The organism is Kitasatospora sp. NPDC057015, assembly GCF_042673745.1.
In the GTDB taxonomy this organism is placed as follows: domain Bacteria; phylum Actinomycetota; class Actinomycetes; order Streptomycetales; family Streptomycetaceae; genus Kitasatospora.
Map to the genome: position 1 here is coordinate 94,660 of NZ_JBHUSG010000002.1, position 57,671 is coordinate 152,330.

Here is a 57,671-nt window from a genome sequence, read left to right on the forward strand (position 1 = left end):
CAGAGCCTGGCCCTGACCGTCACCGGCGCCCCCGCCGGCGTCACCGCCACCATCAACCCCGGCACGGTGAACGCCGGTTCGGCCGCCACCCTGTCCGTCACCACCACCGCCGCCACGGCCCCCGGCAGCTACCCGCTGACCGTCAAGGCCACCGGCGCCTCCGGCAGCCACACCGCCACCTACACCCTGACCGTCACCGGGACCCAGCCGGGCAACGACTTCTCGGTCGCGCTCAGCCCCGCCGCCGGTTCGGTCGTCGCGGGCTCGGCCACCACGGCCGGCATCGCCACCGCCGTCACCTCCGGCGCCGCCCAGAGCCTGGCCCTGACCGTCACCGGCGCCCCCGCCGGCGTCACCGCCACCATCAACCCCGGCACGGTGAACGCCGGTTCGGCCGCCACCCTGTCCATCAGCACCACCGCCGCGACCGCCGCCGGCAGCTACCCGCTGACCGTCAAGGCCACCGGCGCCTCCGGCAGCCACACCGCCACCTACACCCTGACCGTGACGGGCGGCACCACGCCGACCGGCCTGGTCAACGGCGGCCTGGAGACCGGCAGCCTCGCCCCCTGGACCTGCCAGAGCGGCGGCGCCGTGGTCAGCACCCCGGTCCACAGCGGCACCCGCGCACTGCAGGCCGCCGTGACCGCCGGCCAGACCGGCGAGTGCGCGCAGACCGTCACCCTGCTGCCCAACCACAGCTACACGCTGTCCGGCTGGGTCCAGGGCAACTACGCCTACATCGGCGTGAGCGGCGGCGCGACGGCCAGCACCTGGACGCCGAACGCCACCAGCTGGACCAAGCTGACCGTCCCGTTCACCACCGGCGCCTCCGGCACCGTGAGCGTCTACCTGCACGGCTGGTACGGCCAGGGCACCGTCTTCGGCGACGACTTCTCCATCGCCTGACCTTCTCCACCTCCTGACCGACCCCGCCCGGCATTGCCCGGCATCGGACGGCGCCGGACCCACCGGTAGGTCCCGGTAGGTTCCGGAATGCCTCGGACGGCGCCGTCCACGTCCGACGCCCCACCCGTCGCCGGGTGCCGCGCAGGCCATCACCTGCGCGGCACCCGGCGGCGGCGTTCGGCGACGTCCGGCATTCGGCGGTATCCAGCGGTATGCGGCGGCATTCGGCGGGCGACCATCGGCGGGCGGGTTCGGTGAGCGGGGTTCGGTGGCGTTGGACGGGCGGCGGCGTTCGTCCGGTGCCGTGGTGTCCGGTGCCGGGGTGTCCGGGGCCGGATGAGGCATGATCGGCAGCATCGACGCGGGCTTCCCACGCGGCCGGACGAAGCCCGCGACCGTCGAACCGCCGGAGGACCCAGATGCGCCAGGCACTCGTCACCGGAGCCACCGGAACCGTCGGCCACCCGCTGGCCCGGCTGCTCGCCGAGCGCGGCGTCCGCGTCCGGGCGCTGGTCCGCGACCCGGGCAGGGCCGTGCTCCCGGCCGGTGTCGAGGTCTGGCCCGGCGACCTGACCGAGGGCGGCACGCTGCGTGCGGCCGTCCAGGGCTGCGACACCGTCTTCCACACCGCCGGGCTGCCCGAGCAGTGGCTGCGGGACCGCTCGCTCTTCGGCCGGGTCAACGTCGACGGCACCCGCGCCCTGGTCGAGGCCGCCCTCGCCGAGCAGGTCGAGACCTTCGTCCACACCAGCACGATGGACGTCTTCGAACGCCCCCGCGACCTCCCCTTCGACGAGTCGGCCATCGCCGAACACCCGCTGCACACCGCGTACGAGCGGTCCAAGCAGCAGGCCGACCGGCTGGTCACCGCCGCCCTCGGACGCGGGCTTCCGGCCAGGTTCGTCCACCCGTCCGCGGTGTTCGGGCCCGGACCGACCCGCCCCACGGCGCTCAACCGCCTCCTGGTCGACCTGGCCCGGAACAAGGTGCCGGCGCTGCCGCCCGGGGGAATGGCCGTGGTCCTCAACGAGGACCTCGCGGCGGGCCAGCTGCGCGCCGCGCAGGCGCCGGTCGGCTCGCGCTACCTGTTCTCCGACCGGTTCCTGGAGCTGCCCGAGATCGCCGGCCTGGTGAAGCTGGCCGTGCCGACCGCCCGGGTGCCGATGACCCTGGCCGGCCCCGCCGCCTGGGCACTCGCCGGCATCGGGGAGCTGACGTCCAAGGTCACCGGCCGGCCGCCGCTGCTCTCCTTCGGCGAGCTGCACTTCCTCGGCTCCGAGCTCACTCCGGACGCGCGCCGGGCCCGCGCGGAGCTGGGCTGGTCCCCCAGCGAGACGGGCGACGCGGTGGCCCGTACGCTGCGGGCCTTCGGCGTCCGTCTGCCCCCGACGGGCCCGGTGTGAGTCACGGCGGGTGAGCGGGGCGAACGACTGACCGCCGACGATCGACCACTGACCATCGACCGATCACAGCTGACGGATTTCACCATCTGTCATCGCGACTCCGGATACCGTCACCCGCTGCCAGGGTCGGCAGAGCACCAGGTACGCGGTGCCCGCCAGCGTCGAGCAACCCAGCACCACGGCCCCCAGCACCAGGGCGGAGGGCTCGCCGCCGGCGCTGCTCAGTGGCGCGACCAGCGCACCGCACAGGAACGTCCCCACACCCAGCAGGGCGGAGGCCGAACCGGCGGCGGCGGGCTCCACCATGGTGAGCGCCTGCGCCGCCGAATTCGGCAGCACCACGCCCATGCTCGCCATCATCACGAACACCGCCGGGCAGAACCCGGCCAGCCCGAGGTCCCAGACACCGGTGAGCAGCAACAGCGCGGCCGCCGCCACGGCGCCGGTCGCGAGCCCCGCCGTCATCAGCGCACGGGCGGAGAAGCGGTGGGCGAGCAGCCGCCCGTTCAGCTGCGTCATGCCGACGATGGCCAGCGAGTTCAGCCCGAAGAGCAGGCTATAGGTCTGCGGTGAGACCCCGTAGACCTGCTGCAGGACGAAGGACGAGCCGCTGATGTAGCCGAACAGCGCCCCGAAGGCGAAGGTGCTGGTCAGAACGAGCCCGAGGAAGCGGAGGTCCTTCAGCAGCCTGCCGATGGTCCGCAGGGTGCCGGTCAGCCCGCCCCCGTGGCGGGCCTGCGGAGGCAGGGTCTCGCGCAGCGAGATCAGGGCGAAGACCGTGAGCAGCACGCCGAGGACGCCGAGCGCGCCGAAGGTGCCGCGCCAGCTGGCGACCCGCATCAGCTGCGCGCCGAGCATCGGCGCGAGGATCGGCGCGAGGCCCGATATCAGCCCGATCGAGGCGAGGAAGCGGACGACCGCGACGCCCTCGTAGCGGTCCCGGGCGATGGCCCGGCCGATGACCAGTCCGGCCGCGCCGGCCATGCCCTGCAGGAACCGGCCCGCCACCAGCAGCGGCAGCGTGCCGGCCAGCAGGCAGAGCAGGGTGGCGGCCGAGTAGACGAACAGGCCCGCCAGCAGCGGACGGCGGCGGCCGAGGCGGTCGCTGAGCGGTCCGAACAGCAGCTGGCCGGCGGCGACCCCGAGCAGCGAGAAGGTCAGGGTGAGCTGGGCGGCCGCCGGGCTGGTGTGCAGGTCGGCGGTGAGTTCGGGGAGTGCGGGCAGGTAGAGGTCGGTGGTGAGCGGGCCGAGGGCGACCAGCCCGCCCAGCACGACGATGCCGGTCCGGCCGACGCCGGTGGGTTCGGAGGGACGGGAGAGGGTCGACTGCACACCGGTGGTATCGGCGGTCGGGCCGGGCATGGGGCTCCTCACGGGCGTCGGGTGCTCGCTCCGTCCTACCTCAGCCGGTCGCCCGACCGATACCCGGGGCCCCCAGGTGGATCATCGGCCCGCTGCCGCGTTCCCCCGCATGGCGGCCCGTGCGCTCGCGCCGTCCTGCCAGGCGAACAGCTGATCCCCGGCCAGCACGACGGTGTAGTGGCCGCAGTGGCCGGCCAGTCCGGCCGCCGGCTCGGCGGGGAACCAGCGGGCCTTGAGCCTGGTCGCGCCCGGCCGGTCCTTGGCGGCCGCGCCGGCCCGGACCGGTCCGCCCGTCCGGTCGACCGGCGTGCAGCCGGCCGGCAGGCGTCCGGCGGAGACGGTCGCCCGGAGCAGGCTGTCGTGGGTGGTGGGCGACCACAGGTAGCGGACGGCGGTCGCGTCGTCCGGGAGCCAGGCCGGCACCGCGTGACGGCCGGCCTTGGCGGCACTGCCGGAGGTGTAGCTGGCCTGCTCGCGGTGGTGCCCCTCGTACCAGTCCGCCATCCGGGGGCCGAAGGCCACCGTCGCGACGGCGACCGCCATACCCGCGCCCGCCACTCCCAGTGCGAGCTTGCCCAGCATCCCCATGACCGCTCCAGCCCCTTCGTCCGGCTGCCGTACCGCCGGTTCTCCTTGTGCTCCATCCTGTCCCGCCCGCCCCGACGCGGCATCAGCACGAGGTCGTGAACCCCCCTCCACCCCTGGGGGTACGGCCTCCGACCTGAGAGGTACGCCAAGGGCGGCCGGCGGGCCGTGGGCGGGTGCTGTCATCCGGTCAGACGGGTGACGGCACGCGCCGGGGCCGCCCCGCACGAGCTCGGTCCGGCCCGGCCCGGCCCGAGGGCCGGTCAGCCGGTCCCTGGTCAGCCCGCGGCCGTGCCGAGCCCGGCGACCGCCGCCTCGGCCCGCACCTCGGGGTCGTCCTGCCGCCGGATCGGGAACGGCCGTCCGTCCAGGGTCCAGTGCGGGTCCACCGGACGGCCCAGCGAGGCGTACACCTGGGCGGCCACGTCCACGTGGCGGATCACCCCGACCGGCGGCGCGGCCGGGATGTCCGGGCCGGCGCAGGCCACCCACGCCGTCCGCTCCTCGGGCGAGTCGCCGCCGTGCCCGCCGGCGTCCACGTGCCCGTGATCGGTGACGACGATGACGGTCCAGGCCTCCTGCGCGTGGTCGGCCCGGCCCCGGACGGCGTCCAGCAGGCGCCCGAGCCGGTCGTCCGCCGCCCGCATCGCGGCCCGGTACTCCGCCCCGCAGCCGAGGAAGTGCGCCGTCTCGTCCACCGCGCCCAGGTACACGAAGGAGGCCTCCGGGTCGGCGGTGGCCAGCACGTGGACGGCCTCGCGGGTGACCTCCTCGTCGACCTCCTCCCAGGCCTCGGGGGTGTCGGCGGCCGGGGCGATGTAGGAGAGCCGTCCGGGGGCGCGGAACAGCGGGCCGCCCGCCATGGCGAGCAGCAGCGGCTCCCAGCCCGCGGCGACGAAGGTCCGCCGCCCGTCGAGCCTGGCCAGCCGGGTGGCGAAGTCCGGGAAGACGTCCAACCGGTTGCCCCCGAGGTGGTTGCCCCAGACGCCGTGCTTGGCCGCCGTCACGCCGGTCACGACGGTCGCCCAGCAGGGGCCCGACATGGTCGGCGTGTCCGCGTCCACCTCGACCGGCGCGAGGAACCCGGCCGCGGCGACCTCGGCCAGTCGCGGCATCACCGCCTCGGACAGCAGGTCGTGCCGCACCCCGTCGATGCCGACGACGAGGACGTGCGGGGTGCGGGGCGTGGTGGTCAAGGGGGTTCCTCCCGGTGGTGCGGCCGAGCCGTGTGCCCGGTCGGCGCGCCGCTGCACCGCCCACCGGCCCGGCCATGCTGCCGCCACCGCCGGACCGGCCGGTGTTCTGCCGGTGAACTCGCGGCATCCGCCGGGTGGCGCTCGTCCTCCGGCGGGCCCGACGTGGTGCGAAGCGGTCGGACAGTACGAACCGGCGGGCCCGGCCGGGCGGCGACGGGAGGCCGCGGGAGGCGGGCGGAAGGGGTTGGGAGGCGGCGGAGGGGGCCGGTGGCCGAAGGGCGGGCCGTGGGGCCTCAGGGCGCCGGACGGAACTCGCGTACCACCTCGATCGGCCCCACGATGTGCCGGTTGAACTCCTCCAACTCCTCCGCCGGAACCCAGAGTTCCAGGATCGTCCGGCCGCCGGCCTGCTGCACGGGGTACCGGGCGAGGAAGGCCGAGTCGACCTCGAAACGCGTGACGTAGCCGACGCCCGAGGCCGGGACGTTCCAGTCCCGGGCGATCCGGACGGCGTAGTCCTCGTTGAGCACGGGGTAGAAGATCGGCTGGTCCGGGAGCCTGGGCGGCCAGGCCCGCCAGCCGGAGGCCTCCACCAGGGCGAGCTCCTGCGGTCCGGTGGGGCGCCAGAGGGTGGTCGTGCCGCTCATGTCCGGGCTCTCTGCGTAGGGGGCGCTTGGTGACCACCGACCCTAACCGGCTCGCCGCCCGGGCGGCGAGCCGGTTTCCCGCGGACGCGGAGCGAGGACCCGTCAGTGGTAGGCGGCCTCACCGGTGATGGCCTGGCCGAGCACCAGGGTGTGGATCTCACTGGTGCCCTCGTAGGTCAGCACCGACTCCAGGTTGTTGGCGTGCCGCAGCACCGGGTACTCGGTGGTGATGCCGTTGGCACCGAGGATCGTCCGGGCGCTGCGGGCGATCTCCAGGGCCGCGCGGACGTTGTTGAGTTTGCCGAAGCTGATGTGGGCGGGCGCCGACTCCCCCGCGTCCTTCAGGCGGCCGATCCGCAGCGCGACCAGGTAGGCCTTCTCGACCTCCAGCATCATCTCCACCAGCTTCTGCTGGGTGAGTTGGAAGCCCGCGATCGGGCGGTCGAACTGGATCCGGCTCTTCGCGTAGTCCAGCGCGGTGGTGTAGCAGTCGCGGGCCGCGCCGACGGTGCCCCAGAGGATCCCGTACCGGGCCTCGTTCAGGGAGGACAGCGGGCCGCGCAGACCCGTGACCCCCGGCAGTACGGCGTCGGCGGGCAGCACCACGTCGTCGAGCACCAGTTCGCTGGTCACCGAGGCCCGCAGGGAGAGCTTGCCGTGCACGTCGTTGGCCGAGAAGCCCTTGGTGCCGCGCGGCACCACGAAGCCCCGCACGCCCTCCTCGGTCTGCGCCCAGATCACGGCGGCGTCGGCGATGCTGCCGTTGGTGATCCACATCTTGGTGCCGGACAGCACCCAGTCACCGCCCTTGCGGCGCGCCCTGGTCCGCATGTTGGCCGGGTCGGACCCGAAGTCCGGTTCGGTCAGGCCGAAGCAGCCGATCGCGCGGCCGGCCGCCATCTCCGGCAGCCACTGCTGCTTCTGCTCCTCGGAGCCGAACGCGTGGATGGCGCGCATCGCCAGCGAGCCCTGGACGGAGACGAAGCTGCGCAGCCCCGAGTCGGCCGCCTCCAGCTCCATGCAGGCCACCCCGTACGCCACCGCCGTCGAACCGGTGCAGCCGTACCCGTCGAGGTGCATCCCCAGGACGCCGAGCTCGCCGAGCTCGGGCGCCAGCTCCCGGGCCGGGAACACGCCGCGCTCGAACCAGTCGCCGACGTAGGGCCGGATCCGCTCGTCCGCGAACCGCCGGACGGTGTCGCGGATCAGCCGTTCCTCGTCGGTCAGCAGGTCGCCGACCGCGAGCAGGTCTGCGGGGTCGATGCGGTTCGGCTTCGCCATTGAAGCGCTCCTTGGATTCTCGGAAGGTACTCGCGAGTATTCCGCACCGGACCGCCCGCCCGCACTCCCGGGGAGGTCTCGCGCGGGCCCTTCCCGGCGGGGGACCGCCCCGGGGCCGCGTCCGGGGCGGAACCTAGACTGACCGCCGGGGGAGGGGCGCCGAGGCTCCTCCGCGACAACGCGGCAACGCGGCGGAAGGGGTGGACGAATGGCGCGCTGGGCTCTGGTCGTCGAGGAGACCGACGGCATCGGCGACAACCGGCTGTGGGCTCCGAAGGTCCTCGCGGAGATCGAGGGGAGCCGGGAGGAGGCGCTGGCGGAGTTGAAGCGGATCGTCCCCGGCTACCGGCCGCAGCACCCGGTGAACGACCGCCAGCGCACCCTGCTGCGCGACGGCGACACCTTCCTGCTGATCACGCGGGGCACCATGCGGGAGTACCACTGCATCTTCCGGGTCTGGGAGTTGCTCTGGGACAGCAAGCGGCCGGAGATCCAGCAGGAGCGCCTGCGGGACGACCCGACGGGGTGAGCGAGCCGTCGCCGCCCGCCACGGGCCGATCCGCCCGGTCGAACCGACCGAGGTCGGACCGGTGGGGCGGGCGGTGGGGCGGCCGGCCCTGAAACGACCCGCACCCACCGGGAGGGGTCGCGCCCGGACGGGCGCGGCCCCTCAGCCGTCCACCGGGCGCGCGACCTCGCGCCGCGCCCCCGCGTCGCCCTACGCCCCCGCGTACCGTCGCGCCCTCGCCCGCCGCCTTCCACGGCCCTGCCAGCCCGCACCCTCGCCCACCCTCGCCCGCCCCCGCCGCAACGGGCTTTCGCGCGCCCACTCTTGACGCGTACCGCGCCAGCTGGTTCCCTGTCGCGCAAGGTTAGGAAACTTTCCTAACGCATTCCGAGGCGCATCGCGCCCGCCCGGCCCCCCTGCACCGGTCTCACCGCAGCACCACTCCCCCACGGACCGACGGATTGGTGAACCATGAACCCCCGCAAGCCTCTTCGCCCGCTGCTCGCCCTCGCAGCGGTCGTCTCGCTCACCGGCACCGCCTTCGCCCTGGCCCCCGCCGGGCAGGCCGCCACCCCCGACCCGATCGGCCTCAACGCGCCGTACGAGTACCTGGGTTGGGGCAACCCGCAGAGTCCGACCGCCGTCATGTCGGCGACCGGCGTCAAGCAGTTCACGCTCGCCTTCATGCTCAGCGACGGCGGTTGCAACCCCAAGTGGGACGGCAGCCGGGCCCTCACCGGCGGCAGCGACCAGAGCGCGATCAACAGCATCCGGGCGGCCGGCGGTGACGTGGTGATCTCCTTCGGCGGCTGGAGCGGCAACAAGCTCGGCGAGAAGTGCTCCTCCGCGAGCGCGCTCGCCGGGGCCTACCAGAAGGTGATCAACGCCTACAAGCTCAAGGCGATCGACATCGACATCGAGGACACCGAGGTCGCCAGTGCGACCGTCCGCCAGCGGGTGGTCGACGCCCTGAAGATCGTCAAGAACGACAACCCGGGCATCCGGGAGTACGTCACCTTCGGCACCACCCCGACCGGTCCGGACGCGGCCGGGGTCGACCTGATCAAGAAGGGCGCCAAGGCCGGCCTGGCCCTGGACGGTTGGACGATCATGCCCTTCGACTTCGGCGGCCACAGCGGCTCGATGGGCTCGGTGACCGTGACCGCCGCCGACGGCCTCAAGAAGGCCGTGGCGAGCGCCTACGGCTACGACTCCGCGACCGCCTACCGGCACATCGGCATCTCCTCGATGAACGGGAAGACGGACGAGAGCGACGAGACCGTGTCCGTCGCCGACTTCACCACCATCGCCGACTACGCCAAGGCGCACCACCTCGCCCGCTTCACCTTCTGGTCCGTCAACCGCGACCGGCAGTGCCCCTCGGGCACCCCGGCGGGCGACGCGTGCAGCGGCATCGGCCAGGCGCCGTACGCCTTCACGAAGATCGTCGCCGGCTACCACGGCTGACCCCCGCGCACCGCTCGACGGGTGCGGCGCCGCCGGGCGAGGGGTGCCCGGCGGCGCCGCGCTCAGCGCAGCAGCCCGTCCAGGAAGGGATTGCCGAAGACCCGGTGCGGGTCGTGGCGGTCGAGCACCGCGACCGCCTCGTCCCAGCCGGGGCCGCCGCCCGCGCGATGGCTGTCCGGGATCACCCGGCCGAGCACCTCCGGATCGGCCCAGGCCGCGTCGGCGGTGTACGCCCAGCCCTTGGACCACTCGACCCGCAGGCCGGCCCGGCCGCCGTCGAAGGTGCTCAGCAGGAAGCGCTCGATGTCGCGGCAGAACCGGTGCAGGCCGGGCGTGCCCGGCAGGGTGAGGATGTCCAGCCACACCGCGGTGTCCCACTCGGGGCGGTCCGGACGCGGCCGGAGCGCGGAGAGCAGCGGCGGGCGGGCGCCCGGCACGCCGCACCAGGCCGGATCGTCCAGTCCGGTGACGCGGATCTCCACGGTGCCGTTCACCGGGAACTCGCCGCGGGCCTGGTACTCCGCCAGCAACTGCCGGTAGCGGGCGGCGAACTCGCCGACCACCCACTGGAGGTCGGCCCGCCGGGCGAGCACGGCGTAGCCGTTGGCGGTCATCCTCAGCGTGCTCGGCCGGACGTACTGGAGCAGGGTGCGGGAGGGGCCCCAGAGGTCCGAACGCAGGCCGTCGGCCAGCAGGTGGGTGAGGGTGTCCCCGCTCAGCAGGTCGCGCAGCAGTCCGCCGGAGAGCAGGACGTCGGTGAGGTCGGCGGTCAACGCCAGTTTGGCCACCAGGTACTGGAGTTGCCCGAACAGCGGGGCCGTTCCCCAGGCTCCGCCGACCAGTTGGCCGGCCAGTCGGGCGACCGGCTCCGGGATGTTGTCGGAGAACGGGTAGTTGTAGGGCTCGTCGACCTGCCGGGCGGCGAAGGGCCGGCCGGGGGCGATGCTCCAGGTCTTCAGCCAGGGCCGGTCGGTGAAGGCGAACCAGATCGCCTCGGCCCGGCCGTCGTGGTCGACGAAGCTCGCGAAGGTGCGCGGGTTGCCCGCGGTACCCGGCCTGGCGAACAGCTCGGCGGCCGGGATGTCCAGCCGGCTGACGCAGCGCAGCCGCTGGTCGGCGCCGGCCCGCAGCACCACCTCGGTGAGGAAGGCCCGGCCGAGGTGGACGAGGAAGGCGGCGCTGTCGGCCTCGGACCGGTCGAAGGTGCGCAGCACGTACCGTCCGGCGCCCTCGTCCCGCACCACGGCGGTCAGGCTGGTGACCTGGTTGCTCAGTGAGCCGTAGCCGTGCCCGGCCGGCCTGCTCTCACCGGCGGCCGGTACGGCGGTGCCGTGGCCGCCGATCGCGAGCACCCCGCCGACGGTCACCTCGCCGGGGGCGGGGCAGGCGGCGACGCCGAGGCCGCGGCCCGCCAGGTGGGCGAGCAGGCTCTCCATGGTGGCGCCGGTCTGCACCCGGACGGTGTCGGGCGAGTCCGGCGTGATCGCGGTCAGGTGGGTGGAGGTGTCGACCAGCAGGACCCGGGTCGCCTCGCCCGTGCGGTCGGCGACCGTCAGCGGCGCCCAGGTGTGCCGGTATCCCTGGGCGCGCAGCCGCCAGCCCTGCGCGTGCGCCCAGTCCGCGAGGCCGGCGACCTCCTGCGGGGTGCGGGGCGCGCAGGTCCAGAGCTGGTCGGTGCGGATCTCGCCGGACCAGTTCTCGTACACCCGCCGGTAGACCTCCGTCCCCGCGGGCAGCGAGGGCGGCGGCGCCGACCCGTCGGCCGCGGCGCTGTCCGGTCCGACCGTGCCGCGCAGCAGCCAGGCCGCGCCGCCGAGCCCGGCGGAGGCCCCGATCAGCCCGCGCCGGGTCAGCCCGGGCCCGCGATCGCGCCCTGTGTCCATGCCCGCCCCCACCCCTGGTGTCCGTGTCCCGGCGCCGAGCGGCCCGGTGCCCGGCGCCCGCCCCACGACCGCCCGATCGGACGGTCGCCCGACCGCCCGGTGGGTCCCCGGCGCCTCGGCCGAGCGTACGAAGCCGCCCCCGCGGGGCCGTGGGTATCCGACCGGGCCTCACTCGATCGAGTGAACTCCGGGGTGCCGGCCCGGCCCCCGGGCGGGGGCGGCCGGCCGTCACCGGTCCGTCGGCCGCCCCTCCCCCGGGGCGCGGACGCCGGGCCAGTCCAGGGCCAGCTGGGTGCGGCGCGGGAGCTGGGTGAGGATCAGGTCGTAGGAGTCCTCGATCATCTCGCGCAGCAGGGCGTCCGGCACCGTGCCGTCGAGGACCACGGTGTTCCAGTGCCGCTTGTTGAGGTGCCACCCGGCGGTGATCGCCGGGTACGTCCCGCGCAGCCGGACGGCCACCTCGGGGTCGCACTTCAGGCTCACCTTCAGTGGCCGCGCGTCCAGGGCGCTCAGGGCGAAGATCTTGCCGCCCACCTTGAAGACCGAGGTCTCCGGACCGAACGGGAAGGTCTCCTCCGCCCCGTTGAGAGCCAGGCAGGCGGCCTTGAGCGCGGCGGTCTTCATCGTCATGGGGACAGTCTGCCGGGCGGGCCGTCCGCGGCGCCGGGCGGGATCCGGTCATCCGTTCGAGTGAGAGCGGAAATACCCGGGGCCCGCGCGGGGCTGTGCTGATCAGCGGCCGCCGCGACCGGTGGCCGGCGGCCGCTGTGTGGGCAGTGGCCGTGGGAGCCGAACAGAAGGTGTCGCGCCATGGGTGACGAGCAGGCCAGGCCCGGTCAGCGGGCCGGGGGCGGCGAGCAGGGCTGGCGGGTCGAGCACGACTCGATGGGGGAGGTGCGGGTGCCCGCCGCGGCGAAGTGGCAGGCGCAGACGCAGCGCGCGGTGGAGAACTTCCCGGTGTCGGGTCAGCGGCTGGAGCGCGAGCACATCGCGGCGCTGGCGCGGATCAAGGCGGCGGCGGCCCGGGTGAACGCCCGGCTGGGGGTGCTGGACGAGGAGACGGCGGCGGCGATCGTCTCGGCGGCCGAGGAGGTGGCGGCCGGCGGCCTGGACGACCAGTTCCCGGTGGACGTGTTCCAGACCGGCTCGGGGACGTCCTCGAACATGAACGCCAACGAGGTGATCGCGACCCTGGCCGGCAAGCGGCTCGGCCGGCCGGTGCACCCCAACGACCAGGTGAACGCGAGCCAGTCGTCCAACGACGTCTTCCCCTCGTCGATCCACATCGCCGCGACGGCGGCCGTCACCCGTGACCTGATCCCGGCGCTGGACCACCTGGCGCAGGCCCTGGAGCGCAAGTCCGGGGAGTTCGCGGCGGTGGTGAAGTCCGGCCGGACGCACCTGATGGACGCCACGCCGGTCACCCTCGGGCAGGAGTTCGGCGGGTACGCCGCCCAGGTCGGGTACGGGCGGGAGCGGCTGCTGGCGACCCTGCCCAGGGTCGCGGAGCTGCCGCTGGGCGGCACGGCGGTCGGCACCGGGATCAACACCCCGCCCGGGTTCTCGGCGGCCGTGATCGCGGAGGTCGCCCGGGAGACGGGCCTGCCGCTGACGGAGGCCCGCGACCACTTCGAGGCGCAGGGGGCCAGGGACGGCCTGGTCGAGCTGAGCGGCCAGCTGCGGACGATCGCGGTCGGCTTCACCAAGATCGCCAACGACCTGCGCTGGATGGGGTCGGGCCCGCGCACCGGCCTGGGCGAGATCAACCTGCCCGATCTGCAGCCCGGGTCGTCGATCATGCCCGGCAAGGTGAACCCGGTCCTGCCGGAGGTCGTGCTGATGGTCGCCGCCCAGGTGATCGGCAACGACACCACCGTCACGGTCGCCGGCGCCTCCGGCAACTTCGAGCTCAACGTGATGCTGCCGGTGATCGCCCGCAACGTGCTGGAGTCCGTGCGGCTGCTGGCCAACAGTGCCCGGCTGCTCGCCGACCGCACGGTGGACGGCATCACCGCCAACGTCGAACGGGCCCGCGAGTACGCCGAGTCCTCGCCCTCGGTGGTCACGCCGCTCAACCGGTACATCGGCTACGAGGAGGCGGCGAAGGTCGCCAAGCAGGCCGTGGCGGAGCGCAGGACGATCCGTCAGGTGGTGCTCGACCGCGGCTACCTGGAGCGCGGGCTGCTCACCGAGCAGCAGCTCGACGAGGCGCTGGACGTGCTGCGGATGACCCGCCCCTGACGGCGCCCGGCCCCGGGGGCAGGCCGGGCCGGGCCGGCCGGGCAGGGCAGGGCAGGGCGGGCCGGGCCGGCCGGGCCGGGCAGGGCGGGCCGGGCCGGCCGGGCCGGGCAGGGCGGGCCGGGCAGGCACGGCAGGATCGGCCGGGCCGAACGGAACGGGACGGGGCAGCGGGAGGGCGCAGGCCGCGTACGGCCTGCGCCCCGGGTGGCACGCCCCCGGGCCCAGAGGGGGCGCTGTGGTCAGGAGCCTCCTCCCGCCCCGCGGCCGCCGCCACCACCACGGCGCATCGCGGCCCCGTTGGCGGTCATGGACGCCATCGAGATGGCGGCCAGGCCCAGGAGCACCATGCAGCCGCCGGTGATCAGATTGGTCGTGATGGTCCGTCGGACGTCCACGTTCCCGGCGACGACCCATGGCGCGATCATGCACCAGACGCCGATCGCCGTGGCCGCCCAGGCACGGGCGTGCGTGCGCTCGTACGCCGAGCCGTAGCCGCCCATGAGCAGCGCGAACGCCAGGCCGAGGACCAGGTTGTTGACGACCAGCGTGCCGAAGCCGAGGAAGCCGCTGAACCCGACCACCCACGGCGAGATCGCCAGGAAGAGTCCGGCCAGGACGGCCAGCGCCTCGACGGCCTGGGCCGTCGGGGTCGAGGTGACGCGCTCGTAGCGCTCCCGGAGTTCGACGATGTCCGGGTGATGCTCCATGCCCATCGGAATCTGGGTAGACACCGATACCACCTCCTTGGTTGCGGAACATGGAAGGCGCAAACCCATTACCCATTTTGGCCCTTTTTCTAACACTTTGGGCGATTTACGGGAACGATTCCCGCCCGCCAGACGTCACGGGCGGCCCACCCGCAGCTCCGTCTCCACCCCCAGGAACCGTCCGACCGCCCCCGCCTCCTCGCGCAGACCCCGCAGGACCGGCGGGGCGAGCGCACCGAAGGGCTCCACCCGGAGCGTCGCCGCCCCGCCCGCCCGCTCCGTCCGCCAGCGCCCCAGCACCCGCCCGTCCGCCACCAGAGTCGGGTGGATCACCCCGCCCCCGGCGTTGATCCGCCCGGCGAAGGCCGGGTCCAGCATCAGCGTCCGGTCGCGGTAGCCCAGCAGGTGGTTGTCGTACGCACCGAGCAGACGGACCTCCGGCGGCCCCGCCGCGGGCTCGGATCCGGGGTCGGCGAACAGGCCGGGGGCCACCTCGGGGAGGTCCGCCAGGGCGAGGGCGCGCCGGCAGAGCGTCTTCGGCAGCCCCGACCAGGCGGCCAGGTCGTCGGCGCCGGCCGGCCCGAAGGCCGCGAGGTAGCGGGCGGCGAGCGCGGCGAGGTCCTCGTCCCCGGCCGGGCCGGGCGGCGGGCCCGGTCGAAGGACGTACCCCGGTTCGCGCGGGGCCGTCTCGGCGCCGCGGCAGAGCAGGCCGCGGGCCGCCGCGTAGGCCACCAGATGGGCGGGCGCCTGGCCGGTCGGGTCCACCTCCACGCCGCGCGCGGTCAGCGCGGCGATCAGGTCGGCCCGGCTCAGCGGGGCCGTCAGCACCTCCGGCAGCAGCGCCGCCGCCCGCTCGCAGATCTCGTCGGTCAGCCCCAGCTGGCGGCGCCGGCCCGCGCCGGCCGTGAGGTTGCGGGCACCGAAGATCCGCAGCAGCCACGGCAGGTCGGCGGCCGGGACGAGGTGCAGGGTGCCGCGCATCAGCCAGCTGGCGACGACCTCCCCCGCCCGGTGGGCCGCGTCCACCTCGACGGCGGTGCCGACGCCCCGGGCGCGCAGTCCGAGCCGGGCGGCCGCCGTGTCCTGGGCCTGGACGCCGGGGGCCCGCCCGGCCACGGCCGCCACCGCGCCGGGCGGCGACCCGCCGGCGGCGGGGCCGGGGCGGGCCGGGTCGAACTGGGCGTGCATCCGCCATCGCAGCAGTCGGGTCTCGTCCGTCGTCACCCGGCCATTCTTCGCGCCCGCGCCCGCCCGGGCAGCCTCCGGCACCGAAACACCGGTCCGGGCCGGCCCGGGCCGAAACACCCGGCAGGCCGGGCCCGGCTCAGTTCACCGGTACCGCGGTGCCGCCGGTGAGGGCGAGCAGCTGCTCGAAGGTGGTGGCGAAGACCGTGTGCGGGTGCCCGGCGGCGGCCCACACCTCGGGGTGCCCGGCGAGCGTCTCGTCGACCAGGGTGCGCACCGGGGCCGGGTGACCGACGGGCGCGACCCCGCCGATCGGCTGACCGGTGTGCTCGCGGACGAAGTCCGGGGTGGCGCGCCTGATCCGGCCGGCCCCGATCAGGCTGGCCAGCTTCGCCGTGTCCACCCGGTGCGCGCCGCTGGTGAGCACCAGCAGCGGGGCCCCGTCGGCGTCGAAGACCAGGCTGTTGGCGATCGCCCCGACCTGGCAGCCGAGCTGCTGCGCGGCGGCCGCGGCGGTCGGCGCCGTCTCCGGCAGGACCCGGACGGCCGGTTCGGCGCCGCCGGCCCGCAGTGCCGCCTCGACGGCCCGGACGTTCGGATGACTGGTGATCCGCTCCATGCCGGCGATGCTACCGCCCGGCGCCCGGGGCCGGGTGGCCTCGGACCACGGGCGTCCGGGCACGCCGTCGGCGGGGCCCGCGTGAGCTGTGTCTCAACCGGGCGGGGCGGCATTGCCTATGCAACTCGTTGCATAGCAGGATGCGGGCATGGCACTGGAGCACGCGATCCTCGTCTCGCTGCTGGAGCAGCCCGGCTCCGGATACGAGCTGGCCCGGCGGTTCGACCGCTCCATCGGGCGTTTCTGGACCGCCACCCACCAGCAGATCTACCGCGTGCTGCGGCGGATGGAGGCGGACGGCTGGATCGCCGCCGAGGAGGTGGCCCAGGACGGCCGGCCGGACAAGAAGGTCTACTCGGCGGCCGACCCCGGCCGGGCCGCGCTCTCGGCGTGGCTGCGCGAACCGGTCGAGCCCGAGACCGTCCGGCACGAGCTGGCGGTCAAGATCCGCGCGGCCGCCTTCGACGATCCGTCCGCGCTGGTCGCCGAGGTCGAACGGCACCGGGAGGGCCACGCGGCGCTGCTCGCCCGCTACCTCTCCGGCGAGCGGCGCGACTTCCCCGCCGGTGCCGCGCTCGACGCCCGCCAGGAACTGCAGCACGTGGTGCTGCGCGGCGGGATCGAGTACGAGCGGATGACGCTCGCCTGGCTGGACGACGTGCTCGCCACCCTGCACCGCCTCGGCAACTGAACCCTCAACCCCCAGGGACGACACCATGCTGTTCAACCCGCGTACCTATGACCCCGTCCAGTTCGACGAGCCGACCCGCCGGCTGCTGCGCGCCACCGTCGACTGGTTCGAGTCGCGCGGCAAGAAGGCCCTGATCGACACCTACGTCGACCGCGCCTGGTACGGCGACTTCCTCGACTTCGCCGCCAAGGAGGGCCTGTTCGCGGCCTTCCTGACGCCGTCGGCCGAGGCCGCGGGCGACGGCGCCGAGCGCTGGGACACCGCGCGGATCGCCGAGCTGAACGAGATCCTGGGCTTCTACGGGCTCGGCTACTGGTACACCTGGCAGGTCACCATCCTGGGTCTCGGCCCGGTCTGGCAGAGCGAGAACGAGGCCGTCCGGGCCCGCGCCGCCAAGCTGCTGACGGAGGGCCACGTGATGGCCTTCGGGCTGTCCGAGCGCACCCACGGCGCCGACATCTACTCCACCGACATGATCCTCACCCCGGACGGCGAGGGCGGGTTCACCGCCAGCGGGTCCAAGTACTACATCGGCAACGGCAACGTGGCCGGCCTGGTCTCGGTGTTCGGCCGCCGCTCCGACGTGGAGGGCCCGGAGGGCTACGTCTTCTTCGCCGCCGACAGCCGGCACGAGGCGTACCACCTGGTCAAGAACGTGGTGAACGCGCAGATGTACGTCAGCGAGTTCCGCCTGGACGCGTACCCGGTGCGGGCGGAGGACGTCCTGCACACCGGCAAGGCCGCCTTCGACGCCGCGCTGAACACCGTGAACGTCGGCAAGTTCAACCTCTGCACGGCCTCGGTCGGCATCTGCGAGCACGCGATGTACGAGGCCGTCACGCACGCCCACAACCGGGTGCTGTACGGCAAGAAGGTCACCGACTTCCCGCACGTGCGCCGGGAGTTGACCGACGCGTACGCCCGGCTCGCCGCGATGAAGCTGTTCAGCGCCCGGGCCGCGGACTACTTCCGGTCGGCCTCGCCCGAGGACCGCCGCTACCTGCTCTTCAACCCGATGACCAAGATGAAGGTCACCACCGAGGGCGAGAAGGTCATCGACCTGATGTGGGACGTCATCGCGGCCAAGGGCTTCGAGGCGGACACCTACTTCGACAAGGCGGCGAAGGACATCCGCGGCCTGCCGAAGCTGGAGGGCACCGTCCACGTCAACCTGGCCCTGATCCTCAAGTTCATGGGCAACTACCTCTTCAACCCGGCCGAGTACGCCCCGGTGCCGACCCGGCTGGACGCCGCCGACGACGAGTTCCTCTTCCGCCAGGGCCCGGCCCGGGGCCTCGGGGCGATCCGCTTCCACGACTGGCGCACGGCCTACGACGCGCACGCCCACGTGCCGAACGTGGCCCGGTTCCGCGAGCAGGCCGACGGCCTCTGCGCGCTGCTCGCCGCCCACGCGCCGAGCCCCGAGCAGCAGCAGGACCTGGACTTCCTGCTCTCGCTCGGCCAGCTGTTCGCGCTGGTGGTCTACGGCCAGCTGGTGCTGGAGCAGGCGCAGCTGACCGGTCTGGACGGCGACCTGCTGGACGAGGTCTTCGACGTGCTGGTGCGCGACTTCTCCACCCACGCCACCGAGATGCACGGCAAGGCGGGCGCGAGCGAGGAGCAGGCCGCCTGGGCGCTGGCGCACCTGCGCCGCCCGGTGGCGGACGCCGGGCGCTCGGCCCGGGTCTGGGCCCAGGTCGAGGGCCTCGCCGGCGCGTACGAGATGCGGGGCTGAGGGCAGGACGTACCGGACCCCGGGCGGGGGCGTCGCACTGCTCGCGACGCCCCCGCCCGGGGCGGGCCCGGTGCCGGACGGCTCAGAACGTGAGCTTCCAGCTGTCGATGTAGCCGGTGTCCTGCGCGGCAACGTCCTGCACCTTGAGCTTCCAGGTGCCGTTGGCGACCTCGCTGGAGGCGTTCACGGTGTAGGTCGTGACGACGTTGTCGGCGGAGTCGCTGCTGCTGGAGTTCTTCAGCCGGTACGTGGAGCCGTCCGGGGCGACCAGGTCTATCACCAGGTCACCGCGGTAGGTGTGCTTGATGTCCACCCCGACGGCGAGCGCGGCGGGCGCGTTCCCGGTGCGGCCGGTGACGGTGACCGAGGAGGTCACGGCGGCGCCGTTGTCCGGGACGGACACGTCGGCGGTGTTCTCGAAGACCGTCCCGGTGGGCGGGGTGGTCGTCCCGGTGCCCAGGGTCCAGAGCGCGTACGCGATGGCGTCGCTCATCCGGTCCAGCGCGACGTCGTTGATGTTGGCCGAGGTGTCGCAGGACTGGTGGTAGCAGCGGTCGAAGGCCTGGCCGGAGGTGCCGCCCCACTTGGCGGCCTGGGCGCTGGTCTTGATGTAGTCGGCGCCGCTGAACAGGCCGCCGACCGGGATGCCGACGTTCTTGAACGGCGAGTGGTCGGAGCGGCCGTCGCCCTCGGTCTCGGGCTCGGTGGCGACGCCCAGGCCGGAGAAGTAGGTCTGGAACAGCTGGTCCAGGGCGGTGTCGTCGTCGTAGACGAAGTAGCCCGGGTTGGGCGAGCCGATCATGTCGAAGTTGAGGTACGCCTCGATCTTCGAACGGTCGGCGGTGGAGAGGCTGTTGACGTAGTTCTTGGAGCCGACCATGCCGGCCTCCTCGGTGCCCCACCAGCCGAAGCGCAGGTGCTTGGTGGGCTGCAGGGCGGCCCGGGAGACGGCCAGCGCGGCCTCCAGGATGCCGGCCGATCCGGAGCCGTCGTCGTTGATGCCGGGGCCGGCGGTGACCGAGTCGAGGTGCGCGCCGACCATGACGACGTGCGAGGCGTCGCCGCCGGGCCAGTCGGCGATCAGGTTCCAGCCGGTGGCGCCGCCGTAGGTGTAGGACTGCAGCGCGGTGGTGAAGCCGGCGGCGTCCAACTTGCCCTTGACGTAGTCGATCGAGGCCTTGTAGCCGGCCTTGCCGTGGGCCCGGTTGCCGCCGTTGGCGGTGGCTATCGACTGCAGTTGGGCCAGGTGGGCCTTGACGTTGGCGACCGGGATGTCCGGCGCGGCGAGGACCGTCGCGGACGCCGCCGGCGGCTGGGCCGGCAGGGCGTGGGCGGCGGGGGCGGCGACGACGGCGGCGACGGTCAGGGCCGCCCCGGTCGCGAGGGCGGTTCGGCGCAGGCGGGATCGCCGCGGGGCGCGCTGGCTCAATGGAGGCTCCAGATTCTGGTGGGGCAGAACGGAACAGGGCGCCGTGGCTCGCGGGCGAAGTCGGTTGACCCACCCTAAAGTTGACGCGACCATGATGATTGGGCCACCTAAAGATTTCGTCAAGGGGCACCGCGGCGAAGACGGCCCGATCCGGACGGCGGACCGGGGCGCCGGCCGCCGGCGGCCCCACCCGGCCACCGCCCCCGGACACCCCGGCCGATCGGCCCCGACCTGCCCTCCGGCCGTGCCGGCCGCCCCCGGCACGTGCACCGGACGCCCCTCCCCGGCGACCCGTCCCGAGTCGTACCGTGGACCGTGGAGGCGGCCGTCATGCACTTCACGGGTATGCACTTCACCGACCGGACGGACGCCGGACGGCAGCTCGCCGCCCGGCTGGACCACCTGCGGGGCGCGCCGGTCGTGGTGGTCGCCCTCCCCCGGGGCGGCGTCCCGGTGGGCGCCGAGGTCGCCGAGGCGCTGGGCGCCCCGCTCGACATCTGCGTGATCCGCAAGCTGGGCGTGCCGTCCCAGCCGGAGCTGGGGATGGGCGCGATCGGCGAGGACGGCGCGCGGGTGATCAACGAGCAGGTGGTCCGGATGGCCGGCGTCTCCCCCGCGCAGAGCGCCGAGGTGGAGCGCCTGGAGCGGGCCGAACTGCGGCGACGGGTCGAGCGCTACCGGGGCGGGCGGGCGGCCGTCGACCTGCGCGGGCGCACGGTGGTGGTGGTCGACGACGGCGTCGCCACCGGCTCGACCGCCCGGACGGCCTGCGACATCGTCCGGGCCCGGGGCGCGGGCCGGGTGGTGCTGGCCGTACCCGTGGCGCCGAGGGACTGGATCAGCCGGCTCGGGGACGCCGCCGACGAGCTGGTGTGCGTGGCCATGCCGTCGCCCTTCTTCGCGATCGGCGAGTTCTACCAGGACTTCACCCAGACCGAGGACGCGGAGGTCCTGCGCTGCCTGGCCCGCTTCGCCGGCCGCGAGGCCGCCGCCGCAGGGTCGGCCGGCCCCGCCGCGACGGGCTCCGGCGGCACCGCCCCCGAGGCCGTGGACCGCGAGGTCACCGTGCCGGTCGACGGCGGCCGGCTCGGCGGGCGGCTCACCGTACCGGCCGGCGCCGCCGGCGTGGTGGTCTTCGCCCACGGCAGCGGCAGCAGCCGGCACAGCCCGCGCAACCGCTTCGTCGCCGAGGTGCTGAACCGCGCCGGGCTGGCCACCCTGCTGTTCGACCTGCTCACCGAGGCCGAGGAGCCCGACCGGCACAAGGTGTTCGACGTGCGGCTGCTCGGCGGCCGGCTGGCCGCGGTCACCGACCGGCTGGTCGGCGGGCACTGGGCGCCCGGGCTGCCGGTCGGCTACTTCGGGGCCAGTACGGGCGCCGCCGCCGCGCTCTGGGCCGCCGCGCAGGACGGCGCGCGGGCGGGCGCCGTGGTGTCCCGGGGCGGGCGCCCGGATCTGGCCGGATCCTGGCTCGGCCGAGTGGAGGCGCCGACGCTGCTGATCGTCGGCGGTCGTGATCAGGTGGTGATCGAGCTCAACGAGCAGGCGCGGGAGCGGCTGCGGTGCCCCAGCGAGCTGGCGGTGGTGCCGCACGCCACCCACCTGTTCGAGGAGCCGGGGACGCTGGAGGCGGCCGCCGGCCTCGCGCGCGACTGGTTCCTGCGGTACCTCGCACCGCCCCCCGGCCCCGGGGCGGACGGGCCGTGAACCGGGCTCCCGCCCGGCCCCGGTGCTCCGCCGGGCCGGAGGGACCCCGGCCGGACACCGGGCAATCTGCGCAGTGGAGCGGCCGATTTCCTGCTCACCTTGTACACATTGAGCAGTGGATTCCCGACCTGTTGTGCAATCCGCCCGGCTGGAGCAAGCTCGGCGATCAACCGCACCGCCCACCCCTGCGGCGCGGACGCCTCACTGCGGAGGAAGACCGATGACCACCCAGTCACACGCCCTTGAGCTGACCCCCGAGGAGCGCGAGGCCGGCCTCGACGCCGAGCAGCTGCGCCGCCTGGTGGGCCTGGTCGAGCACGACCCCGCCGACGACCCCTTCCCGGTGATCGCCCAGGACGCGGTGGTCTTCGTCGTCGGCAACGCCACCCTGACGGCCCAGCTGTACCAGGCCGTCTTCGGGATGGAGCTGGTGGCCTACTCCGGCCCCGAGACCGGCCGCCGGGACCGCAAGTCCTTCGTGCTGCGCTCCGGCTCCTGCCGCTTCGTGGTCAAGGGCGGCGTCGCCCCGGACAGCCCGCTGCTGGAGCACCACCGCCGCCACGGCGACGGCGTGGTCGACCTGGCGATCGAGGTCCCCGACGTGGACAAGTGCATCGCGCACGCCCGCGCCCAGGGCGCCCGGATCCTGGAGGAGCCGAACGACGTCTCGGACGAGAACGGCACCGTGCGCCGGGCCGCGATCGCCACCTACGGCGAGACCCGCCACACCCTGGTGGACCGCTCCCGCTACCGCGGGCCGTACCTGCCGGGCTACGTCGCCGCCGAGACCAAGGTGGAGCGCCCCGAGGGTGCGCCCAAGCGGCTGTTCCAGGCGCTCGACCACGCGGTCGGCAACGTCGAGCTCGGGCACATGAACGAGTGGGTGGGCTTCTACAACAAGGTCATGGGCTTCGTGAACATGGCCGAGTTCGTGGGGGACGACATCGCCACCGAGTACTCGGCGCTGATGTCCAAGGTGGTCGCCAGCGGCAACCACCGGGTGAAGTTCCCGCTCAACGAGCCCGCCGTGGCCAAGAAGAAGTCGCAGATCGACGAGTACCTGGAGTTCTACGGCGGCCCCGGCTGCCAGCACCTGGCGCTCGCCACCAACGACATCCTCACCACCGTGGACGTGCTCCGCTCGCGCGGCGTGGAGTTCCTCAACACCCCCGACTCGTACTACGACGACCCGGAGCTGCGGGCCCGGATCGGCCACGTCCGGGTGCCGGTCGAGGAGCTCAAGAAGCGCGGCATCCTGGTCGATCGTGACGAGGACGGCTACCTGCTGCAGATCTTCACCAAGCCGCAGGGCGACCGGCCGACGGTGTTCTTCGAGTTCATCGAGCGGCACGGTTCGCTGGGCTTCGGCAAGGGCAACTTCAAGGCGCTCTTCGAGTCCATCGAGCGCGAGCAGGACCGTCGCGGCAACCTCTGACCGGGAGCACCGGCCGGCCGGGGCACCCGCCCCGGCCGGCCCACCTGACCGGCCTCGATCGGCTCAAGGGAGAGCGGACCATGGCGCACTACCGGCAGCTGGGCAGCATTCCGCCCAAGCGGCACACCCAGCACCGCACCCCCGAGGGCGGGCTGTACTACGAGGAGCTGATGGGCGAGGAGGGCTTCTCCTCGGACTCCTCGCTGCTCTACCACCGGGGAATCCCGTCGGCCATCGTGGACGCCGTGCCGTGGGAGCTGCCCGACCAGGCCACCGTGCCCAACCACCCGCTGCTGCCGCGCCACCTCAAGCTGCACGAGCTGTTCGCCGGGCAGGACTGGAAGTCCGCCGACGTGGTCGCCGGGCGCCGGCTCGTCCTCGGCAACGCCGACGTCCGGATCAGCTACGTCGCCGCGGGCGCGCCCAGCGAGCTGTACCGCAACGGGCTCGGCGACGAGTGCGTCTACGTGGAGTCCGGCGCGGGCACGGTGGAGACGGTCTTCGGCTCGCTGGAGGTCGGCCGGGGCGACTACGTGATCATCCCCCGGGCCACCACCCACCGCTGGGTCCCCACCGGGGACGAGCCGCTGCGGGCGTACTGCATCGAGGCCAACAGCCACATCACCCCGGTCAAGCGCTACCTCTCCAAGTACGGTCAGCTGCTGGAGCACGCCCCCTACTGCGAGCGCGACCTGCGCGGCCCGTCCGGACCGCTGCTGGTCGAGGGCGCGGACGTGGACGTGCTGGTCAAGCACCGCGGACCGGACGGGATCTCGGGCACCCGCTACACCGTGCCGCACCACCCGTTCGACGTGGTCGGCTGGGACGGCTGCCTGTACCCGTACGCGTTCAACATCGCCGACTACGAGCCGATCACCGGCCGGATCCACCAACCGCCGCCCGCGCACCAGGTGTTCGAGGGCAACGGCTTCGTGATCTGCAACTTCGTGCCGCGCAAGGTGGACTACCACCCGCTGTCGATCCCGGTGCCGTACTACCACTCCAACGTGGACAGCGACGAGGTGATGTTCTACTGCGGCGGGGACTACGCCGCCCGCAAGGGCTCGGGCATCGCCCAGGGCTCGATCTCGCTGCACCCCGGGGGCCACACCCACGGGCCGCAGCCCGGCGCGTACGAGCGCAGCATCGGCGCCGAGTTCTTCGACGAACTCGCCGTGATGGTGGACACCTTCCGCCCGCTGGAGCTGGGCGAGGGCGGCCGGGCCACCGAGGACCCGGGCTACGCCTGGACCTGGTCCGGGCGGGGGCCCGGCCGGTGACCGGGCAGGCGCCGACCGGGGGCGTCCCGGACCTGTTCCGGGGCCTGTTCGACGACGCGGCGGTCTTCCCCCCGGGTGACCTGCCGCTCGCCCTGGCGGTGCCCGCGCACCGCACGCACCGCGCGTCCTGGTACGCGGACGCGGTCGGCCCCTTCCTCTGCGGGGCCGCCCGGCTCGACGAGTTGCCGTACCTGGCGGGCGGGCCGCTGCGGGTCGGGCTGGTGCTGCCGGGGGGCAGCACCAGCCTGTCGGCCGCCCTCAAGGCCGTCGCGGCGTTCGAGCCGGAGGGGCCCGAGTCGGCCGGCGTCGAGCTCGCGGGCGTCGAACTCGGCGGCGTGGGAACGGCGGTGGCGGACGTCCGGGCGGCCGTCGCCGCGCTCGACGCGCAGTTGCCCCCCGACGTCCCCGCCGCCGTCGAACTCCCCCGCGGCCCGGGCCTGGAGGACGCCCTCGACATCCTCGCCGGGACGCCGTACCGGGCCAAGTTCCGTACCGGCGGGCTGAGCCCCGAGGCCTTCCCCGACGAGGCCGAGCTGGCCGCCTTCCTGACGGGCTGCGCCGAGCGGGCCGTCCCGTACAAGTGCACCGCCGGGCTCCACCACGCCGTCCGGCACACCGATCCGGCCACCGGGTTCGAGCACCACGGCTTCCTGAACGTCCTGCTGGCCGCCCTGGCCGCGCACCGCGACGGCCGAGAAGGCGCGGTACTGGCCCTGCGGGAACGCTCGGGGGGTATCCTCGCGGGCGCCGCATCCGCACTGACGGCCAGTCAGTCCTGGCTGATCCGTTCGTCCTTCACCGCCTTCGGCACCTGCAGCATCGCCGAGCCGCTGGAGGACCTGGCCGGCCTCGGCCTGCTGACGCCCCCCGCACCGCCCCCGCACCTGGAGGACCGTTGACCACCGCCCGCCCCTGGCTCGCCTCCGCACAGGACTCGCCGTTCGGCGTGCACAACCTCCCGTACGGGGTGTTCAGCACGGACGCCCGCCCGGGCCGGCGCCGGATCGGCGTGCGGATCGGCGACTTCGTGCTGGACGCCGGCGGCGCCGCCCGGGCCGCCGGGGTGCCCTCGGTGCTGCTGGACGCCGACTCGCTCAACCCCCTGCTGGCCGCGGGCCGGCCGGCCTGGGCGCAGATCCGCGCCGGGCTGACCGACTGGCTCACCGACGAGTCCTACCGGGACGCCCTCTCCCCGCTGCTGGTGCCGGTGGCCGAGGCCACCATGCACCTGCCGTTCGAGGTCGCCGACTACGTGGACTTCTACGCCTCGGAGCACCACGCCACCAACCTCGGCCGGATCTTCCGCCCCGGCGCCGAGCCGCTCACCCCCAACTGGAAGCACCTGCCGATCGGTTACCACGGGCGGGCGGGCACCGTCGTGGTCTCCGGCACGCCCGTGGTGCGCCCGCACGGGCAGCGCAAGGCACCCGCCGACGCGGTGCCGGACTTCGGGCCGACCCGCCGGCTGGACATCGAGGCGGAGGTCGGCTTCGTCGTCGGCACGCCGTCCGCGCTCGGCACCCCGGTGCCGATGGACGCCTTCGCGGACCACGTCTTCGGCGTCTGCCTGGTCAACGACTGGTCCGCGCGCGACATCCAGGCCTGGGAGTACGTGCCGCTCGGCCCCTTCCTCGGCAAGTCCTTCGCCACCTCCGTCTCGCCGTGGATCGTCCCGCTGGAGGCCCTGGAGCACGCCCGGGTGGCCCCGCCGGCCCGTGACGTCGAGCCGCTGCCGTACCTGGACGACCGCGCGGCCGAGCCCTGGGGCCTGGACCTCTCGATGGAGGTCCGGCTCAACGGCCACACCGTCTCGCGCCCGCCGTTCGCCACCATGTACTGGACCGGCGCCCAGCAGCTCGCGCAGATGACCGCCAACGGCGCCTCGCTGCGCACCGGCGACCTGTTCGCCTCCGGCACGGTCAGCGGCCCCGAGCCGGAGACCCGCGGCGCCCTGATCGAGCTCACCTGGAACGGCGAGAACCCGGTCAAGCTGCCCGACGGCAGCGCCCGGGCGTTCCTGGAGAACGACGACGAGGTCACCATCACCGCCACCGCCCCCGGTCCGGACGGGACCGTGATCGGCTTCGGCGAGGTCACCGGCCGCGTCCTGCCCTGACTGACCGGCCCGACCGTGCCTCCCGGCCGGCCCCGACCCCGTCGGCGGCCGGCCGGGTACCGTGTCGGGAGATCTTGCACCGGCACCGAGCGGACGGGAGCGGCCCGATGACCACCGAGGTACAGCTGCACAGGGACGGCCGGGTCGGCCGGATCGTGCTGGACCGGCCGCGGGCCCTCAACTCGCTGACGCACGGGATGCTGACCACCGTCCGCGCCGCCCTCGACGACTGGGCGACCGACCCCTCGGTCGGCGCCGTCGTGCTCACCGGCGCGGGCGAGCGCGGCCTGTGCGCGGGCGCGGACATCCGGGCGATCCACGACGACGCCAAGGCGGGCGGCGCGGGCGCCCGGGCGTTCTTCCGGGACGAGTACCGGCTGAACGCGCTGATCGCGCGCTACCCCAAGCCGTACGTCGCGGTGATGGACGGCATCACGATGGGCGGCGGGGTCGGCCTCTCCGCGCACGGCAGCGTGCGGATCGTCACCGAGCGCTCCACCGTGGCGATGCCGGAGACCAGGATCGGGCTCGTCCCGGACGTCGGCGGGAGCCTGCTGCTGGCCTGCGCCCCCGGCGGCCTGGGCACCCACCTGGGCCTGACGGCCGGCGCCATGGACGCGGGCGACGCCCTGCTCTGCGGCTTCGCCGACCACTTCGTGCCCGGCCGGCGACTGGCCGCGTTCACCGAGGCGCTGGCGGACACCGACCCGGCCGAGGCCCTGCGGGAGTTCGCCGAGCCGGCCCCGCCCGCCGCCCTCGCCGGCCACCGCGGCTGGATCGACCCGTGCTACGCGGCGGACACCGTCGAGGAGATCGTCGAGCGGCTGCTCGCCACCGGGGTCCCGGAGGCCAAGGAGGCCGCCGAACAGATCCTGTCCAAGTCCCCGACCGCGCTCAAGGTCACCCTCGCCGCGCTGCGCCGGGCCCGGGGACTCGCCACGCTGGAGGCCGTCCTCGACCAGGAGTACCGGGTCTCCTGCGCCGCGTTGGACGCCCCCGACCTGGTCGAGGGCATCCGGGCCCAGGTGGTCGACAAGGACCGCGACCCGCACTGGTCGCCCGCCACCCTCGCCGAGGTCTCCGAGGCCGCGGTGGCCCGCTTCTTCGCCCCCCGCGGCGCGGACGAACTCGGGCTGGCCTGACGCGCCGTCGTACGGGCCCGGGCTGGTGACCACCGTCTCGCATGCCAAGACTGGCGCGAGGCCGGGCCGGTCGGAGATCGTGGGACCGTCAGGGCGCACCGCGTGCCGCGAGAGCAGGAATGGGAGTCAATGGCGATGACCGATCACACGACGACCGATCACACGTCGACCGAGTACGAGACGATCCTCGTCGAGCGCAAGGGCCGGGTCGGCCTGATCACCCTCAACCGCCCGAAGGCGCTGAACGCGCTCAACAACCGGCTGATGAACGAGGTGGTCACCGCGGCCACCGCCTTCGACCGCGACCCGGAGATCGGCTGTCTGGTCATCACCGGCTCGGAGAAGGCCTTCGCGGCGGGCGCGGACATCAAGGAGATGCAGGGCAACGCCTTCCCCGACGTCTACCTGGACGACTGGCTCGGCCCGTGGGACCGCCTCGGTCAGCTGCGCAAGCCGGTCGTGGCCGCGGTGGCCGGGTTCGCCCTGGGCGGCGGGTGCGAGCTGGCGATGCTCTGCGACATCCTGCTCGCCGCCGACACCGCCAAGTTCGGGCAGCCGGAGATCAAGCTCGGCGTCATCCCCGGCATCGGCGGCTCGCAGCGGCTGACCCGGGCCATCGGCAAGGCCAAGGCGATGGAGCTGTGCCTGACCGGCCGGATGATGGGCGCCGAGGAGGCCGAGCGGGCCGGCCTGGTCTCCAGGGTCGTCCCCGCCGCGGACCTGCTCGACGAGGCGATGGCGGTCGCCGAGACGGTCGCCGCGATGTCCGCCCCGGCCGCGATCATGATGAAGGAGAGCGTGAACCGGGCGTTCGAGACCACCCTGGCGGAGGGCGTCCGCTTCGAGCGCCGGCTGTTCCACGCGGCGTTCGCGACCTCGGACCAGAAGGAGGGCATGGCCGCCTTCGCCGAGAAGCGCACGCCGGACTTCCGGCACCGCTGAGCCCTGGGCGGTACCCGACGAGCCCGGCTCAGTACCGGACGAGCCCGGGGCGGTACCCGACGAGCCCGGCGCGGGGGTACGGCTCCGGGCCGACGTCCCGCGCCGTCGGCTCCGCCCGTTCCCGGGCGGGGCCGGGGCGGAGCACGGTGTCAGTCGCCGCTCGCCACCGGCGTGTTGAGGCGCGCCAGGCCGCTGCGGGTGGCGGCGACCACGATGCGGTCGCCGGGCAGCAGTCGCCGGGTGCGGTCGGCGTAGTTCCACAGGTGGTCCCGGGGGCGGCGGGCCGTACGGACGGCCAGCACCCGCACGCCGCCCGGGTCCTCGATGTCGTGCTGGTCCATGCCCACCAGCCCGGTGCCCTCGTCGGCCCGTAGTTCGGCGATCAGCAGGACGTGCCGGAACACCGACAGCGTGCCCAGCACCTCGCGTCCCATCAGGGCCGCGGCGAAGGCCGGGGCCGACAGGTAGGAGACCGAGCGCGAGGCCGCGTTGTCCAGCGTGGCGTAGACGTGGTGGGCGAAGTCGTCGTCGAAGAGCCGGACGACCACCCGCAGCCCCGGGGTGATCGCCCGGGCCTCCAGGGCCGCCTCCAGGTTGGCCGCGTCGTCGTTGGTCACGGCGACCACCGCCCGGGCCCGGTGGATCCGGGCGCGGCGCAGCTGGGTCTCCAGCGGGGCGTCGCCGACCACCACGGGGATGCCCAGGGTGCGGAGGGCCGCGATGCCGCGGGCCTGCGGATCCCGCTCCACCCCCACCACCGGGACGCCCAGCTCGTGCACCAGGGCCGCCACCCGGGTGCCCACGTTGCCGAGGCCGACCACCACGACGTGCTCACGGGTGCCGGCACCGGGGTTGCGGGCCTGCCCGCGCCGCCCGGAGGCCAGCACCTCCACCATGATCGCCGTGGCCACCGGCGCGAAGGTGATGCCGCAGAAGGTGATGACGACCTGCGCCACCCGCTGCCAGGTCCCGCCCGTGCCGCCGCCGGCGCCACCGGGCTGGTCGGGCTGTGCGGCACCGGCCAGGTCCAGCAGGGACAGGTAGAGCGTCCAGCCGAAGTCGCGGTTGAGGTACCAGATCACGCCGAAGGAGAACAGGACGGCGGCGAGCGCGGTGAGCAGCACCAGCCGCAGCCGGGCGCTGGTCACGTAGCGCAGGGTGTCCAGCAGTCGCCAGCGCATCCGGCGCACCCACGGGATCCGGATCACCGGCTCGGTGGGCAGGGTCTGCAGGGCCGCGACACCGGCCGCGGGGTCGGTGACGTGCTCCGGCTCCGGGTCCGGTCCGGGGTCCGCGTCCGGTGCGGAGTCCGCGTCCGGTGCGGGGCCTGCGTCCGGTCCGGACTCCGGGACGGCTGCCGGCTGCGGGAGTGCCGCTGGATCGGCCTCGACCGTCGGGTCCGCCGGGGCCGCCTCGACCGCCGGGCTGCTCACGGGGGTCGGCTCGCCGGCCGGGGGGACGGTGCTCGGGGTGGCGGGGTCCGTGGTCTGCGGGACGCCGCGGCGGACCGGGCCGTCGTCACCGAACCGCCGGGCGAGCTCGATGAACTCGGCCGAGCGGCCGCCCAGGTCGGGGAGCAGGCGCAGCCGTCCGAGGTCCTGGCGGTCGATCCGGTCGGCGACCACGCAGACCTGGCCGGAGTCGATGTCCTCGTCGTAGGCGACGTAGAGGAAGCGGTCGCCGACCCGCACGGAGTTGGGGCGGGCCAGCGCCGCGTTGGCGAAGGCGGGGGCGGCGGTGGCCGAGCCGGACAGCGCGGTGCCGTTGCGCAACAGGCCCTCGATGTTCTCGCCCAGGCGCTGGTTGAACATCCGCAGCACGATCCGGATGCCGGGGTTGGCACCCTGGGCACCGAGTGCGGCGTGGATGTGGTCCTGGTCGCTGCCGTCGACCAGCGCGATGCCGCGCGCGGTCTGCACACCTGCGGCCCGCAGCGCCTCGTCGCTGAGGCTGGCGTACTCGACCACCGCCGCGACGCCGGGTATCCGCTCGATCCGCGGGGCGTGGTCCCGGGTGCGGTCGGGGACGAGGGCGACCACCGGTACGTCGTAGTGCTCGACGAGCTCCAGCACCAGCCGATGGGCGAGCGCGTTGCCACCGCACACGATGTAGTGGTGGCGGAGCTGCTCGACCGAAGGGCTCCCCCACCCTGCATGAGTCATATCGTCAGATCCTACTGACACGAGGGGCGTTACGGGTGAAGCCCTGATGACCAAGGGGCGATCTCCCGATCACGCCGGCGTTCGGCCGGGCACGGTCATGTCCGATTCCCGCCGGACATTCCCCGGCGAATCCCCCAGAGTGGTCGCAGGGACACCGAGGACGCAGAGGAACGGAACGACGACTCATGACTGTCCACACGACGATCGACAGCCCCCTGGGGCCGCTGCTCCTGGTGGGCGAGGAGTCCGCCACGGCGGTCGGCGGCACCGCGCTGGCGGCCGCCTGCGTACCGGGGACGAGGCGGGCGGTGACCGTCCGCCCCGACTGGCGGCACGACCCGGCGGCCTTCGACGTGGTCGCCGACCGGTTCGCCCGGTACTTCGACGGCGACCTGACCGAGTTCGACCTGGAGTGCACCGTCACCGGAACCGACTTCCAGCGCCGGGTCTGGCAGGCCCTGGACGCCATCCCGTACGGGACGACCACCACCTACGGCCGGCTGGCCGCCGACCTGGGCCTGCCGAACGGGGCTCGGGCCGTGGGCTCGGCCAACGGCGCCAACCCGTTGATGATCGTCCGCCCCTGCCACCGGGTGATCGGCGCGGACGGCTCGCTGACGGGCTACGCCGGTGGTACGGAGCGCAAGCGACGGCTGCTCGTCCTGGAGGGCGCGGCAGCCGCCCTGGCCCGCTGACCGGGATCGGGGCATCCTCGGTACCGGGGCGGGTGCGCAGGACCTCGCCGGACGGCACGGCGACCGCACGACCACCCTCCGAACGACTGACGACTGACGACTGACAGCCGACAGCCGACAGCCGACAGCCGACAGCCGACAGCCGACAGCCGACAGCCGACAGCAAGGAACGACAGGACGGCGTTGTGGACACGCTCTTCCCCCTCCCCGACGGCGGCCCCCGGGACGGACCCGACCGCGGACCCGCCGGCGGGCCGGACGGTTCCGGCACCCGGACCGAGATCGCGCCGGGTGCGGTGCACGTCCCGGGCTGGCTGGACCTCGACCGGCAGCGGGAGCTGGTCGCCGCCTGCCGCGGCTGGGCCGTGGGGCCCGTGCCGATCCGGCACACCCGGCTGCCGCGCGGGGGCGTGATGTCGGTCCGGACGGTCTGCATCGGCTGGCACTGGCTGCCGTACCGGTACACCCGGATCGCGGAGGACGTCAACGGCCTGCCGGTGGCCGAATTCCCCGACTGGATGGTGGAGTTGGGCCGGCGTGCGCTCGTCGAGGCCTACCAGGACCCGGCCGCCGGTGCGGACTACACGCCGGACACGGCGCTGATCAACTTCTACGAGGGCGAGGCGAAGCTCGGGATGCACCAGGACAAGGACGAGAAGTCCGGCGCCCCGGTGGTCTCGCTGAGCATCGGCGACAGCTGCGTGTTCAGGTTCGGCAACACCGAGCACCGCAACCGGCCCTGGACGGACGTCGAACTGGCCTCCGGCGACCTGTTCGTCTTCGGCGGCCCGTCCAGGTTCGCCTACCACGGCGTGCCGAAGGTCCGGCCGGGCACCTGCGACCCGGCCACCGGCCTGGCCCGGGGGCGGCTGAACATCACCATGCGGGTCACCGGCCTGACCGGCTGACGGCCCACGCCGTACGGGCCGGCCCACGCCGTACGGGCCGGCCCGCGGTCGCACCCGGCTCCCGCCCGATCAGCTCCAGACCGGGGCGTCGGCTCCCCAGCGCCCGGGCGGGCGGGACCAGTCGACGGGGCCGCCCCGATAGGCGACCGGGGGCAGGGCGTACCGCAGGCGGCCGAGTGCGGAGTCGGTCTCCGCCAGGCGGCGGGCCGGGTCGGACGGGTCCGCGGGGTCTCCGGCGGCGGAGCCGGTCCCGTCAGCGGCCCGGACGCCGTACAGCAGCCAGTCCGCGGTGGCGGCGAGCGAGAGCCGCAGGTGACTGCCGCCGCCGCCGGCGTGGCGCTCGGTCAGGGCCCGCAGCACGGCCGCGGCCAGCAGGTAGCCGGTGCCGTGGTCGAGCGCCTGGGCGGGCAGGGCGCCGGGGCGCCCGTCCGGGCCCGCCTCGACGACGGAGATGCCGAGTCCGGCCTGGACCAGGCTGTCGAAGCCGCGGCGGCCGGCCCACGGGCCGTGCGGACCCCAGGCGTCGAGCTGCCCGACGATCAGGCCGGGGCGGCGCTCCAGCAGGGCGTCCGGAGCCAGGCCGAGCCGGTCCAGGGCCCCGGGGCGGTAGCCGGTGACGATCACGTCGGCCGTGGCGAGGAGTCCCTCGAAGACCTCCCGGTCGGCGCGCGCGGCGAGGTCCAGACGGGTGGACCGCTTGCCGAAGCCGGTGTCGGCGTGGGCGTCAGAGGACTCCGGGAGCGCGGGCGGGTCGATCCGCAGGACGTCCGCGCCCAGCAGGGCCAGGGTGCGGGTGGCGACCGGGCCGGCGATCACCCGGGTGAGGTCCAGGACGCGCACACCCGAGCAGGGCAGCGGCGCGTCCGCGAGCGGCCGGGAGCCGGTGGCGCCGCGGGGGGCGCCGTGGACCAGCGGCAGCCCGGCCGGGCCGCCCGGAGCCGCCACCGCGACGGCCAGCGCGCCCGCCGCGTACGCGCGCTCCTGGGCCTGCTCGCCCGGCAGCTCCCGCAGGGCGGCCGCCAGTCGTCGCACCGCCGCCTCGTCCTCGCCGTCCGGGAGGTCGAGTGCGGCGAGCAGGCGGGCCCGGTGGTGGGGGTAGTTGGCGTGGGTGCGGATCCAGCCGTCGGCGCTCCGCCAGAAGCCGGACAGCGGTGCGAAGAGGGTCGGCGGCCGGCCGTCGATCCGCAGGTGGCGCTCGCTGACGAAGGCGGTGGCGACCGCACCCTCGTCGATGCGGACGGCGGGCACCGCGTGACCGCCCCGGGCGGCGACCAGTTCGGCCGCCGCCAGCGAGCAGGCCGCGACCGTGGCCCGCGCCAGCTCGCGGACCGGCAGCCGGGCGGGCGACAGACCGGACGGGCCGTGGAAGGAGACCTGGTCGAGCAGGGCCTCGGCGCCCCCGAGCGCGGTCCAGACGTGAGCGGTGGCGGCGTCGGCGGGTTTCGTCATACCGGGATTGTGCTCCCTGCGGGCGGGCGCCGGTCAGCCGACCGGCGCCGTGAAGGTGAACGGCAGCGACTTCACCCGGTTGTCGAAACTGGACGGGACGAGCTCCGGCGCCCCCGTGGCCCGCAGGTCGGGCAGCCGGGTGAACAGCTCGCGCAGCAGCACCTTCATCTCCTGGCGGGCCAGGTGGGCGCCCAGGCAGTAGTGCGGTCCGCCGCCGCCGAAGCCGAGGTGCGGGTTGGGCGAGCGGGTGATGTCGAAGGCGTCCGGGTCGGTGAAGACGGCCTCGTCCCGGTTGGCCGAGCCGAAGAACAGCACCACCTTGTCGCCCTTGGCGAGGCGGGTGCCGCCCAGCTCGTGGTCGGCGGCGAGGGTGCGGCGGAACTGGATGATGGGGGTGGCGTGCCGGATGATCTCGTCCACCGCGCCGCCGAGGTGCCGGTCCGGGTCGGAGAGCAGCAGCGCCCGCTGCTCCGGGTGGTCGGTGAGCAGGCTGAGTCCGTGGGCGAGGGCGTTGCGGGTGGTCTCCACCCCGGCCACCAGCAGCAGGGAGAAGAAGGCGCCGAGCTCGCGACCGGTGAGGTGGCGGCCGTCCACGTCGGCGGTGACCAGGGCGGAGATCAGGTCGTCGGTGGGGTGGCGGCGGCGTTCGCGGCCGAGGTCGGCGACCATGCCCTGCATCCGGGCCAGGGCGCGCAGTCCGCGCCCCGGGATCCGGATCCGGCTGCGCAGCGGGCGGTCCACGCCGGTGTGCTCGGAGGCGTGGTTGACCTGGGCGAGGATCTCGCGGCGGGGCTCCTCGGGGATGCCCATCATGTTGCAGATCACCTGGAACGGCAGTTCGGCGGCGAGGCCGGAGACGAAGTCCGCCGGGCGGCGCTCGACCGTCTCGTCGACCAGCCGGGCCGCGACGCGGCGGATGTCGTCCTCGGCCCGGGCCAGCAGCCGCGGGGTGAAGGCCCGGGAGATGATCCGGCGCAGCTGGGCGTGCCGGGGGTCGTCCAGGTTGACCATCGAGTCGCCGAACAGCATCCGGACCCAGCGGGCGGGTTCGGGGGTGGTGACGCCGGGGCCGCTGATGAAGACGGTGGGGTTCCGGCTGGCCTCGACCACGTCGGCGTGCCGGACGAGGGCGTGGAAGCCCTTGGCGGGGCGCCGGCCGGCAGCGGGGCGTTCGGTGAAGAAGACCGGGCCGGGGAGTCTGCGGAGTTCGGCGAAGGCCCGGGCGCGGTCGGCGGCGGGGAGCCGCCAGAACCCGGGGTCGGCGAGGTCGATGTCGGTCCGGATGGAGTCCGTCGGCGCGGAACTACCCGCCACTGCGCTCATGGTGCCTCTCCCTGTGCCTGTCGGTGCCCACATTTAGCGGGCACCGACAGGTTGGGTGTCAAACCATGCTGATTTACCTACGATATGACTGACCATCACGAGATGGAGAAGCACATTCTCAGGCACCTGTCCCGACCCGCCGGCGTCGACCGGCGCGGACGAGGCGCGCCGCCGACCACCCGTGGCTCCCCCGGAGGGGCTCCCCCGAGGCGTCAGACCCGCGCGTGCGAGGTGATGTCCGCGCCGAACTCCTCGATCATCGCCGGGGTGACCGTCGGACGGGCCTGGGCGATCGCCTCCAGGTAGTCCTTCGTACTCGCGCCCTCGGTACCGTCCGGCGCCGTGAGGTCGCGCTCGAAGGCGCTCTGCGCCGCGACCCGGGCGGCGTGCTCGATGTCCGCCGGGGTGAACAGTTCGCTCGCGCCGACCAGGACGTCCAGGTCCACGTCCGCCCGGCCGGCCGCGTAGCGGGACCAGATCGCGGCCCGGGCCGCCTCGTCCGGGGTGCCGATCGGGATCAGGTAGTCGAAACGCCCGGGGCGCAGGAACGCCGGATCCAGCGAACGGACCGAGTTGGTCGCGCAGACCAGCAACCGCTCCTCACCCTCCCGGAAGCCCGGGATCAGCTTGAGCAGCTCGTTGGTCACCCCGTGCATGCCGCCCCGCACACCCTCGGTGCGGACGGGCGCGATCTCCTCCACCTCGTCGATGAACACCAGCGCCCGCTCCAGCTGACCGATCCGGGCGAAGGCGTCGCGCAGCGCCGCCGCCAGATTGCCCTCGTCGGCGAGGCGGGACGGCAGCAGTTCGACGAACGGCCAGCCCAGCCGGGACGCGATCGCCCGGGCGAAGGTGGTCTTCCCCGTGCCGGGCGGCCCGAACAGGGCGATGGCGCGCGGCGCCCGCACCCCGTGCCTGGCCGCCCGCTCCGGCTCGGCCAGCGGCAGCACGACCCGCCGCTCGATCAGGTTCTTCTCCGCCGACATCCCCGCGACCCGCTCCCACAGGTCCCCCGGCAGCAACCGGCCGCCCAGCTCCTCCAGCAGCCCCGCCGCCGCACCGCCCGCCGGCTCGGTCCGCTCGAAGTACGCGGCCGCCGGCCGCCGGGTGTAGCCGGCGTTGTGCAGGCCCTCCCCCAGCAGCTCCTCCTCCGGCAGCACGTACGCGATCCGGCGCACCCGACCCGCCACCAGGCGTCGTTCCAGCTCGCGCAGCAGCGAACTCGCCAGCCCCAGACCGCGCCAGCCCGGGGCGATCGCGATCCGCATCACCCAGGCCCGCTCGCCGGCCACGCAGGCCAGCGCCGCGCCGATCGGCGCGCCCTGGTGCACCGCGACCACCGCCGGCTGGCGGGTGGTCAGCGCGCCGATGCACTCGGCGAGCGAGAAGACGGACTCCTGCCCGAGCTCCGCCGTGGTGTCGATCAGATGGACGACCGCCGCGAGATCGTCCTCGCGGTAGTCGTGGATCAGCCAGTTCACCGATGCCGCCTCTCGTCCCGCCGATGTCCCCGAACGGTAGGGGCGCGGGCCGGCGGCGGTCCTGCTCCGAAACGGACAAGCACCCGGCCGGCACCCGGACGATCCGCACCTACCGCGACAGGGCCCGCGCCCGCATCCACCCGCCCCGCCGCACCCGTCCACGCGGCTATCGTGACCGGATGGCCGACTCCAGCGCCGCGCCCACCGCCGCCCGTACCGCCGCGCGTACCCTCGTGGACGACCTCGGGCTGGCCGTCCGGCTCGGCGAGGTACGGCGGGTGGTCTCGCTGGTGCCCTCGCTGACCGAGGCGGTCGCCGCCACCGCACCCGACCTGCTGGTCGGCGCGACCGACTGGTGCACGCACCCGGCCGGCCTGGCGGTCACCCGGATCGGCGGCACCAAGAACCCGGACCTGCCGGCGATCCTCGCCCTGGCACCCGACCTGGTGATCGCCAACGAGGAGGAGAACCGGCTCCCCGACCTGGACGCCCTGCGCGCCGCCGGCCTCCCCGTCTGGGTCACCGGGATCCGCACCCTGGAGCAGGCCCTGGACTCGCTGGACCGGATGCTCACGCTCGCCTGCGGCCTGCCCCGGCCGGACTGGCTGGACCGGGCGGCCGACGCCTGGCAGGACGTCCGGCCGCCGGGGCGGCCGCTGCGCGCGGTGGTGCCGATCTGGCGCCGTCCTTGGATGGTGCTGGGCCGCGACACCTTCGCCGGGGACCTGCTGACACGGCTCGGCGCGACGCCGCTGTACGCCGACCATCCACAGCGCTACCCCGCCGTCCCGCTGGACGAGCTCAACGCCGCCCGCCCCGAGCTGGTGGTCCTGCCGGACGAGCCCTACCGCTTCACCGCCGAGGACGGCCCGGAGGCCTTCCCCGGCGTTCCCGCCGCCCTGGTCAGTGGCCGCCACCTCACCTGGTACGGCCCCTCACTGGCCGAGGCGCCGGCCCTGCTGGCAGCCCAGCTGGCCGCGCCGCTGCCGGCCGGCGACGCACGGACCACGAACGCGGCGGACGGCACGGCTGATGCCCCGGCGGACGGCACGGAAGCCAGCGCGGGTGACGGCACCGAGGACGCCCCGCAGGACGGCGGACCGGTCCCCGGGGAGGCCGATGGGCCGCATACCGACCGACGGACGTCCTGACCGGAAGGGGCCCGGCGCGGTAGGCGGGTCCTGCTCGCGGACCGTCAGATCGCACACCGTAGGATGACGCTTCTTTCGACAGCGGTTCGTCAACGGGGGGTTGTTCCACATGCGGTTGAGGTCTGCGCGAAGGGCGACGGTACTGGTCGCGGCCGTGACCGTGTCCACGGCACTGCTCACGTCCTGCGGCACGAAGCCGCACCAGAACGCGGGCGGCCCGGCCACTCCCGGGGCGACGGCCACCGAATCGGCGGCCCCGAGCGGCACGCCGTCCCCGGCACCCAGCGACAGCGGCACCCCCAGCCCCTCGGCCACCCCGTCGGGCTCCCCCTCGGCCAAGGCCGGCACCGCGGCCCCGAGCAGGAGCGCGACCGCGAAGCCCACGGCGACGCCCACCGCCAAGCCCGCCCCGCAGGCGGCCCCCGCCGCACCGGCGCCCGCGCCGGTCGCCAAGCCCGGCCCCGCGGCCCCGCCGCCGCCGGCCCCCGCCGCTCCCCACGTCCCGCCGCTGCAGAGCTCCTGCAAGCCGACCTACCCGCGGCCGAACGAGCCGCGGGCCGCGGTAGGCGCGGCCCTGACCGCCGCGGCCGGCCAGTCCCGGGTGCTGAACCTGAGCAACGGCGGCACCGACAAGATGCCGCCGCTGCCGACGAGCCTGGTCAAGGCGATCGCCTGGCAGGAGAGCGGCTGGCAGTCCGGCATCCTCGCCTGCGACGGCGGCATCGGGACCATGCAGGTCATGCCGGCCACCGTCACCTGGATGAACGGCAAGTTCGCCGCCAAGTCGGACCCGGAGACGCTGGAGGGCAACGTCCAGCTCGGCACCCAGCTGCTCGACTGGCTCGTCGCGTACTACGGCGACTCCGGCTTCGGCGGCAAGTACGACCTCGGCCCGGACCCGGTCACCGGCAAGACCCCGCTGCTCGACCTGGTGATCGCCGCCTACAACGCGGGCGCCGGCAACGTGCACTACAACACCGTCACCGACCCGGTCACCAACACCACCACCGGCAGCCTCGTCATCCCCAACCCCGGCTACGTCGCCAACGTCAAGGCCCTGATGACCAGCGCACCCTGGAACGCGGCCGGCTGACGGGCGCCCCCGCGCGCACCACGCCAGCGGAAAGCACGACAGCACGAGAGCCCGGCGGACGGATCCGCCGGGCTCCCGCGTGCCACCGGTGCCCCGGTGGCACCGACCTCAGCTACGGGCCTCGGAAACCGCCGTACCCAGGGCCTCCTTGATCCGGGGGCCGAGCCGGGCGAAGCCGAACTCCTTCATGGCAGCGCGGAGCAGTTCCTCGTCCGTCCGCTCCACCGCGTCGCCGTCGATCCAGCGCACGACGGCGAGCAGCTCGGCGGCACTGTAGGCCGTGACGGGCTTGCCGGGCGTGAAGTCCGGCTTCTTGGGACGACGCGTACGCGTGGCGGCCTTGGCCGACTCGTCCACCGGGGCAGCGGCCTCGGCGACCTCGACGACCTCGACCGCGGGGGCAACCTCGACGACCTCGACCGCGGCAGACTCGGTCTCGACCGCCTCGACCTCGACCGCGGCCTCGACGAGCGCGAGCTCGACGGACTCGACCTCGACATCGGCTTCGACCGTGTCGGCCTCCACCTCGACGACCTCGGTCCCAACGGCCGCCAGCTCGACGACCTCGACCTCAGCAACCTCAGCCTCAGCCGCCTCGACCTCAGCAACCTCGACCTCGGCGTCGGCCTCAGCGGCTTCGACGTCGACGGCCTCGGGCTCAGCAACCTCGGCCTCAGCCTCGGCGACCTCGACCTGTGCGACCTCGACCTCAGCGGCTTCGACCTCGACGACCTCGACGGCCTCGACGGCCTCGGGCTCAGCAACCTCGGCCTCAGCCTCAGCGACCTCGACCTCAGACACCTCGACCTCAGTCACCTCGACCTCGGCGACCTCGACGACCAGCGCCGCATCCTCCGACGCGGGCGCCGGGATGACGATCGCGGCCTCCGTCGCCACGGCGGCGGGCGCCTCGACGTCAGCGACGTCGACCTCGACCTCGACCTCCTCAGCAGCCGTCTCGGCCACCGTCTCGGTCTGCGTCTCGACCGCCGTCTCCGCCTGGCCGTCGCGCTGGCCGCCGGCCAGGGCCTGGCGGGCGGCGTCGGCGCCGCCGATGTGGCGCTGGTAGGCGGCGTCGGCGGCGCGGCGGTCGGCGCGGGCCGCCGTCAGCTCGGTGAGGAGCTCGGCGAGGCCGTTCTCCTCCAGGGTGGCCCGCAGGGTGCGGATGGTGGGCAGGCGGTAGAGGGTCCCCTCGTCGTCGGCGAGGCGCTCGACCAGGCCGGTGAGCTCCTCGAAGGTCAGCGTGTCCAGGTCGCGGGCCGGCAGCAGGCGGGCGAGTTCGGCGAGCCCGGCGTTGATGGCTTCGAAGGCCTGCGCCGTGGCCTCGACCAGGGCGCCGTCGGCCGGCGGGACGGGGCGGGCGCCCTCGGGGGCGAAGACCGCCCACGCGCGGCGCTCGACCTCGGCCGCGGCCAGGGCCTCGTGCAGTTCCTCGCGGCGGAGCCGGCCGGTCGCGAGGGTCTGGGCCTGCTTGCGCAGGGCCCTGGCGCGGAGCCAGGAGAGCCTGACCCCCCGCTCGCGGCGCCAGGCGCCGCCGGCGGTGGCGGCCGTGAGGGCGTCGAGGTCGCTCTCGTAGGCGGCTCCGTCCAGGGTGGTGGAGGTGCGGTGGACGCGCTGCAGCAGCTCGACCAGGAGGGCCGCCTTGGCGACGGTGCCGGGCTCCTCGAGTCCGGCGTCGGTGGCCAGGCCGGCGACCGACTCCCAGGTCTGCTGCAGGTCACGGCCCCGCAGTTCGGCGAGGACGGTGGAGGCGGCGCGGGCGTCCTCCGGGGTGGCTACGGTGTCGACGGCCTCGTACCAGGCGTGGGTGTCGGCACTGAGGGTGAAGGCTCCCAGGTCGGCGTACTTGCCGAGGTCCGCCCTGGGGTCGGTTTCGGTGGTGCCGTCCTGGGCGGGGGCCTCGTCCAGGTCCGATACGTCGGCTACGTCGGCGTTGCTCGAGTGAAGCACTGTCATGTGAAATCCGGTTCCTGGCAGGGCGACTACGGCGGGGACTGGCGGAGAAGGCGACCGGCGGCGGGCGGCCGCGGCGGGTCGGGCGTTGGTCGCGGCGGGCAGCCGGTGTGGACGCCCAGAATACGGGTGCCCGTTCGAGGCTTGCACGCACCCACCGTCCGACGGGCCGATGTGGCGTCCCGGACCCCTCTACCGGCCCCTTTGCCGCTCCCCCGGCCGGTCCCCACCCGCCCGGGCGGCCCGTCCGGCCCGGGGCGGTGACGTCGGTCCGCGCGGGCCCGTCCGCGCTCACCGCGGCGGCCGGGGTCGGGGCTGCCCGGGGCGTCGCAGCCGACGTCCGGGCAGGTGCAGCGGCACCGTCCGCAGCGCGCGCGGACGGGTGGTGGGGCCGCCGGGCGGGCGGTGGTGGCCGGCCCCGCCGAGGCTCTCGCGGTCGACCGGTCCGAGGAACTCGCGGAGTTCCGTCCGGTGCCACCAGGCTCCGGTGGCGCGCAGTTCGCGGGGTTCGGTGAACCGGTAGAGGTACAGCACGGCCCGGACGTGGGTGGGTGGTGCGGCGGGGAACGGGTTGACGCGCAGCAGCCGGAGGGTGTCCCGGTCGTTCTCCAACAGCCGGGCGACGAAGGGCAGGAACCAGGGCCGGGCGTACTCGGGTGAGATGCCGGCGAACCACATCAGCCAGTCCAGGCGCAGGTGGTAGGGCGCGAACTGACGCGGGAGGCGCCGGACTTCGCCCGGTTTACCCCGGAATCCGTACTCCTTCCAGACGGTGTCCGGGGTGACCTCGGGCTCGTCGGTGCCCTGGACGCTCACCTCCTGGCGAAGCCGGTTGACGCTGCCGAAGGCCCCGTAGGTGTTCACCAGGTGGATCCGGTTGAAGGAGCGGTTCATGACCTGGCGGCGGGACAGCAGGTTGCGCGCGGGCCAGTAGCTGAGCACGGCGACCAGCGCCGTCATCGCGATCACCAGGCCCTCGAACCAGCCCGGTCCGGGGCCGTAATCGGGCGGCACGGGCAGCGGGAGCAGGCCGTCGAGGCGGGTGGCGTCGACGGCGGAGAGCGCGAGGGCGATGGTCAGCCAGTTCAGCCAGGCGAAGTTGCCGGAGGCCACCAGCCAGAGCTGGGTCACCACGATGACCGCGGCCGCCAGGCTCGCGACCGGTTGCGGCAGGAAGAGGCAGACGGGCACCAGGAGCTGGGTGACGTGGTTCGCGGCCACCTCGACCCGGTGCAGCGGATCGGGCAGGTGGTGGAAGAACCAGCTCAGCGGGCCCGGCATCGGCTGGGTCTCGTGGTGGTAGCGCAGGCAGGTCAGGTCCCGCCAGCAGCTGTCGCCGCGCAGTTTGATCAGTCCCGCGCCGAACTCCACCCGGAACACCAGCCAGCGCAGCAGCCAGAGGGTCAGCACCGGCGGCGCGACGTCGTCGTTGCCGAGGAAGGCCATCAGGAAGCCCGTCTCCAGCAGCAGTGACTCCCAGCCGAAGGAGTACCAGGTCTGGCCGACGTTGACGATGGACAGGTAGAGCACCCAGAGCGCCGCCCAGAGCAGCATCGACGCCCAGAGCGGCACCAGGTCGGCCAGGCCGGCGGCGACGGCGGCGGACAGCGCGCAGCCCGTCCAGGAGACGGTGGCGAACAGGCGGTCGGAGTAGCGGAGCTGGAACAGGCCGGGAGCCTGGCGGAAGGTGACCCGGGCGAGGAAGCGCGGCACCGGCAGCATCCCGTGCTCGCCGATCAGGGCCCGGAACTGCCGCGCGGCGGCGAGGAAGCCGAGCAGGTAGACGCCGGCCGTCAGCCGCTGGACGAGCATCCGGCCCAGCCAGTACTCGGGCGCCGCGAACCAGTGCATGCCGGGCCGCTCCCAGGGCGTCGGTCGATTCCGGGCCCCATGCCTACCACCTGCGCGGACGGCGGTCGGCCCGCCCGCCGGGCCCGGCCGCCGCGGTTCACCCGATCGGGCCGCGCGGTGGACCGCCGGACCGGCGGACCGGCGGACGGCAGTCGGCAGTCGGCCCCGGGCGCCGCCCGGCGGATATTTACGGGGACCTGACAGTGCGTCGGGGTACGGTCGCCGACGATCTCGGGCGACGGCCGCACCGGACCGGGCCGGACGCACCACCGACAGGGGGAATTCGTGAGCACGGTGAACGTGGGCATCGTCGGAGTCGGCAACTGCGCCTCCTCCCTGGTGCAGGGGGTCGAGTTCTACGGAGCGGAGGGCGCCGACCCGGCCGGGCTGCCGAACCCGGTCTGCGCCGGGTACTCCGTCGCCGACGTCCGGTTCACCTCGGCCTTCGACGTCGACTCCTGCAAGACCGGCCGCGACCTCTCCGAGGCGATCTGGGCCGGGCCCAACAACGCGCGCCGCTTCGCCGACGTGCCGTGGCTCGGTGTGCCGGTGACCGAGGGCTTCCTGGGCGACGGCGTGGGGCGCACCACGGCCGACCGGATCGACGCCCGGGGCTCGGCCTCCGCCGCGGAGATCGCCGCCCGGCTGACCGACAGCGGGACGCAGGTACTGGTCAACTTCCTCCCGGTGGGCAGCCCTCGGGCCACCGAGCGGTACGCCGAGGCGGCCCTGCTGGCCGGGTGCGCCTTCGTCAACTGCATGCCCGCGGAGATCGCCCGCTCACCGCACTGGGCGGAGCGCTTCCGGCGGGCCGGGCTGCCGCTGGTGGGCGACGACCTGAGGAGCCAGTTCGGATCGACCCTGGTGCACCACGCGCTGCTGGACGCCCTCGCCCGCAACGGCGTGCGCCTGCGGAGCACCTACCAGCTCAACAACGGCGGCAACATGGACTTCCTCGCCATGCAGGACCCGGAGCGGCTGAGGAGCAAGCAGCAGACCAAGGCGCAGGGCATGGCGGGCGGTTCGGGGGCGGAGGGCTCGGGAGCGGGCGCTCTCCCGGCCGCGGCCGTGCACGTCGGCGCCGAGTACATCCCGTTCCTGGAGGACCGCAAGGTCGCCTTCATCCGACTGGAGGCGGCGGCCTTCGGGGGCACCCCGCTGGAGATCGAGCTGCGGATGACCGTGGACGACTCGCCCAGCGCCGCCGGCAACGTGCTGGACGCCGTCCGGTACGCGAAGTTCGCGCTTGAGCAGGGGATCTCCGGCGTCTTCGATCCGGTGTCCGCCCTGCTGATGAAGGCGGCGCCCCGGCCGATGACCGGGGACGCCGCCCTCGCCGAACTGCACGCCCTCACCGGCGGACCCGTCTGACCGGCGGCCGGTGCGGGAGGCCGGGCGAGCGCGGTGGTCGGCGCGGACGGTCAGCGCGACACCGGGACGGGCTCCGCGCCGACCTGCTCGTCGTACTCCTGGCGGGCCGCGACCACCGTCGACAGGTTGGCCTCGGCCCAGACGTTGATCTGGCCGATCAGGCCGCTCACGCTGTGGCCGAGGCCGGTCAGCTCGTACTCCACCCGCGGCGGGATGGTGGGGTAGACCGTGCGGGAGACCAGGCCGTCGCGCTCCAGACCGCGCAGGGTCTGGGTCAGGCTCTTCTGGGTGATGCCGTCCGCGCGCCGCAGCAGCACGCCGAAGCGCATCGGTCCGTCCTCCAAGGCTCCGAGGACGAGGAAGCTCCACTTGTTGGCCAGGAGCTGGAGCACCGAACGTGAGGCGCATTCCCGCAGGTAGACATCGGCGACTCGGCGTCCTGCCAGCTCAGAAGTAGTATCCACAAGGTACCTATATACCTTCAAGGTGCCTTCTTCACAAGGGATACCGGCTCCAGCAGGATGGTGATCACAGCCGCTCACCACCTTGAAAGAGGCCCTGCCATGTCGGTTCACACCACCGCCCGCACCTCCGCCGCGCAGATGAACGCCATCACCCAGCAGACCCTCGGCGGCCCGGAGGTGCTGGAGAGCGTCGTCACCGCCCGCCCGCTGCCCGGCCCGGGCGAAGTCCTGGTCAGGGTGCACGCGGCGGGCGTGAATCCGGTCGACCTGGCCGTCCGGGCCGGGTACTTCCCACTGCTCGGCGAGCCACCCTTCTCGCTCGGCTGGGACGTCGCCGGGACCGTCGAGGGCGTCGGCGAGGGCGTCACCCGCTTCGCCGCCGGCGACGAGGTGTTCGGCATGCCGGGCTTCCCGCAGGCCGGCAACGCCTACGCCGAGTACGTCGCGGCGCCCGCCGAACAGTTCGAGCGCCGGCCGGAGACGCTGCCGGTGGCCGAGGCCGGCGCGCTGGCGCTCTCCGGGCTGACCGCCTACCAGGCCCTGGTCGGGATCGCCCGGGTGAGCCCCGGCCAGCGGGTCCTGGTCCACGCCGCCGCCGGCGGCGTCGGCCACCTCGCCGTCCAGATCGCCAAGTCGCTCGGCGCGTACGTCATCGGGACGGCTCGGGCGGAGAAGCACACCATCCTGAAGCAGCTGGGCGCGGACGAGCTGATCGACTACAGCCTGACCGACTTCACCGGCGCGGTGGGCGAGGTGGACGTGGTCCTCGACCTGGTCGGCGGCGAGTACGCCCGGCGCTCGGCGGGCGTGCTGCGACCGGGCGGGCTGATCGTCAGCACCATCGACCACGACCCGGGGCTGACGCCGGAGGAGGCCCTGGAGCTGGGCGTGCGCTTCGAGCCGGTGATCGTCCACCAGTCGCCGGAGGACCTCGCGGCCCTGCGCCGGCTGGCCGAGTCCCGGGCCCTGCGGGTGCATGTCGCCCTGACCCTGCCGCTGGCGGAGGTCGGGCGGGCGCACCGGATCAGCGCCGAGCGGGCCGTCACGGGCAAGCTCGTGCTGATCCCGTGACGCGCGGTCGGCGAGGCCCGGGAGGGGGACGGCGGGGTGCCGGCGCCCCGCCGTCCCCCTCCCGGGCGTCGCGGCGGCTCAGACGCCGGCCCCCCGCGACCAGGCGGCCGTGCACAGTGCGGCGGCCAGCTCCTCCCCGTAGCAGGAGGCCGCGAGCCAGGCCTCGGTGAACCCGCGGTGGTCGTCGGCGAGCACCCGACCGAACACGTCCCGTCGCTGGTCGGTGGCGCTCTCCCGGAGCCCGTCCAGCAGCCGGGCGGCGGTCGCGAGCCCCACCGCCCGCAGCCGGCCGCCGTCCGCCGCGGCGGAGTCCGGGCCGGCCAGGGCGAGGGCACGGCGGCCACCGGTGACGGCCTGCTCGACCCGGCGGGTCAGCAGGTGGACCGGCGCCTCGACCAGGGCAGGATCGCCCCCGGACGCCACCGAAGCGAGCGAGCCGGGCGGGGCGAGCGAGCTCGCGTCCGCACCGGTGGGCAGGTCCGCACCGGTGGGCAGGTCCGCGCGCTGCAGCCGTTCCAGGCCCAGGTTGACCCTGCCGGCCATGTCGGCGGCGAGCACCAGCGTCCCGCCCTCCCCCGGGTGCCCGTCAGCGGGGTGCCCGTCAGCCGGGTGCCCGGCGGCCGACGCACCGGTGGGCGCGGGACCGGCCGCGAGCAGCCGCAGCTGCGGGCGGGCGGCGCGCTCCAGACGCCCGATCACCCGCAGCCGCAGGCCCGGACGGCCGGCCAGCAGGGCGAGGTTGGCCCGGTGGGCGAGGTCGGGGTGGTCGTGGGCCGGCCGCAGCGTCACCGTCACGCCCTCGCAGCGGGCCAGCGGCTGCGGGCCGGCCGGGCCCCCGTCGTCGGCGACACCCAGCAGGGTGACGTCCAGGAAGAGCAGGTCGCCGCCGGCCGGCCGGCCGTCCTGCGGGAGGGTCGCCCAGGCCAGCGCCCGGGCGACCTGGTCGGCGACCGGCTCGGCCCAGAGCCGGGCGAGCGGCTCGTCCGTCCAGGACGCACCGGCGGCCCGGACCGCGCGCACCTTGGCCCCCGCACCGAGCCGGCCGGTGGCCGAGCGGGTGGCGCCCTGCACGGAGAGGCCGGCCCGGGTGAACTCGCGGTGGCTCAGCACCGCGTCCCCCAGCCGCACCGCGCGGCCGCCCGCGGCCAGCGCCTGTGGGGCCGCCGTGGCCGGGTCCTGGTGCGGCATGATCTCCGCGACGGTACTGAGCCGCCCGGCGCCGTCCACCGCCCAGCTGAGCACCCCCGCGTGGGTGGCGGTGAGCACCGGCTCGGCGAACAGCCCGTACAGGCGCAGGCCGCCGGCGTCCTCGTACGCCTGGCGGGCGGTACCGCGCAGCCCGGCCAGGGCGGCGGGCGTGAGTGCGGCGGCGGCCGGGGAGCCCAGGGCGGTCGCGAGCTCCAGCAGTTCGCGCAGCGCGGCGGTCAGGTCGGCGAGCCGGTGGTCCGGCGCGCCGGAGCGGGCGGCACGCAGCCGGGTGGCCACCGCGACGGCCGCCGCGGCCGGCCGGTGCAGACCACTGATCCGGGCCTGGTGACCGGCCCGCAGCAGCTCGGCCTGGAGCACCCCACCGGCGCCGCTCACCCCCGCCGCCAGCGCGGCGGCCGCACAGTGCTGCAGCCGCTCGGCGGCGGCCGCCTCGGCGGGGGTCAGGGGTGCGGCGGGGGGCGGGGGTACGGCGGGTGCGCCGGGGGCCGGGACCGTGCCGGGCTCCGTGGCGGGGCCGGTGTCGCTCGCGTCGGGCGTGTCGAGGGTGTCGGACACGTCGAGGGCACCAGGCACGTCGAGGGAGTCGTCGAGGGAATCGGCGAGCGGGGTCGCGGTGACGGCCGCCGCGCGGTGCAGGCAGGCGGGGGCCAGCAGGCAGCCGCAGCGGACGTCCGCCGCCGTCCGGACGACGCCCCCGGGAGCGTGCAGGACCAGCCGGACGTCCTCGTCGACGTCGATCAGCCAGTCGTCCCCGGCCCTGGTCACCGGTCGCCCGGCGAGTTTGGCCGCGGCGCCGTCGAGCCGCTTCTGCAGTCGGGGCGAGAGCGCGGCCACCACCTCGGCGACCACCTCCGGCCGTACCGCCGGCAACGCGGAGGCGGTCGGATCCGGGGCGGCCGGGTTGGGGGCGGCCGGACCGGTGGGAGCCGGATCGGTCACGCTCCGGTCGGCCGCGCTCTGTTCGGTCGTCGGACTCATCGGATCTTCTCCCCCACCCAGCGGGCCAGTTCCAGCGGGCTGAGCGCCGCCACGGGCATGCCGGCCGCGACCAGCTGCCCGGCCACCGCCTTCGAGTACCGGGCCTTGCCGGCGTCGTCCAGGGCCGCACAGCCCAGCAGGTGGCAGCCCGCGCCGACCAGGGCGCGGGTCCGCGCGAGCAGGCCGCCGACCGGGTAGCCCTCCTCGAAGTCGCTGATCACCGCCACCAGGGTGCGCGAGGGCACCGTCACCAGGCTCTGCGCGTAGCGCAGCCCCGCCGCGATGTGCGTACCGCCGCCGACCCTCACCTCCAGCAGCAGGCCCAGCGGGTCGTCCACGCGTTCGGTGAGATCGACGATCTCGGTCGAGAACGCGACGAAGTGCGTGCTCAGCGAGGGCACCCCGGCCAGGATCGAGGCGGTCAGCGCCGCCCAGACGGTGGAGGCCTCCATCGAGCCGGAGACGTCGACCACCAGGATCAGCCGCCAGTCGGCCGCCTTCCGCGCCCTGGTCCGGAACACCGGCCGTTCGGGGACGATCAGCGTGCCGCCGTCGGGGCCCGGGCGGGCGGTGGCGAGGTTGGCGCGGATCGTCCGGTGCAGGTCGAGGCCGCCGCCGGGGCGGCTGCTCGGGCGGGGCACGGAGATACCCGTCAGCGCCGGGCGCAGCTTGGTCGCCAGCTCGCGGGTCAGCTCCTCGACCAGCCGCCGCACCAGCGGGCGCAGCGCGGCGAGCCGGGCCTCGGGCAGGCCGCCGGCGTGCTCCAGGACGGTACGCAGCAGGTCGACGGAGGGCCGGACGGCGTCCGGGTCGATCGCGCCGAGGGCGTCGGTGCGCCCGTGTTCGGCGGCGGCGGCGAGCACCTCCTCGCGGATGCCGGGGCCGAACAGGGCCGCCAGGTCCTCGGACCATTCACGGATGCCCGGGTAGGGGGCCTCCCGCCCGCCGCCGCGGCCCGAGGCGGTGTCCGGACCGGAGCCTTCGCCGCGACCGGTGCCGTACAGCTCGTCGAGGGCGGTGGCCAGCCGGGCGGAGCGGCCGGTGAGCCCCCGGCTGCCCGGGCGTCCGAGCAGCAGCCGCCACCGGTCGGCGGGCGGCAGCTCGGACGGCGCAGCGGACGAGGCGGCAGGCGACGCGGCGGCCGGCGCCGGGGCGTCGAAGGTGGTGGGACGAGTGGGTGTCCCGGCCGATTCGGGCCCCGGCACCGGCACCGGCGTCGGCACCGGCACCGGCCCCGGGCCGAGCAGCCCGCGGGCCTGCAGGGCTCGCCGGGCGGCGAGGTCGGCGCGGGTCCAGGCGGCGAGCAGGGCCGGATCGAGGGTCTCCGGCAGGGCGTCGACGCGCTCGCCCAGGCGCTCCTCGACCATCGCGATCAGCCGGTCGCGGGCGGCCGGGCTGAGGGTGTCGAAGCCGCCGCGCAGGGCGGGCAGCCGGTCCAGGAACGCGGTGTCGGGGAGGGCGGTGACCCGCTCCAGCAGGGGCTCCAGCACGGCGGGCGCGCCGGCCAGCAGGCCTTCGGCGGCGCTCAGCAGGCCGGTGAGCGCCCGGGCCAGGGAGCGTCTGGCGTCCTGGTCGGTGGCGCCGTCGATCCAGGAGGCGACGCGGTCGCCGAAGGCCGCCGGCTCCTCCTGGCCGAGCAGCACCCGGACGGCCCCGGCGGCGCCCCGGATCAGCGGGGTGCCGTCGGTGGCCAGCCCGGCGATCGTGTGGGCGAGCCGGATGCCGCCGGACTCGTCGGCCCGGCGGGCCAGTTCGAGCAGGGCGCGGGCGTCGGCGGGGTCGTCGGAACCGCCCAGGCCCTCCAACTGCCGGACGGCCGCGACGGTCAGCAGCTCCGCCATCGACGCGATGGCCTCCGGGCGCTCCGCCTCCGGTTCGAACCCGGCGACGTGCCCGGCGGCCAGGCGGTCCAGCAGGCCGAGCGCGTCGAGCAGTTCGGGCAGGGTGCCGGTGGCGGGCAGCAGCTCGGCGAGCTGGGCGAGCCGGACGTCGACCAGGCCGGGCAGCCCGCAGGCCGCCGCGTCGGCGAGGCCCCGGACGGTCTGCCGGGCGGTCGTCCCCTCGCCCTCGGCCTCCCGACGCAGCCGCTCGCGCAGCGCGCCCTCGGCGGCCTGGGCCGGAGTGACGCCGCGCATCCCGGCGACGGTGAGCATCGCGGCGACGGCCGGGGTCCAGTGGACGCGCCAGCGGGTGCCGAGCGCCTCCGTCCCGCCGGCCCCGGCGGTGGCGACGCTCTCCCCGTACGGAACGCCGCAGGCCGCCAGGCGGTGCAGCAGCAGTTCACGGCGGCGGTCGAGGGCCGAGCGCAGCGGGTCCAGCCGCAGTTCGCGGGGCCCGCTCCCGTCGGCGGAGCGGGCGGAGCCCGTGCGCGGACCGGCGATGGTGGTGGCTTCGGAGGTGTCGGCCGGGCCGGGCAGGCCCAGCTCCGCCAGCAGGGTCTCGACGGCGGGTGCCAGACCGCTGCGCGGAGCGGCCGGCGTGGGGCGCCCGGTGCGGGTGCCGACCAGGACCTGTTCGAGGGCGGCGGCCACGGCGCGGCCACGGCCCAGCGGTTCGCCCTGGGCCAGGGCGCTCTGGACGGCCTCGACGAGCTCGCCGCGCCCGGGGCCGGGCAGGCCGCGCAGCCGCGCGAGGTCCCCCGCGAGGCGGACGATCTCGCGGCCGTCGGCGGGCCCGGCGGGATGGTCCTGGCCGCGCAGGGCCTCGCAGATCCGGACGGCGGCCAGGGTGAGGGCCTCGGCCAGCCGGGCCGGGTCGCCGCCCGCGTCGAGGACGGCGTGCTGCCACTCGGGATCGCGGATGCCGGCCGGGTAGCCGGAGCGGGCGTCGAGCAGGGGGTAGGTGTACGGGATCAGTGAGACGACGTGCCCGTGGTCCGGCCCGTCGGTGCGCTCCGCCTGCCGTCCCTGCGGGTCGGCAGGGTCGGCAGGGTCCGAAGTACCGGCAGGGTCCGCCGGGCCCGGGGCCTGCGGTGCGTGCGCGGTGCCCGGCTGCCCGGCCGCACCGGCCAGTGCCGGCGCGTGGAAGGCGCCGATCACGGCGGCCACCCTGCGCCCGCCGGCGGCTGCCTCGGCGATCCGCTCCCGCATCCAGGCCTCCCGGCGGAGGTCGTACGGGTCGACGCCGGGCGCCGGCGACGGCTGCCCGGCGCCCGCGCGCGCGGCGTCCCCGCCGTCGCCCCCGCCGTCCTCCCACTCGTCGGCCCGCCCGTCGTCCCCTTCGGCGTCCCGGCGCAGGGCCCAGCCGACCAGCAGTGCGGCCCGGCGGACCGCCTCCGGGGTGGAGCCCGGTGCGGCCGTCTCGACCAGGCGGTCCCACAGGTCCTCGTCGGCGCGGCCGGTGAGCCGGGCGCGCAGGGCGTCGGCCACGCCGGGGCCGCTCTCCGGCGCGCCTGCCCGCCGGTACTCCCCGCGGTGGGCGAGTGGCAGGTCGCAGGCGACGGCCGGGACCCCGTGGCGGGCCGCCCAGCGCAGCGCGGCCAGCTCGGGGGAGAAGTCGGCGAACGGGTAGAAGGCGGGGCCCGTGGCCTCCTCGCCGCCGCCGGCCGGTGCGGCGGCCAGCGCGACGGGGGCCCGGGTGGCCTCGTCGGCCAGCCAGCCCAGCCAGGGCTGGAACTCGGCGGGCAGCTCGACCAGCAGGACGTCCGGCCGGGCCGCGTCCAGCAGGGCCGGCACCACGGCGGCGATCGACGGCGCGTGGTGGCGCACGCCGATCAGGTAGGGCCCGGGGCGGTCCACCCCGGAGGAGGCCAGCCGGGCGACCCGGGCCTCGACGAGGGCGCGGGCGTCGCCCGCCGGGCCGGCGGGCTGCGCAACCTCGACCGCCGTGCCCGTGACCGGCGTACCCGGGTCCGGCGTACCGATGACTGCCGTGCTCATCGCGGTCAGTCCTCCAGCGCCGGGCGCAGGTCCCACAGGGTCCGCCAGGTGGCGGCGCCCTGCTCGGCCCGGCGGCGCACCGGGCCGTCCCAGTAGCCGAGCAGCCGGGCGGCGTCGGCCGGGTCGTCCTTGCGGACCACGCCGATCAGCTGGCCGGGCAGCCGGTCGAGGATGTCACCGGTGCCCGGCAGGTAGGCGGCCGAGACGCCGAGCGCGGTGGCCACCGAGACGGCCTCGGCGGTGCTCATCACCGTCGAGGGCCGCTCGACGTCCCAGCCCTCGGTGGAGCGACCGGTGCGCAGGTCGCGGAAGGCCGTGACCAGGGCCTCCAGCACCGCGTCGTCCACGGCGTAGGCGGCGCCGGCCCGGGCGACGGCGGCGGTGGACTGCCGGCGCACCAGCTCGACCTCGGCCGCGAGGCTGCCGATCGGGCCGACCGTCTCGAAGTTGAACCGGCGCTTGAGGGCGGCGGACATCTCCGAGACGCCCTTGTCCCGCAGGTTCGCAGTCGCGATCAGGGTGAACCCGGCGGCGGCGTGCAGCTGCCCGTCCGCCGTCCCGGCCAGTTCGGGTACGGCGATCCGGCGTTCGGACAGCAGCGAGACCAGGGCGTCCTGCACCTCGGGCAGGCAGCGGGTGACCTCCTCGACCCGGGCGACGGCGCCGGAGGTCATCGCGGTCAGCACCGGGGACGGCACCAGGGCCTCCCGGCTCGGGCCCTTCGCCAGCAGCAGCGCGTAGTTCCAGCCGTACTTGAGCTGGTCCTCGGTGGTGCCGGCGGTGCCCTGGACGGTCAGGGCGCTGGTGCCGCAGACGGCGGCGGCGAGCAGTTCGGACAGCATCGACTTGGCGGTTCCCGGCTCGCCGACCAGCAGCAGACCGCGCTCGCCGGCGAGCGTGACCACGCAGCGCTCGACCAGCGAGCGCTCGCCGACGAACTTCTGCTCGATCGCCAGGCTCCGGCGGCCGGCCTTCAGCTTCTCGCCGTCGCTGCCCATCACGAAGGTGACGACGGCGCGCGGGGTGAGCCGCCAGCCGGGCGGGCGGGGGCCGCCGTCGTGGGCGGCGAGGAACTCCAGCTCGGCGGCGAACCTCTCCTCCGGCGGGACGACCTGACGGTCGACGGGGACGGTGGTGGTCGTACCCGTGGTGGCGGTTTCGGTGGTGGTGCTCATCGGCGGCCCTTCTTGCGCTTGCTGGTCTGGAGTTCTTCGTAGCCGGGGGTGTCCCCGTCGCGGACGCGCTGCCAGGCGCGGGCGAACAGCTCGGGGACGGGCAGGTGCGGCAGCACCGCGTGGCCGGACGGCAGCTGGTAGAGGCCGGACTTCCAGGTCTCCACCGGCAGGCCGGGCGCCTTGGCCTCCTGCCAGCCGCCCGGCAGGAACAGGCTGCGGCCGGCCCGGGCCCGCTTGGCCTCCAGCACCAGGGTGGTGGCGGCCAGCTCGGCGCGGGCCCGCTTCAGCCGGGCGGGCTTCCAGCCCGTCCAGCGGGCGACGTTGCGGTCCGTGGGGTCGGGCAGGGCGAGCAGTTGGAGGTAGAGCGCGGCGGCGTCCTCGCCGAGGCCGAGCGCCGCGGCCGCCTCGGTGACCAGGGCCGGCACGCTGAGCTGCGGGTCCTGCGCCCAGCCCGGTGCCGCGGCGGTGCCGTCCGTCACCAGCCGGTGCAGGTCGTCGCCGAGGACGGCCTGCAGGGCCGGGCCCTCGGTCTGGAACCAGTAGCCGCCGGAGAGGCCGCCGATCAGCTCGAACACCGGGTCGTCGGCGCCGCTCAGCCCGGTCGGCCGCAGGTAGGCCGCCTCGACGGCCCGGCCGGGGGCGAGCACCAGGGCGTCCCCGCAGGGGACCAGCCCGTCGGTGCCCGCGCCGCCCTGCTCGGGCAGCCCGGCGTGGGCGCGCAGCACGGGCGCCAGCGGCTCGCCCTTGACGGTGTGCGTCAGGTCGTAGTCGAGCAGGAGTCCGGGGTCGGCGATCCGGCTCCGGAGCGCCGCCAGGGCGACCGGCAGCAGCGGGCGCAGCCCGTCCCCGTACGGCAGCTGGTAGGCGAGCCAGCGCAGGGCGTCGACGGCGCCGGAGATCTCGTTGCGGCCGGGCACCGCGCCGGGGTCGTCCGCGGTGAGCTGCTTCTCGGTGCTGTGCTCGACCGTGCGCAGCCGCTGCCGGGTGGTGCGGGAGAGCCAGGCGGTGCGCCCGGGGTTGAGCATCGCCTCGACGGCCTCGATGGTGGTGCCGCTGACGGTGGCCTGGGCGGTCTCGGGCAGGGTGACGATCCGTCCGATCCGGCGCAGCCACTCCTCGGCTCCGGCGGCGGCGTCGGGGCCCTCGCTCCACAGCCGGGCGGGGTCGGCGGGCAGCAGCGCCGTCCAGACGGCGTGCAGGTCCTCGCCGGGCAGCGCGCGGAGCCAGTTGCGGGCGGCCGCGGCCTCGCCGGCCTTGAGGCCGAACTCCTTGAGCAGCTCGGTGCCCAGGAAGGCGCCGTACCACTGGAAGAGTCCGGGCGGGGCGCTGAGCAGGAGCGCGGCCCGGCTGCGGCCGATGCCGGTGGCCTCGCCGAACGCCACGGCCGGCTCGGGCTGCCAGCGGAACCCGCCGTGCTCGCCCAGCAGTGCGGTGAAGCCGGTGACCCAGTCGGCCGTGACCGGCTCCCGGAGGCGGCGTTCCCGGTGGACGCCGAAACGGGCGACCGGTCCGAAGTCGCCGGACGGGTCGTGGTCCAGCGCCAGCCAGTGCACCTGCTCCTTGTCGTGGCCGTGGCAGGCGAGGATGACGACCGTGCGGGCGCCGTGGCGCAGCACCTGCCCGGCCCGCTTGGTGTGGCCCTCGCGCTTGCGGGCGGGGTCGGCGGGCTCGCTGAGGGTGACCTCGCGCAGGGCGGCGGACCGGCCGGCGAGGCCGCCGCGGGTCAGCTCGGTGAGCAGCAGGGCGAGCGAGGCGCGGGCCGCCGGCGTGGTGGCAGGCCCGGCGGCCGCGAGGGCCAGCGGGCCGAGTTTGCCGAGCAGTTGGACCCAGCCGTGGTAGGAGCTGTCGCCGGCCAGGGTGAGCGGCTCGGGGTCGGTGCTCCAGCCGTCGGCCGCGGTCGGGCCGGTGCCGGCCGGCTGCGGCGCCGTCCCGGCCGGACCGGTGGCGGCGAGCAGGTCGGTGACCGTCCGCAGGTTCGCCAGGACGTGCCAGGAGTTGCCGCCGCCCCAGGAGTTGCCGAAGCCGCTGACGCCGGGGAGCACCGCCGCGACGGCGTCGCGGAGCTCGTGGTCGCGCCCGTGCTCGGGGCGGTAGGGCTGGGCGGCCGGCTTGGCGCCGGGCTTGGTCCGCGGCTCGGCCTCGGGCTGCGGGACGAAGCGGGCGACCCGGTCGAGGGTGTCGGTGGCGATCCGGGCCAGGCCCGCGACGCCGGCGGCGAGCAGCGGGTGCCCGATCTCGGGGAGGACGGCGCCGACGGCCTCGGTCGGCAGGCCCGAGCGGGCGCGCTTCTCGGTGGCGAGCGGGCGCCGCACGCCCTGGACGGTGAGCCAGCGCTGGTCCTCCGCGGGGACGGGCTCGCGGTTCACCGGCCAGGCGGCGTCGATGAGTTCGGCCGCCAGGGCGTCGGTGACCAGGCGCAGGGCCTTGGAGGACTGCTCGTCGCGCGGGCGCAGGGCGTGCCAGTGGTCGAGCGGCGGGACGAGCGCGGTGCCGGCCGCGGCGAGGCCGCCGGGCTTGCCGGGCTTGAGCTCGGCGGTCCGCTCGGCGGGGCTCCCGGTGCCGCCGGGGAGGTTGAGCGACAGACCGCCGGACTCCTCGACGAGCAGCACCTCGCCCTCGGCGGGCAGCCGCAGCAGGCCGACCGGCGGTCGGGTGAGCCGGGTGCCCTGCCGGGGCAGCACGGTGGTGCGGCCGTCCGGGCCGGTGAGGGTGAGCCGGTCGGCGGTGGCGTGGATCCAACCGCCGAGGACCGTGCCGTCGGTGCCGAGCGGGGTGTCCTCCAGGCCGGGCTGCATCGGGAGCAGCCGCGAGTGGCCGGGCTGCAGTTCGCCGGCCTCCGCCGGGGCGGCGGCGAACAGCGGCGGCAGCGAGTCGCGGCCGGCGCTGCCGGTGGCCGGGTCGTACTCGGTCAGGGCGGTCCGGCCGGCGGTACGGCGCAGGGTCCAGTAGCCGGTGCCGTCGCCGAACACCTGCTGCTCGACGGGCAGTCGGCTGTCGCCGGCGTGCAGCGCCCGGCCGCCGCTGGCCCGGCCGCCGCCGGGCACCGGGACGGAGGCGGGCGCGAGGTTGCCGCCGCCGTTGTAGTAGCCGGAGATCCACTCGCCTTCGAGGTGGAGGATCTCGGTGGGCCGGTTGGACCAGTAGGCGCGCTGCTTGCCGTCGTGGTACCAGACGACGAGCAACTCGCCGTCGGCGTGGCGGAAGCGGGGGCGCTGCCAGTGGTCGAGCTTGTCCGGGATCCGCAGGTCGTGCTCCAGCAGGACGCCCTGCGGGCCGACCACCACGGCCTTGTCGGCACGGCTGAGGATCAGGTGGGGCCAGGCGTTGTCGATCAGCAGGCCGTCCGAGCTCTCCTTGCCCTTGGGCAGGCCGGGGTTGGCGCTCTCGGCCACGCCGAGGCGGCGCAGGCCCTCGTCGAGGGCGGGCCAGCCGAGCTCGTCGGCGATGCCGGTGCGCAGGGCGCGGCCGAGCAGCGCGGCGACGTCCAGGCCGGCGATCCGCTCGGCGGCGCGCGGGTTGGCCGCCATCACGGCCTCGCGGTGCTGGCGCAGGGCGAGCAGCAGGTTCTGGGCGCCGGCCAGGCCGGGGGCGGCGAGGAGCTCGTCGGCGCGGTCGTCGGCCCATTCGACGAACAGCTCGCGCAGCACGGGTGCGCCGGCCATCACCTTGCCGGCCTCGGTGCCGGTGCGGCTGGTCCAGACGCCGGGGGTGGCGGCCTTGAGGGCGGGGCGCAGCCGCGGGTCGGCGGCGACGGCGGCGAGGTCGCGGCGGCCGGGGCCGCCGGCGCTCACCCAGGTCCCGAGGTCGAAGCCCAGGTCCTCGGGCGGCGCGGCGACGGGCACCCGCTCGGCGAGGAGCAGGTCGAGCAGGTTGAGTTCGATCGCGCTGCGGCGGCGACGGCCGCCGAGGATGTCGACGGGTACTCCGTCGGCGCGCAGCCGCTGCGCCATCCGCCCGGCCAGTTCGACGGTGGCCGGGCAGGACTCGCGGCCGCGCCAGCCGCGGGCGAGGTGGGCGGACCAGCGCTGCAGCCAGGCTGCGGCGGGCTCCGCGCCGTCGGGGCGGGGGCCGGTGAGGAGCTGTTCGGCGCCGCTCTCGGCGAGGACGGCGAGCCAGGCGCGGTCACCGTCCCCCTTGTCCTCGCTGCCGCCGGAGTTGGGCAGGATCTCCAGCAGGCGGGCGCGGACGCTCTCGTCGCGCCCGGCGAGGGCGATCAGGGTGCCGTGCCAGGACTTCCAGAAGGCGCCGGGGGCGCGGTCGACGGCGGGTGAGGCGAGGAGCTCGGCCAGCAGCGCCTGTTCGCAGTCGTCGCGGTCGAGGCCGGCGGCCCGGATCAGCGCGCGGGCGTCCTCGGCGACGCCGGCGTAGGGGGCCATGCCGGCCGCCGAGCGCTCGGCGCAGAGCTGGCGGAAGCGCAGCCAGGCCGTCTCGGGGTCGAGCCGGGCGGCGAGCTCCTTGACGTACTGGCGCAGGGCCTTGACGGTGAGCGCGCCGGCCAGCGCGAACTCCAGGAAGACCGCGCGCAGGCGCTCCTCGTCGACCGCCAGGCCGTGGGTGCGCTCGGCCTCGCGGGCCTTGCCGAAGAAGGTGCCGGCGTAGGTCTGGTTGCCGTGGGCGAGGAAGATCCGGCCGACCTCCTCGCAGTAGGTCGGCAGGAACTGCGGCACCGCGCGGCCGAGCCGGACGGCGAGCGCCTCGAAGCCGTCCTTGGCGTTGCCCGGCTTGGACCTGGCCTGCCGGGCGAGCCGCTCCATCTCCTTGACCAGGGCGAGCGCGTGGTGGCCGTTGGCCGGGTCGTGGACGAGCGCCCAGGCGGGGAAGCCCAGCGCCTCCTGGCGGACCTCGCCGACCTCGACCGGGCCGGCGGCCGGGGCGAGGCCGAGGAAGTCGGCGGCGAGGTCCTCGGCCGGGCCGAGCATCGCGGGGACCAGGCGCACCACGCGCCGCTCCCCGAGGGCGGGGTGGGCGTAGCCGCGGGCGGTGAGGACG

The 57,671-nt window shown here is 75.0% G+C and carries 41 protein-coding genes and 1 pseudogene (1 of these 42 running past the window's edge); 20 read left to right on the forward strand and 22 right to left on the reverse strand.

The annotated features are described in order from the left end of the window. Positions 1–909 (forward strand): carbohydrate binding domain-containing protein (locus ACFTWP_RS02355; RefSeq protein ID WP_380261773.1); only part of this gene is annotated, 909 nt, incomplete at its 5' end. A gap of 419 nt (positions 910–1,328) precedes the next feature. After that, entirely contained in the window at positions 1,329–2,312 is a 984-nt protein-coding gene (locus ACFTWP_RS02360) for an NAD-dependent epimerase/dehydratase family protein (protein WP_380261775.1), read from the forward strand. A 63-nt stretch (positions 2,313–2,375) separates the two neighbouring features. On the opposite strand, the gene ACFTWP_RS02365 is transcribed toward ACFTWP_RS02360, so the two are convergent. The 5 genes from ACFTWP_RS02365 to ACFTWP_RS02385 form a co-directional block, all read right to left on the reverse strand. Further along, complete coding sequence (locus ACFTWP_RS02365) at positions 2,376–3,674, reverse strand: multidrug effflux MFS transporter (protein WP_380261777.1); 1,299 nt, start codon at positions 3,672–3,674, stop codon at positions 2,376–2,378. 81 nt (positions 3,675–3,755) lie between these two features. Further along, complete coding sequence (locus ACFTWP_RS02370; protein WP_380261779.1) at positions 3,756–4,262, reverse strand: hypothetical protein; 507 nt, start codon at positions 4,260–4,262, stop codon at positions 3,756–3,758. 275 nt (positions 4,263–4,537) lie between these two features. Beyond that, positions 4,538–5,455, reverse strand: coding sequence for an alkaline phosphatase family protein (locus ACFTWP_RS02375; protein WP_380261780.1), 918 nt, complete (start codon positions 5,453–5,455; stop codon positions 4,538–4,540). 293 nt (positions 5,456–5,748) lie between these two features. Further along, positions 5,749–6,102, reverse strand: a complete 354-nt coding sequence (locus tag ACFTWP_RS02380; RefSeq protein WP_380261782.1) for a hypothetical protein — start codon at positions 6,100–6,102, stop codon at positions 5,749–5,751. 102 nt (positions 6,103–6,204) lie between these two features. Beyond that, positions 6,205–7,383, reverse strand: coding sequence for an acyl-CoA dehydrogenase family protein (locus ACFTWP_RS02385; protein WP_380261784.1), 1,179 nt, complete (start codon positions 7,381–7,383; stop codon positions 6,205–6,207). Positions 7,384–7,591: 208 nt separating this feature from the next. Here ACFTWP_RS02385 and ACFTWP_RS02390 point away from each other — a divergent pair, with 208 nt between their 5' ends. Then, entirely contained in the window at positions 7,592–7,912 is a 321-nt protein-coding gene (locus tag ACFTWP_RS02390; protein WP_380261786.1) for a hypothetical protein, read from the forward strand. A gap of 450 nt (positions 7,913–8,362) precedes the next feature. Then, the gene (locus ACFTWP_RS02395) at positions 8,363–9,358 is read left to right on the forward strand and encodes a chitinase (RefSeq protein WP_380261788.1); all 996 of its coding nucleotides are present in this window, start codon (positions 8,363–8,365) and stop codon (positions 9,356–9,358) included. 62 nt (positions 9,359–9,420) lie between these two features. On the opposite strand, the gene ACFTWP_RS02400 is transcribed toward ACFTWP_RS02395, so the two are convergent. Next, the gene (locus ACFTWP_RS02400) at positions 9,421–11,241 is read right to left on the reverse strand and encodes a cholesterol oxidase substrate-binding domain-containing protein (RefSeq protein WP_380261790.1); all 1,821 of its coding nucleotides are present in this window, start codon (positions 11,239–11,241) and stop codon (positions 9,421–9,423) included. A 228-nt stretch (positions 11,242–11,469) separates the two neighbouring features. Beyond that, positions 11,470–11,865 carry an MmcQ/YjbR family DNA-binding protein gene (locus tag ACFTWP_RS02405; protein ID WP_380262130.1) on the reverse strand — a complete coding sequence of 132 codons (396 nt, stop codon included), beginning with the start codon at positions 11,863–11,865 and terminating at the stop codon, positions 11,470–11,472. 186 nt (positions 11,866–12,051) lie between these two features. Between ACFTWP_RS02405 and ACFTWP_RS02410 the strand changes: the two genes are divergently transcribed. After that, entirely contained in the window at positions 12,052–13,482 is a 1,431-nt protein-coding gene (locus ACFTWP_RS02410) for a class II fumarate hydratase (RefSeq protein ID WP_380261792.1), read from the forward strand. Positions 13,483–13,721: 239 nt separating this feature from the next. On the opposite strand, the gene ACFTWP_RS02415 is transcribed toward ACFTWP_RS02410, so the two are convergent. From ACFTWP_RS02415 to ACFTWP_RS02425, 3 genes are all read right to left on the reverse strand, one after another. Further along, complete coding sequence (locus tag ACFTWP_RS02415) at positions 13,722–14,189, reverse strand: SPW repeat protein (RefSeq protein ID WP_380262132.1); 468 nt, start codon at positions 14,187–14,189, stop codon at positions 13,722–13,724. A gap of 135 nt (positions 14,190–14,324) precedes the next feature. After that, on the reverse strand, positions 14,325–15,413 hold the full coding sequence (locus ACFTWP_RS02420) for a winged helix DNA-binding domain-containing protein (RefSeq protein WP_380261794.1): 1,089 nt from the start codon (positions 15,411–15,413) through the stop codon (positions 14,325–14,327). Positions 15,414–15,513: 100 nt separating this feature from the next. Then, positions 15,514–15,993 (reverse strand): YbaK/EbsC family protein, encoded by a 480-nt coding sequence (locus ACFTWP_RS02425; RefSeq protein WP_380261796.1) that lies wholly within the window; start codon positions 15,991–15,993, stop codon positions 15,514–15,516. 148 nt (positions 15,994–16,141) lie between these two features. On the opposite strand from ACFTWP_RS02425, the gene ACFTWP_RS02430 reads away from it, so the two are divergent. Next, positions 16,142–16,684, forward strand: coding sequence for a PadR family transcriptional regulator (locus ACFTWP_RS02430; RefSeq protein ID WP_380261798.1), 543 nt, complete (start codon positions 16,142–16,144; stop codon positions 16,682–16,684). A gap of 25 nt (positions 16,685–16,709) precedes the next feature. Then, complete coding sequence (locus ACFTWP_RS02435) at positions 16,710–18,419, forward strand: acyl-CoA dehydrogenase family protein (RefSeq protein ID WP_380261800.1); 1,710 nt, start codon at positions 16,710–16,712, stop codon at positions 18,417–18,419. A gap of 82 nt (positions 18,420–18,501) precedes the next feature. On the opposite strand, the gene ACFTWP_RS02440 is transcribed toward ACFTWP_RS02435, so the two are convergent. Beyond that, the gene (locus ACFTWP_RS02440; protein WP_380262134.1) at positions 18,502–19,818 is read right to left on the reverse strand and encodes a M28 family metallopeptidase; all 1,317 of its coding nucleotides are present in this window, start codon (positions 19,816–19,818) and stop codon (positions 18,502–18,504) included. 375 nt (positions 19,819–20,193) lie between these two features. On the opposite strand from ACFTWP_RS02440, the gene ACFTWP_RS02445 reads away from it, so the two are divergent. The 7 genes from ACFTWP_RS02445 (at position 20,194) to ACFTWP_RS02475 (ending at position 28,470) form a co-directional block, all read left to right on the forward strand. After that, positions 20,194–21,555 carry a phosphoribosyltransferase family protein gene (locus tag ACFTWP_RS02445; protein WP_380262136.1) on the forward strand — a complete coding sequence of 454 codons (1,362 nt, stop codon included), beginning with the start codon at positions 20,194–20,196 and terminating at the stop codon, positions 21,553–21,555. Between the two features lie 220 nt (positions 21,556–21,775). Further along, positions 21,776–22,990, forward strand: a complete 1,215-nt coding sequence (hppD, locus tag ACFTWP_RS02450) for a 4-hydroxyphenylpyruvate dioxygenase (protein ID WP_380261802.1) — start codon at positions 21,776–21,778, stop codon at positions 22,988–22,990. An 80-nt stretch (positions 22,991–23,070) separates the two neighbouring features. Further along, positions 23,071–24,270, forward strand: a complete 1,200-nt coding sequence (locus tag ACFTWP_RS02455) for a homogentisate 1,2-dioxygenase (RefSeq protein WP_380261804.1) — start codon at positions 23,071–23,073, stop codon at positions 24,268–24,270. Next, positions 24,267–25,169 (forward strand): hypothetical protein, encoded by a 903-nt coding sequence (locus ACFTWP_RS02460; RefSeq protein ID WP_380261806.1) that lies wholly within the window; start codon positions 24,267–24,269, stop codon positions 25,167–25,169. The genes ACFTWP_RS02455 and ACFTWP_RS02460 overlap by 4 nt, the downstream gene beginning before the upstream one ends. Continuing rightward, positions 25,166–26,386, forward strand: a complete 1,221-nt coding sequence (fahA, locus tag ACFTWP_RS02465) for a fumarylacetoacetase (protein WP_380261808.1) — start codon at positions 25,166–25,168, stop codon at positions 26,384–26,386. The genes ACFTWP_RS02460 and fahA overlap by 4 nt, the downstream gene beginning before the upstream one ends. A 107-nt stretch (positions 26,387–26,493) precedes the next feature. Next, a complete protein-coding gene (locus ACFTWP_RS02470) occupies positions 26,494–27,528 on the forward strand; it encodes an enoyl-CoA hydratase/isomerase family protein (RefSeq protein WP_380261810.1) in 1,035 nt (344 codons plus the stop codon). 135 nt (positions 27,529–27,663) lie between these two features. Then, positions 27,664–28,470, forward strand: coding sequence for an enoyl-CoA hydratase (locus tag ACFTWP_RS02475; protein ID WP_380261812.1), 807 nt, complete (start codon positions 27,664–27,666; stop codon positions 28,468–28,470). A 149-nt stretch (positions 28,471–28,619) separates the two neighbouring features. Here ACFTWP_RS02475 and ACFTWP_RS02480 read toward each other — a convergent pair whose 3' ends face one another. Then, positions 28,620–30,632 carry an NAD-binding protein gene (locus ACFTWP_RS02480; RefSeq protein ID WP_380261814.1) on the reverse strand — a complete coding sequence of 671 codons (2,013 nt, stop codon included), beginning with the start codon at positions 30,630–30,632 and terminating at the stop codon, positions 28,620–28,622. A 185-nt stretch (positions 30,633–30,817) separates the two neighbouring features. On the opposite strand from ACFTWP_RS02480, the gene ACFTWP_RS02485 reads away from it, so the two are divergent. Further along, a complete protein-coding gene (locus ACFTWP_RS02485) occupies positions 30,818–31,327 on the forward strand; it encodes a methylated-DNA--[protein]-cysteine S-methyltransferase (protein ID WP_380261816.1) in 510 nt (169 codons plus the stop codon). A 281-nt stretch (positions 31,328–31,608) separates the two neighbouring features. Further along, positions 31,609–32,235 carry an alpha-ketoglutarate-dependent dioxygenase AlkB family protein gene (locus ACFTWP_RS02490; RefSeq protein ID WP_380262138.1) on the forward strand — a complete coding sequence of 209 codons (627 nt, stop codon included), beginning with the start codon at positions 31,609–31,611 and terminating at the stop codon, positions 32,233–32,235. 69 nt (positions 32,236–32,304) lie between these two features. Here ACFTWP_RS02490 and ACFTWP_RS02495 read toward each other — a convergent pair whose 3' ends face one another. From ACFTWP_RS02495 to ACFTWP_RS02505, 3 genes are all read right to left on the reverse strand, one after another. Then, complete coding sequence (locus tag ACFTWP_RS02495; protein WP_380261818.1) at positions 32,305–33,684, reverse strand: CoA transferase; 1,380 nt, start codon at positions 33,682–33,684, stop codon at positions 32,305–32,307. Between the two features lie 33 nt (positions 33,685–33,717). Further along, positions 33,718–35,007: a cytochrome P450 gene (locus tag ACFTWP_RS02500; RefSeq protein WP_380261820.1), complete on the reverse strand. Its 1,290-nt coding sequence runs from the start codon at positions 35,005–35,007 to the stop codon at positions 33,718–33,720. Positions 35,008–35,219: 212 nt separating this feature from the next. Further along, entirely contained in the window at positions 35,220–36,488 is a 1,269-nt protein-coding gene (locus ACFTWP_RS02505) for an ATP-binding protein (protein WP_380261822.1), read from the reverse strand. Between the two features lie 278 nt (positions 36,489–36,766). On the opposite strand from ACFTWP_RS02505, the pseudogene ACFTWP_RS02510 reads away from it, so the two are divergent. Then, positions 36,767–37,462: pseudogene (locus tag ACFTWP_RS02510) on the forward strand (helical backbone metal receptor); the annotation flags it as partial. 331 nt (positions 37,463–37,793) lie between these two features. Further along, entirely contained in the window at positions 37,794–38,732 is a 939-nt protein-coding gene (locus ACFTWP_RS02515) for a transglycosylase SLT domain-containing protein (protein ID WP_380261824.1), read from the forward strand. Between the two features lie 108 nt (positions 38,733–38,840). On the opposite strand, the gene ACFTWP_RS02520 is transcribed toward ACFTWP_RS02515, so the two are convergent. Further along, on the reverse strand, positions 38,841–40,688 hold the full coding sequence (locus tag ACFTWP_RS02520) for a hypothetical protein (RefSeq protein WP_380261826.1): 1,848 nt from the start codon (positions 40,686–40,688) through the stop codon (positions 38,841–38,843). 288 nt (positions 40,689–40,976) lie between these two features. Continuing rightward, positions 40,977–42,536: a lipase maturation factor family protein gene (locus ACFTWP_RS02525; protein WP_380261828.1), complete on the reverse strand. Its 1,560-nt coding sequence runs from the start codon at positions 42,534–42,536 to the stop codon at positions 40,977–40,979. 285 nt (positions 42,537–42,821) lie between these two features. Between ACFTWP_RS02525 and ACFTWP_RS02530 the strand changes: the two genes are divergently transcribed. After that, complete coding sequence (locus ACFTWP_RS02530; RefSeq protein ID WP_380261830.1) at positions 42,822–43,907, forward strand: inositol-3-phosphate synthase; 1,086 nt, start codon at positions 42,822–42,824, stop codon at positions 43,905–43,907. 50 nt (positions 43,908–43,957) lie between these two features. Here the strand turns inward: ACFTWP_RS02530 and ACFTWP_RS02535 are convergent, their stop codons facing one another. Beyond that, entirely contained in the window at positions 43,958–44,299 is a 342-nt protein-coding gene (locus tag ACFTWP_RS02535; protein ID WP_380261832.1) for a winged helix-turn-helix transcriptional regulator, read from the reverse strand. Between the two features lie 171 nt (positions 44,300–44,470). Between ACFTWP_RS02535 and ACFTWP_RS02540 the strand changes: the two genes are divergently transcribed. Further along, positions 44,471–45,442: an NADP-dependent oxidoreductase gene (locus ACFTWP_RS02540; RefSeq protein WP_380261834.1), complete on the forward strand. Its 972-nt coding sequence runs from the start codon at positions 44,471–44,473 to the stop codon at positions 45,440–45,442. Positions 45,443–45,520: 78 nt separating this feature from the next. Here ACFTWP_RS02540 and ACFTWP_RS02545 read toward each other — a convergent pair whose 3' ends face one another. The 4 genes in view from ACFTWP_RS02545 to ACFTWP_RS02560 are tightly spaced (at most 5 nt apart) and all read right to left on the reverse strand, a layout consistent with a single transcriptional unit that may run on beyond the window. Next, positions 45,521–47,629, reverse strand: a complete 2,109-nt coding sequence (locus tag ACFTWP_RS02545) for a hypothetical protein (protein WP_380261836.1) — start codon at positions 47,627–47,629, stop codon at positions 45,521–45,523. Next, positions 47,626–51,507 (reverse strand): DUF5682 family protein, encoded by a 3,882-nt coding sequence (locus ACFTWP_RS02550; protein ID WP_380261838.1) that lies wholly within the window; start codon positions 51,505–51,507, stop codon positions 47,626–47,628. Before ACFTWP_RS02550 ends, ACFTWP_RS02545 begins: the two co-directional genes overlap by 4 nt. A 5-nt stretch (positions 51,508–51,512) precedes the next feature. Next, positions 51,513–52,682: an AAA family ATPase gene (locus tag ACFTWP_RS02555; RefSeq protein ID WP_380261840.1), complete on the reverse strand. Its 1,170-nt coding sequence runs from the start codon at positions 52,680–52,682 to the stop codon at positions 51,513–51,515. After that, on the reverse strand, positions 52,679–57,671 hold the 3' portion of the coding sequence (locus ACFTWP_RS02560; protein WP_380261842.1) for a hypothetical protein. The gene runs 110 nt beyond the window's last position; the window shows 4,993 of its 5,103 coding nt (coding positions 111–5,103); its start codon lies off the right edge, out of view; the stop codon is at positions 52,679–52,681. The genes ACFTWP_RS02555 and ACFTWP_RS02560 overlap by 4 nt, the downstream gene beginning before the upstream one ends.

Excerpts from the sequence above, each read along its gene's own strand:
- ACFTWP_RS02370 (WP_380261779.1), bottom strand. The coding sequence starts at position 4,262 with ATGGGGATGCTGGGCAAGCTCGCACTGGGAGTGGCGGGCGCGGGTATG.
- ACFTWP_RS02395 (WP_380261788.1), top strand. The coding sequence starts at position 8,363 with ATGAACCCCCGCAAGCCTCTTCGCCCGCTGCTCGCCCTCGCAGCGGTC.
- ACFTWP_RS02550 (WP_380261838.1), bottom strand. The coding sequence starts at position 51,507 with ATGAGCACGGCAGTCATCGGTACGCCGGACCCGGGTACGCCGGTCACG.
- ACFTWP_RS02480 (WP_380261814.1), bottom strand. The coding sequence starts at position 30,632 with ATGACTCATGCAGGGTGGGGGAGCCCTTCGGTCGAGCAGCTCCGCCAC.
- ACFTWP_RS02425 (WP_380261796.1), bottom strand. The coding sequence starts at position 15,993 with ATGGAGCGGATCACCAGTCATCCGAACGTCCGGGCCGTCGAGGCGGCA.
- ACFTWP_RS02400 (WP_380261790.1), bottom strand. The coding sequence starts at position 11,241 with ATGGACACAGGGCGCGATCGCGGGCCCGGGCTGACCCGGCGCGGGCTG.
- ACFTWP_RS02470 (WP_380261810.1), top strand. The coding sequence starts at position 26,494 with ATGACCACCGAGGTACAGCTGCACAGGGACGGCCGGGTCGGCCGGATC.
- ACFTWP_RS02365 (WP_380261777.1), bottom strand. The coding sequence starts at position 3,674 with ATGCCCGGCCCGACCGCCGATACCACCGGTGTGCAGTCGACCCTCTCC.
- ACFTWP_RS02520 (WP_380261826.1), bottom strand. The coding sequence starts at position 40,688 with ATGACAGTGCTTCACTCGAGCAACGCCGACGTAGCCGACGTATCGGAC.
- ACFTWP_RS02430 (WP_380261798.1), top strand. The coding sequence starts at position 16,142 with ATGGCACTGGAGCACGCGATCCTCGTCTCGCTGCTGGAGCAGCCCGGC.
- ACFTWP_RS02385 (WP_380261784.1), bottom strand. The coding sequence starts at position 7,383 with ATGGCGAAGCCGAACCGCATCGACCCCGCAGACCTGCTCGCGGTCGGC.
- ACFTWP_RS02475 (WP_380261812.1), top strand. The coding sequence starts at position 27,664 with ATGACCGATCACACGACGACCGATCACACGTCGACCGAGTACGAGACG.
- ACFTWP_RS02545 (WP_380261836.1), bottom strand. The coding sequence starts at position 47,629 with ATGAGTCCGACGACCGAACAGAGCGCGGCCGACCGGAGCGTGACCGAT.
- ACFTWP_RS02415 (WP_380262132.1), bottom strand. The coding sequence starts at position 14,189 with ATGGAGCATCACCCGGACATCGTCGAACTCCGGGAGCGCTACGAGCGC.
- ACFTWP_RS02405 (WP_380262130.1), bottom strand. The coding sequence starts at position 11,865 with ATGAAGACCGCCGCGCTCAAGGCCGCCTGCCTGGCTCTCAACGGGGCG.
- ACFTWP_RS02445 (WP_380262136.1), top strand. The coding sequence starts at position 20,194 with ATGCACTTCACCGACCGGACGGACGCCGGACGGCAGCTCGCCGCCCGG.
- ACFTWP_RS02525 (WP_380261828.1), bottom strand. The coding sequence starts at position 42,536 with ATGCACTGGTTCGCGGCGCCCGAGTACTGGCTGGGCCGGATGCTCGTC.
- ACFTWP_RS02555 (WP_380261840.1), bottom strand. The coding sequence starts at position 52,682 with ATGAGCACCACCACCGAAACCGCCACCACGGGTACGACCACCACCGTC.
- ACFTWP_RS02540 (WP_380261834.1), top strand. The coding sequence starts at position 44,471 with ATGTCGGTTCACACCACCGCCCGCACCTCCGCCGCGCAGATGAACGCC.
- ACFTWP_RS02360 (WP_380261775.1), top strand. The coding sequence starts at position 1,329 with ATGCGCCAGGCACTCGTCACCGGAGCCACCGGAACCGTCGGCCACCCG.
- hppD (WP_380261802.1), top strand. The coding sequence starts at position 21,776 with ATGACCACCCAGTCACACGCCCTTGAGCTGACCCCCGAGGAGCGCGAG.
- ACFTWP_RS02455 (WP_380261804.1), top strand. The coding sequence starts at position 23,071 with ATGGCGCACTACCGGCAGCTGGGCAGCATTCCGCCCAAGCGGCACACC.
- ACFTWP_RS02500 (WP_380261820.1), bottom strand. The coding sequence starts at position 35,007 with ATGAGCGCAGTGGCGGGTAGTTCCGCGCCGACGGACTCCATCCGGACC.
- ACFTWP_RS02410 (WP_380261792.1), top strand. The coding sequence starts at position 12,052 with ATGGGTGACGAGCAGGCCAGGCCCGGTCAGCGGGCCGGGGGCGGCGAG.
- ACFTWP_RS02390 (WP_380261786.1), top strand. The coding sequence starts at position 7,592 with ATGGCGCGCTGGGCTCTGGTCGTCGAGGAGACCGACGGCATCGGCGAC.
- ACFTWP_RS02495 (WP_380261818.1), bottom strand. The coding sequence starts at position 33,684 with ATGACGAAACCCGCCGACGCCGCCACCGCTCACGTCTGGACCGCGCTC.
- ACFTWP_RS02485 (WP_380261816.1), top strand. The coding sequence starts at position 30,818 with ATGACTGTCCACACGACGATCGACAGCCCCCTGGGGCCGCTGCTCCTG.
- ACFTWP_RS02380 (WP_380261782.1), bottom strand. The coding sequence starts at position 6,102 with ATGAGCGGCACGACCACCCTCTGGCGCCCCACCGGACCGCAGGAGCTC.
- ACFTWP_RS02435 (WP_380261800.1), top strand. The coding sequence starts at position 16,710 with ATGCTGTTCAACCCGCGTACCTATGACCCCGTCCAGTTCGACGAGCCG.